54 protein-coding genes (1 of these 54 running past the window's edge) are annotated in these 56,570 nt (G+C 69.5%); 23 read left to right on the top strand and 31 right to left on the bottom strand.

Annotated features, from left to right (window positions below; all coding sequences use genetic code 11):
- Positions 1-940, top strand: partial view of an NAD(P)-binding domain-containing protein gene (locus KBX50_RS19420; RefSeq protein ID WP_210938612.1) — the 3' portion only. Its footprint begins 470 nt before the window's first position; only the last 940 of its 1,410 coding nucleotides appear in the window; its start codon lies beyond the left edge, outside the window; it ends in the stop codon at positions 938-940.
- Here KBX50_RS19420 and KBX50_RS19415 read toward each other — a convergent pair.
- Positions 906-1,358: a hypothetical protein gene (locus tag KBX50_RS19415; protein WP_210938610.1), complete on the bottom strand. Its 453-nt coding sequence runs from the start codon at positions 1,356-1,358 to the stop codon at positions 906-908. The genes KBX50_RS19420 and KBX50_RS19415 overlap by 35 nt on opposite strands.
- Positions 1,358-3,178, bottom strand: a complete 1,821-nt coding sequence (locus tag KBX50_RS19410) for a carbon starvation protein A (protein WP_247674026.1) — start codon at positions 3,176-3,178, stop codon at positions 1,358-1,360. Before KBX50_RS19410 ends, KBX50_RS19415 begins: the two co-directional genes overlap by 1 nt.
- 110 nt (positions 3,179-3,288) lie before the next feature.
- Here KBX50_RS19410 and KBX50_RS19405 point away from each other — a divergent pair, with 110 nt between their 5' ends.
- The 3 genes from KBX50_RS19405 to KBX50_RS19395 all read left to right on the top strand — a co-directional run bounded on the left by KBX50_RS19405 (position 3,289) and on the right by KBX50_RS19395 (position 7,401).
- Complete coding sequence (locus KBX50_RS19405; RefSeq protein ID WP_210938608.1) at positions 3,289-4,074, top strand: pyridoxamine 5'-phosphate oxidase family protein; 786 nt, start codon at positions 3,289-3,291, stop codon at positions 4,072-4,074.
- A gap of 197 nt (positions 4,075-4,271) precedes the next feature.
- A complete protein-coding gene (locus KBX50_RS19400; RefSeq protein ID WP_210938607.1) occupies positions 4,272-5,339 on the top strand; it encodes a lytic polysaccharide monooxygenase in 1,068 nt (355 codons plus the stop codon).
- Positions 5,340-5,616: 277 nt separating this feature from the next.
- Complete coding sequence (locus KBX50_RS19395; RefSeq protein ID WP_210938605.1) at positions 5,617-7,401, top strand: N-acetylglutaminylglutamine amidotransferase; 1,785 nt, start codon at positions 5,617-5,619, stop codon at positions 7,399-7,401.
- 17 nt (positions 7,402-7,418) lie between these two features.
- Here KBX50_RS19395 and KBX50_RS19390 read toward each other — a convergent pair whose 3' ends face one another.
- The 3 genes from KBX50_RS19390 to KBX50_RS19380 form a co-directional block, all read right to left on the bottom strand.
- The gene (locus tag KBX50_RS19390) at positions 7,419-8,564 is read right to left on the bottom strand and encodes a glutamate--cysteine ligase (RefSeq protein WP_210938603.1); all 1,146 of its coding nucleotides are present in this window, start codon (positions 8,562-8,564) and stop codon (positions 7,419-7,421) included.
- Positions 8,565-8,795: 231 nt separating this feature from the next.
- Positions 8,796-10,325, bottom strand: coding sequence for a non-reducing end alpha-L-arabinofuranosidase family hydrolase (locus tag KBX50_RS19385; protein ID WP_210938602.1), 1,530 nt, complete (start codon positions 10,323-10,325; stop codon positions 8,796-8,798).
- Between the two features lie 541 nt (positions 10,326-10,866).
- A complete protein-coding gene (locus tag KBX50_RS19380; RefSeq protein ID WP_210938601.1) occupies positions 10,867-11,283 on the bottom strand; it encodes a MarR family winged helix-turn-helix transcriptional regulator in 417 nt (138 codons plus the stop codon).
- An 83-nt stretch (positions 11,284-11,366) separates the two neighbouring features.
- Between KBX50_RS19380 and KBX50_RS19375 the strand changes: the two genes are divergently transcribed.
- Positions 11,367-12,236: an NAD(P)H-binding protein gene (locus KBX50_RS19375; RefSeq protein WP_210938600.1), complete on the top strand. Its 870-nt coding sequence runs from the start codon at positions 11,367-11,369 to the stop codon at positions 12,234-12,236.
- Between the two features lie 63 nt (positions 12,237-12,299).
- On the opposite strand, the gene KBX50_RS19370 is transcribed toward KBX50_RS19375, so the two are convergent.
- Positions 12,300-13,490, bottom strand: coding sequence for a DUF2254 domain-containing protein (locus tag KBX50_RS19370; protein ID WP_210938599.1), 1,191 nt, complete (start codon positions 13,488-13,490; stop codon positions 12,300-12,302).
- The gene (locus KBX50_RS19365) at positions 13,487-14,158 is read right to left on the bottom strand and encodes a hypothetical protein (RefSeq protein WP_210938598.1); all 672 of its coding nucleotides are present in this window, start codon (positions 14,156-14,158) and stop codon (positions 13,487-13,489) included. Before KBX50_RS19365 ends, KBX50_RS19370 begins: the two co-directional genes overlap by 4 nt.
- Positions 14,159-14,527: 369 nt before the next feature.
- On the opposite strand from KBX50_RS19365, the gene KBX50_RS19360 reads away from it, so the two are divergent.
- Complete coding sequence (locus KBX50_RS19360) at positions 14,528-14,803, top strand: BON domain-containing protein (RefSeq protein WP_210938597.1); 276 nt, start codon at positions 14,528-14,530, stop codon at positions 14,801-14,803.
- Positions 14,769-15,338, top strand: a complete 570-nt coding sequence (locus tag KBX50_RS19355) for a DUF421 domain-containing protein (RefSeq protein ID WP_247674025.1) — start codon at positions 14,769-14,771, stop codon at positions 15,336-15,338. Before KBX50_RS19360 ends, KBX50_RS19355 begins: the two co-directional genes overlap by 35 nt.
- A gap of 38 nt (positions 15,339-15,376) precedes the next feature.
- On the opposite strand, the gene KBX50_RS19350 is transcribed toward KBX50_RS19355, so the two are convergent.
- From KBX50_RS19350 to KBX50_RS19310, 9 genes are all read right to left on the bottom strand, one after another.
- Complete coding sequence (locus KBX50_RS19350) at positions 15,377-15,709, bottom strand: hypothetical protein (RefSeq protein WP_210938595.1); 333 nt, start codon at positions 15,707-15,709, stop codon at positions 15,377-15,379.
- A 150-nt stretch (positions 15,710-15,859) separates the two neighbouring features.
- Positions 15,860-16,528 carry a lytic polysaccharide monooxygenase gene (locus KBX50_RS19345; RefSeq protein WP_307871012.1) on the bottom strand — a complete coding sequence of 223 codons (669 nt, stop codon included), beginning with the start codon at positions 16,526-16,528 and terminating at the stop codon, positions 15,860-15,862.
- 491 nt (positions 16,529-17,019) lie between these two features.
- Positions 17,020-17,700 carry a response regulator gene (locus KBX50_RS19340; protein ID WP_210938593.1) on the bottom strand — a complete coding sequence of 227 codons (681 nt, stop codon included), beginning with the start codon at positions 17,698-17,700 and terminating at the stop codon, positions 17,020-17,022.
- Positions 17,697-20,252, bottom strand: coding sequence for a DUF4118 domain-containing protein (locus KBX50_RS19335; RefSeq protein WP_210938591.1), 2,556 nt, complete (start codon positions 20,250-20,252; stop codon positions 17,697-17,699). Before KBX50_RS19335 ends, KBX50_RS19340 begins: the two co-directional genes overlap by 4 nt.
- A gap of 74 nt (positions 20,253-20,326) precedes the next feature.
- Positions 20,327-21,208, bottom strand: coding sequence for a potassium-transporting ATPase subunit C (locus tag KBX50_RS19330; RefSeq protein WP_210938589.1), 882 nt, complete (start codon positions 21,206-21,208; stop codon positions 20,327-20,329).
- The gene (gene kdpB, locus KBX50_RS19325) at positions 21,208-23,403 is read right to left on the bottom strand and encodes a potassium-transporting ATPase subunit KdpB (RefSeq protein ID WP_210938587.1); all 2,196 of its coding nucleotides are present in this window, start codon (positions 23,401-23,403) and stop codon (positions 21,208-21,210) included. The genes KBX50_RS19330 and kdpB overlap by 1 nt, the downstream gene beginning before the upstream one ends.
- Before the next feature lie 20 nt (positions 23,404-23,423).
- On the bottom strand, positions 23,424-25,079 hold the full coding sequence (gene kdpA / locus KBX50_RS19320) for a potassium-transporting ATPase subunit KdpA (RefSeq protein WP_210938585.1): 1,656 nt from the start codon (positions 25,077-25,079) through the stop codon (positions 23,424-23,426).
- Positions 25,079-25,168 carry a K(+)-transporting ATPase subunit F gene (gene kdpF / locus KBX50_RS19315; RefSeq protein WP_074475088.1) on the bottom strand — a complete coding sequence of 30 codons (90 nt, stop codon included), beginning with the start codon at positions 25,166-25,168 and terminating at the stop codon, positions 25,079-25,081. The genes kdpA and kdpF overlap by 1 nt, the downstream gene beginning before the upstream one ends.
- Complete coding sequence (locus KBX50_RS19310; protein ID WP_210938583.1) at positions 25,165-25,311, bottom strand: hypothetical protein; 147 nt, start codon at positions 25,309-25,311, stop codon at positions 25,165-25,167. The genes kdpF and KBX50_RS19310 overlap by 4 nt, the downstream gene beginning before the upstream one ends.
- 634 nt (positions 25,312-25,945) lie before the next feature.
- Between KBX50_RS19310 and KBX50_RS19305 the strand changes: the two genes are divergently transcribed.
- A complete protein-coding gene (locus KBX50_RS19305) occupies positions 25,946-27,517 on the top strand; it encodes an alpha/beta hydrolase-fold protein (RefSeq protein ID WP_210938582.1) in 1,572 nt (523 codons plus the stop codon).
- Between the two features lie 82 nt (positions 27,518-27,599).
- Here KBX50_RS19305 and KBX50_RS19300 read toward each other — a convergent pair whose 3' ends face one another.
- The 5 genes from KBX50_RS19300 to KBX50_RS19280 form a co-directional block, all read right to left on the bottom strand.
- Positions 27,600-28,877, bottom strand: a complete 1,278-nt coding sequence (locus KBX50_RS19300; protein WP_247674023.1) for a CehA/McbA family metallohydrolase — start codon at positions 28,875-28,877, stop codon at positions 27,600-27,602.
- Positions 28,878-28,923: 46 nt separating this feature from the next.
- Positions 28,924-29,256, bottom strand: coding sequence for a hypothetical protein (locus KBX50_RS19295; protein WP_210938581.1), 333 nt, complete (start codon positions 29,254-29,256; stop codon positions 28,924-28,926).
- An 81-nt stretch (positions 29,257-29,337) separates the two neighbouring features.
- Positions 29,338-31,155 (bottom strand): carbohydrate-binding domain-containing protein, encoded by a 1,818-nt coding sequence (locus KBX50_RS19290; protein WP_210938580.1) that lies wholly within the window; start codon positions 31,153-31,155, stop codon positions 29,338-29,340.
- A 313-nt stretch (positions 31,156-31,468) separates the two neighbouring features.
- The gene (locus tag KBX50_RS19285) at positions 31,469-31,840 is read right to left on the bottom strand and encodes a helix-turn-helix transcriptional regulator (RefSeq protein WP_093411352.1); all 372 of its coding nucleotides are present in this window, start codon (positions 31,838-31,840) and stop codon (positions 31,469-31,471) included.
- A 44-nt stretch (positions 31,841-31,884) separates the two neighbouring features.
- Positions 31,885-32,901 carry an NAD(P)-dependent alcohol dehydrogenase gene (locus tag KBX50_RS19280; protein WP_210938579.1) on the bottom strand — a complete coding sequence of 339 codons (1,017 nt, stop codon included), beginning with the start codon at positions 32,899-32,901 and terminating at the stop codon, positions 31,885-31,887.
- Between the two features lie 199 nt (positions 32,902-33,100).
- On the opposite strand from KBX50_RS19280, the gene KBX50_RS19275 reads away from it, so the two are divergent.
- From KBX50_RS19275 to KBX50_RS19265, 3 genes are all read left to right on the top strand, one after another.
- On the top strand, positions 33,101-34,276 hold the full coding sequence (locus KBX50_RS19275) for a sensor histidine kinase (protein ID WP_210938578.1): 1,176 nt from the start codon (positions 33,101-33,103) through the stop codon (positions 34,274-34,276).
- Entirely contained in the window at positions 34,273-34,938 is a 666-nt protein-coding gene (locus KBX50_RS19270) for a response regulator transcription factor (protein WP_210938577.1), read from the top strand. Before KBX50_RS19275 ends, KBX50_RS19270 begins: the two co-directional genes overlap by 4 nt.
- 80 nt (positions 34,939-35,018) lie before the next feature.
- Positions 35,019-36,356 carry a sensor histidine kinase gene (locus KBX50_RS19265; RefSeq protein ID WP_210938575.1) on the top strand — a complete coding sequence of 446 codons (1,338 nt, stop codon included), beginning with the start codon at positions 35,019-35,021 and terminating at the stop codon, positions 36,354-36,356.
- A gap of 4 nt (positions 36,357-36,360) precedes the next feature.
- On the opposite strand, the gene KBX50_RS19260 is transcribed toward KBX50_RS19265, so the two are convergent.
- Positions 36,361-37,032 (bottom strand): response regulator transcription factor, encoded by a 672-nt coding sequence (locus KBX50_RS19260; RefSeq protein WP_247674022.1) that lies wholly within the window; start codon positions 37,030-37,032, stop codon positions 36,361-36,363.
- 118 nt (positions 37,033-37,150) lie between these two features.
- On the opposite strand from KBX50_RS19260, the gene stsA reads away from it, so the two are divergent.
- The 6 genes from stsA to KBX50_RS19235 all read left to right on the top strand — a co-directional run bounded on the left by stsA (position 37,151) and on the right by KBX50_RS19235 (position 41,542).
- Entirely contained in the window at positions 37,151-37,261 is a 111-nt protein-coding gene (gene stsA, locus KBX50_RS33820) for a StsA family sactipeptide RiPP (protein ID WP_336245214.1), read from the top strand.
- A gap of 73 nt (positions 37,262-37,334) precedes the next feature.
- Positions 37,335-38,795: a StsB family radical SAM/SPASM domain sactipeptide maturase gene (stsB, locus tag KBX50_RS19255; protein WP_210938573.1), complete on the top strand. Its 1,461-nt coding sequence runs from the start codon at positions 37,335-37,337 to the stop codon at positions 38,793-38,795.
- The gene (locus KBX50_RS33400) at positions 38,792-39,073 is read left to right on the top strand and encodes a PqqD family protein (protein WP_210938571.1); all 282 of its coding nucleotides are present in this window, start codon (positions 38,792-38,794) and stop codon (positions 39,071-39,073) included. The genes stsB and KBX50_RS33400 overlap by 4 nt, the downstream gene beginning before the upstream one ends.
- On the top strand, positions 39,070-39,807 hold the full coding sequence (locus KBX50_RS19245) for a signal peptidase I (protein ID WP_210938569.1): 738 nt from the start codon (positions 39,070-39,072) through the stop codon (positions 39,805-39,807). Before KBX50_RS33400 ends, KBX50_RS19245 begins: the two co-directional genes overlap by 4 nt.
- Entirely contained in the window at positions 39,804-40,745 is a 942-nt protein-coding gene (locus KBX50_RS19240; RefSeq protein ID WP_210938567.1) for an ABC transporter ATP-binding protein, read from the top strand. The genes KBX50_RS19245 and KBX50_RS19240 overlap by 4 nt, the downstream gene beginning before the upstream one ends.
- On the top strand, positions 40,742-41,542 hold the full coding sequence (locus tag KBX50_RS19235; protein ID WP_210938565.1) for an ABC transporter permease: 801 nt from the start codon (positions 40,742-40,744) through the stop codon (positions 41,540-41,542). Before KBX50_RS19240 ends, KBX50_RS19235 begins: the two co-directional genes overlap by 4 nt.
- A 135-nt stretch (positions 41,543-41,677) precedes the next feature.
- Here KBX50_RS19235 and KBX50_RS19230 read toward each other — a convergent pair whose 3' ends face one another.
- The 9 genes from KBX50_RS19230 to KBX50_RS19190 all read right to left on the bottom strand — a co-directional run bounded on the left by KBX50_RS19230 (position 41,678) and on the right by KBX50_RS19190 (position 50,663).
- Positions 41,678-42,892: a cellulose binding domain-containing protein gene (locus KBX50_RS19230; RefSeq protein WP_210938562.1), complete on the bottom strand. Its 1,215-nt coding sequence runs from the start codon at positions 42,890-42,892 to the stop codon at positions 41,678-41,680.
- Between the two features lie 192 nt (positions 42,893-43,084).
- Complete coding sequence (locus KBX50_RS19225) at positions 43,085-44,122, bottom strand: PaaX family transcriptional regulator C-terminal domain-containing protein (RefSeq protein WP_247674021.1); 1,038 nt, start codon at positions 44,120-44,122, stop codon at positions 43,085-43,087.
- A 36-nt stretch (positions 44,123-44,158) separates the two neighbouring features.
- A complete protein-coding gene (locus tag KBX50_RS19220) occupies positions 44,159-44,938 on the bottom strand; it encodes an SDR family oxidoreductase (RefSeq protein ID WP_093411377.1) in 780 nt (259 codons plus the stop codon).
- A gap of 115 nt (positions 44,939-45,053) precedes the next feature.
- Positions 45,054-46,841 (bottom strand): glycoside hydrolase family 15 protein, encoded by a 1,788-nt coding sequence (locus KBX50_RS19215; protein WP_210938560.1) that lies wholly within the window; start codon positions 46,839-46,841, stop codon positions 45,054-45,056.
- A 45-nt stretch (positions 46,842-46,886) separates the two neighbouring features.
- The gene (locus KBX50_RS19210) at positions 46,887-47,072 is read right to left on the bottom strand and encodes a hypothetical protein (protein ID WP_210938558.1); all 186 of its coding nucleotides are present in this window, start codon (positions 47,070-47,072) and stop codon (positions 46,887-46,889) included.
- Positions 47,073-47,274: 202 nt separating this feature from the next.
- Positions 47,275-47,826 carry a hypothetical protein gene (locus tag KBX50_RS19205; RefSeq protein WP_210938556.1) on the bottom strand — a complete coding sequence of 184 codons (552 nt, stop codon included), beginning with the start codon at positions 47,824-47,826 and terminating at the stop codon, positions 47,275-47,277.
- A 123-nt stretch (positions 47,827-47,949) separates the two neighbouring features.
- Positions 47,950-48,846, bottom strand: a complete 897-nt coding sequence (locus tag KBX50_RS19200; RefSeq protein WP_210938554.1) for a hypothetical protein — start codon at positions 48,844-48,846, stop codon at positions 47,950-47,952.
- A gap of 199 nt (positions 48,847-49,045) precedes the next feature.
- The gene (locus tag KBX50_RS19195; protein WP_210938552.1) at positions 49,046-49,756 is read right to left on the bottom strand and encodes an alpha/beta fold hydrolase; all 711 of its coding nucleotides are present in this window, start codon (positions 49,754-49,756) and stop codon (positions 49,046-49,048) included.
- 127 nt (positions 49,757-49,883) lie between these two features.
- A complete protein-coding gene (locus KBX50_RS19190) occupies positions 49,884-50,663 on the bottom strand; it encodes a spermidine synthase (protein ID WP_210938550.1) in 780 nt (259 codons plus the stop codon).
- Between the two features lie 188 nt (positions 50,664-50,851).
- Between KBX50_RS19190 and KBX50_RS19185 the strand changes: the two genes are divergently transcribed.
- The 6 genes from KBX50_RS19185 to KBX50_RS19160 all read left to right on the top strand — a co-directional run.
- A complete protein-coding gene (locus KBX50_RS19185) occupies positions 50,852-52,057 on the top strand; it encodes a cytochrome P450 (RefSeq protein ID WP_210938548.1) in 1,206 nt (401 codons plus the stop codon).
- A complete protein-coding gene (locus KBX50_RS19180) occupies positions 52,054-52,275 on the top strand; it encodes a ferredoxin (protein ID WP_210938546.1) in 222 nt (73 codons plus the stop codon). Before KBX50_RS19185 ends, KBX50_RS19180 begins: the two co-directional genes overlap by 4 nt.
- A 72-nt stretch (positions 52,276-52,347) precedes the next feature.
- Positions 52,348-52,908 (top strand): TetR/AcrR family transcriptional regulator, encoded by a 561-nt coding sequence (locus KBX50_RS19175; RefSeq protein ID WP_210938544.1) that lies wholly within the window; start codon positions 52,348-52,350, stop codon positions 52,906-52,908.
- A 179-nt stretch (positions 52,909-53,087) separates the two neighbouring features.
- Positions 53,088-54,122: an NAD(P)-dependent oxidoreductase gene (locus KBX50_RS19170; protein ID WP_210938542.1), complete on the top strand. Its 1,035-nt coding sequence runs from the start codon at positions 53,088-53,090 to the stop codon at positions 54,120-54,122.
- 26 nt (positions 54,123-54,148) lie between these two features.
- A complete protein-coding gene (locus KBX50_RS19165; RefSeq protein ID WP_210938541.1) occupies positions 54,149-54,694 on the top strand; it encodes a peroxiredoxin-like family protein in 546 nt (181 codons plus the stop codon).
- Positions 54,695-55,255: 561 nt separating this feature from the next.
- A partial coding sequence (locus KBX50_RS19160; RefSeq protein ID WP_247674020.1) for an endo-1,4-beta-xylanase occupies positions 55,256-56,570 on the top strand: 1,315 nt, incomplete at its 3' end.

The following is a 56,570-nucleotide window of genomic DNA, read 5'->3' as shown; positions in this document are numbered from 1 at the left end:
CCCGAACGTGCTCGGTGCGTCCGGCCTGCCCGCCCAGGGTGAAACCGACGCCGCCGCCCACCTGGAGCACGCGCTGCCCGACGTCCTCGGCACCGACCGGGCCCGCTTCGCAGGTCGGCACACTCTGGTCGTCGGCGCCGGGCACTCCGCCGCCAACACCCTGCTCTCGCTCGCCGAGCTCGCCGCCGCCGTACCCGGCACCGAGGTCACGTGGGCCATCCGCGCGCTGTCACCGACGCGTACCTACGGCGGCGGCGACGCGGACGCGCTACCCGCTCGCGGCGCGCTCGGTACGCGGCTGCGGGCGCACGTCGACGCCGGCCGCATCCGCCTGCTGACCGGATTCTCCGTCCACGCGATCACCCCCACCGACGGTCGGGTCACGGTGATCGTCCGGCGCGCCGACGACACCCAGGAGCAGGTCATGGTGGACCGGATCGTGGCCGCGACCGGCTTCCGGCCCGACCACACGATCGCGGCCGAGTTGCGTCTGGACCTCGACCCGATCATGGGCGCCACTCGCGCTCTGGCTCCGCTCATCGACCCCAACGAACACTCCTGCGGCACCGTCCCACCGCACGGCGTCGACGAACTCGCCCACCCGGAACCCGGCTACTACGCAGTCGGCATGAAGAGCTACGGCCGCGCGCCCACCTTCCTCATGGCCACCGGCTACGAGCAGACCCGATCCGTGGTGGCCGCCCTCGCCGGCGACTGGCAGGCCGCCCGCGACGTACGACTCGAACTGCCCGAAACCGGCGTCTGCAACAGCAGCCCGGCCGACTCGGTCGCCGGTGACGACTGCTGTGGCCCAGCACCCGAGCGGACCGGCAAGGGCCTCGCCACCGGTATCAGCGGAGGTCTGCTCGCCGCACCGCTGAACCTGGTGAGCACCGACGGGCCGGCTACCGACCGGGCCGGCGGCTGTTGCGGCAGCTGAGGTCGGCCGACGAGTCGAGCGCCCGGCGGACGATGTGCAGGGCCTGCTCCGCCGGGGGTAGGCCGGACTCGCTGACCACCCGGCCGTCCACGATGATCGCCGCGTATCCGGTGCCCCGGGCCAGGTCGCGCAACAGGGCCCGCCAGGGCCGCCGGTGCCGGCGACCATCGCGCACGATCGCCGGCAACAGGAACAGCGTGTTACGCGGATCGACGATCTCCACCGCGATCTCGGCTGGCAGACCGGCGCGTACCACCTGGTAGACCTCGCCCAACGGGCGCTGGTCGGCCCGTTGCCGAGCCAGCGCGGGATCCTCGTGCCGGCCCTCGACGCAGATGTCGGCCGCGCCGGTGCAGCAGCCGGAGCCGACCCCGGCAGCGTCCCACGGTCGGATCAACAGAACCCGGTGCCGGGCCATCAGCGGCGATCGTCGGTGGCACCGGCACCGGCTGCTGACTCGGCGCCGACCGCCCGCTGCGACTGGTCGGCCGGCTCGGAGTCGGCGGCGCCCGTACCGTCGCTGTCCGGGCCGGGTCCGGAATCCGATTCCGCCTCGACGGGCTGACCACTGGCGCGACGCAGGGCGAGCACCGCCTCCACGATCAGCCAGAGGGCGAGGACAAAGATGATGGCGTCCAGGGGTGCCAGCACCCACTCGTCGGCCGCCACGAATTCGCGCAGCTGCACGATCAGTGCCCAGGTCGTCATCACCAGCAGGAAGACCAGCGGCACGATGACCGCGACCGGGTTGCGTCGACGGCGCAGCACCCAGACCGCGATGACGGCCAGGGCGAGCCCGGCGGTGAGCTGGTTGGTGGTGCCGAAGAGTCGCCACAGCACCCCGAAGGTGTAGCCGGCGTCCCCGCCGCCCGGCAGCAGGGCGAGGGTCAGAGGCGCGGCGATCGCCAGCAGCCCGGCCAGGGTCAGGTGACGGGACAGCCGCCGCCAGCCGACCAACTCGGCGATCTCCTGCACGATGTAGCGCTGCAACCGGACGCCGGTGTCCATGGTGGTGGCCGCGAACGAGATCACCACCACTGCCGCGAAGACGGTCGCGAGTTGGAACTCGATGCCGAGGTTGGTGGCGAAGCTGGCGATGCCGTTGACGAAGTTGCGGGTGGCGCCGCCCGACGCCTCGGCGTAGCTGGCGTACAGCCCCTCCCACTCGGCGCGTGTGGCGGCGACCCCGGCTGTGACCGCGATGATCGACCCGAGGGCGAGGCTGCCCTCGCCGATCGCCCCGGCGTAGCCGACGTACCGGGCGTCGGTCTCCTTGTCGAGCTGTTTGGAGGTGGTGCCGGAGGCCACCAGCGAGTGGAACCCGGATATCGCACCGCAGGCGACGGTGATGAACAGGAACGGGAAGATGCTCGGTGAGCCGGCCGGCACGTCGTTGAACATCGGCGCCACGATCCGGTCCATGCCGACCAGCACTCCGGCGAAGATCACCGCGATGGCGATGAACAGTTGGTGCGAGTTGATGTAGTCGCGCGGCTGCAACAGCAACCACACGGGCAGCCGGGAGGCGATGAACGCGTAGATGAAGAGGATGATCACCCACAGGTCACGCGTCCGCTCGAAGCCCAGCGCGTCGGCCAACCCGTTGATCTCGATGGGGTAGAGGTTGCCTACCCAGATCAGGAAGTAGAGCGCGGCCACGCCGATGAGCGACGGCACCAGCGCCGCGCTGCGGGTGCGGTAGATGTACTGGCCGATCGCGATGGCCAGGGGAATTTCCACGAAGATCGGTATGACCGCGCCCGGGTACGCCACGAGCAGGTTGCCGATCACCACCGCGAAGACCGCGTTCACCAGCGTGAGCAGGAAGAAGATGATCAGCAGGAAGAGCGTACGGGCCCGCTTGCTGATCACGTCCGCGGCGAGGGTGCCGATGTTGCGCGCGCGGTGCCGCACCGAGACCGCGAGCGCCCCGAAGTCGTGTACTCCCGCCGCGAAGATGGTGCCGAGGACCACCCAGGCCAACGCCGGTCCCCACCCCCAGAACACCGCGATCGCCGGGCCGACGATCGGGGCGGCTCCGGCGATCGAGGTGAAGTGGTGACCGAAGAGCACATGCTTGTTCGTGGGGACGAAGTCGACTCCGTCGGAGAACCGGTGCGCCGGGGTGACATAGGCCGGGTCCAACCCGTACACCCGGTCGGCGAGGTATCGCGAGTAGTACCGGTAGCCGAGGGCGAACATCGCCATGACCGCGATGACGACGACGATGGCGGGCATACGGCTGCCTCCTTGCGGCCCGTGGGGGCGGGCGCTCGTGTGCAGATCCCGAAACCTGCCGGTAATGTAACGGGGATCACATTCCAAGGTCAACCGAACGGCTCGATCACATGGACGTGAGTTCGGATGTTCGCCGCGCGATCCAGGCCGCCACCGTCGGCGAGCTGGCCTGGCTCGACCGGGAGGGCCTGCCGCAGGCCCGGCCGGTCACGCCGCTGCTGCTCGACGACCGGCCCGCCGTCGCCTTCCCGTACGCCGAGGCCGCCTTCGCCCGCCGGCTGGCCGCCGCGCCGGTCGCGGCGCTTGTCGTCTCCGACGACCGGCTCACCGGGCCTGGCTGGCGGCCGGTCGCGGTGGCCGGCCGGCCCCGGCTGACCGAGGACCGCGAGGGCGCGCTCTTCGCGGAACAGTTGCTCAACCAGGAACTGCGCAAGTACCCGCCGGCCCGCGCTCTGATCGACTCGCCACTGCTGCGCCGCGAGCACTGGTGGTACCTGCCCCGACTGATCGTGGTGCTGGACGTCGTCACGACGACCGCGGTCGGTGCCCGCGTCGACGGGGTCGGCGAGATGCTGGCGGTCGCCCGCGACGATCAACAGCTGTACGTGGACTCGGTGACGCGACCCGACCACGAGGGGAGCAAGGCGGTCCGGGTGAGGAGCCTCGCGGGTCGCGTACCCGCCGACGGCCCGGCGGTGCTGCTGGGGCACGACTTCTCCGCCCCCGACCTCGAACGGTGGACCCCGTGGACGACCCGGGGCGAGCTGACCGACGGCGTGCTGACCGTCACGGCGACACCTGCGCGTACCGCCGTGGCGCCGCCGCTCGGGTTGTGGCGGCGGCTGACCCGCCAGCGTCGGCTCGCCCGGGCCTGCCAGGACGCCCTCAGCGGCTAACCCACCGACCCCTTCCGGAAAAGATTCACACCGGTGGATACGATGGGTACTATCGCGGTTGGGAGCCGCCAAGCCGTCGCAGGCAGCGTGGTCACACGCCTGCCCTCTTGAGGTCGTCATATCGATCGACGCATTCCTCCCGGGGTTTGGGCACCCCGGCGGGTGACACCGGCGTCGGCGGATCAACTGGAGCATCAATGAAACTCGCACGAACAGCACGTCGACTAGGACTCGGCGCGGCCTCCGTCCTCGTCGCCGCGTTCACCATGGTCGTGGTCAATCAGCCCGGCCCGGCCTCGGCGCACGGGTCGGTCACGACTCCGCCGTCCCGCAACTACGGATGCTGGGAACGCTGGGGTGGTGACCACCTCAACCCGGCCATGGCCCAGAGCGACCCGATGTGCTGGCAGGCCTTCCAGGCCAACCCGAACACGATGTGGAACTGGAACGGCCTGTTCCGCGAGAACGTCGGCGGCAACCACCAGGCCGTCATTCCGGACGGGCAGCTGTGCAGCGGCGGCCGTACCCAGGGCGGGCTGTACGCCTCGCTCGACACGGTCGGTGCCTGGACCGCCAAGCCGATGCCCAACAACTTCACCCTGACGCTGACCGACGGCGCCCGGCACGGTGCCGACTACATGCTCATCTACATCACCAAGCAGGGCTTCGACCCGACCACGCAGCCCCTCACCTGGAACAGCCTGGAACTGGTGCTCCGCACCGGCTCGTACCCCACCACCGGGCTCTACGAGGCGCAGGTCAACGCGGGCAACCGCACCGGCCGGCACGTCGTCTACACGATCTGGCAGGCGTCCCACCTCGACCAGCCGTACTACATCTGCAGCGACGTGACCTTCGGTGGCGGCAGCAACCCGCCGCCCACCACCCCGCCGCCGACCACGCCGCCGCCCACCACGCCCCCGCCCACGACCCCGCCGCCCACCACGCCCCCGCCGACCGGTAACGGTGCCTGCACCGCCACCTACCGCACGACCAGCGAGTGGCCCGGTGGCTTCGGCGGCGAGGTCACCGTCCGCGCCGGCAACGCCGCCATCTCCGGATGGACGGTGAACTGGACCTGGCCCAACGGCCAGAGCATCACGAACTCCTGGAACGCGTCGATCACCTCGAGCGGCTCCTCGGTCACCGCCTCGAACGTCGGCCACAACGGCTCATTGAGCGCCAACAGCAGCGCCACCTTCGGCTTCAACGGCTCCTGGAACGGCACCAACGGCACACCCACCCTCTCCTGCACCGCCCGGTAACAACCTCTGTGTGGGGGTGGCGCCGACCAGCGTCACCCCCCACACGTTGCTCCGCCACGCCCCGGCGGCGCCGCCGCCCGACCCGTACGGCGACGGTCGATGACATCGGCGGCGACTCACCTCGACACACCCGCTCGCCGGGCCTGACCTGATCCTCTTGACCGGGAATCTCCGGTTCCCCTTCCGCAATCCGGCCCCGCCGAGAACCTCCGCCACGTAGCGTCGTGGCATACCGGCCATCCCGAAACGCCTGATGGCGGGCGAGGGACGGAACGTGATGTGCGGCATCAGCGGTGAGGCTAGGTTCGACGGCACCACGCCCGACGCCGACGCGGTTACCCGGATGACCGAAGCGATGCGGTCCCGGGGCCCGGACGGCGAGGGTCTGTGGAGCGATGGCTGGGTGACCCTCGGGCACCGCCGGCTGACCGTCATCGACCTGTCCGACGCGGGCGGCCAGCCCATGGTGCGCGAGGATCTCGGCCTCGCCCTGGTCTTCAACGGGTGCGTCTACAACTACCCCGAGCTGCGCGAGGAGCTGCGCGCCGCAGGGCACACCTTCCACTCCACCAGTGACACCGAGGTGATCCTGGTGGCGTACGCACAGTGGGGTGAGGAGTTCGTCGACCATCTGGTCGGCATGTTCGCCGTGGGCCTGATCGACCGCACCCGGCGTCGGCTCGTGCTGGCCCGGGACCGACTCGGCATCAAGCCCCTCTACCTCGCCGAGGCGCCGGGCCGGCTGCGGTTCGCCTCGACGTTGCCGGCGCTGCTCAAGGCGGGCGACGTGGACACCAGCGTGGACCCGGTGGCGCTGCACCACTACCTGTCCTGGCACTCGATCGTGCCGGCGCCCCGCACCATCCTGCGCGGCGTACGGAAGCTGCCACCGGCCACCGTGCGGGTCGTCGAGGCCGACGGGCGTAGCCGCGATCACGTCTACTGGCGGCCGGTCTACGCCCGGGATCCCGCCCATGCCGGCTGGGACGACCGGGACTGGCGGGCCGCCATCGGTGAAGCACTGCGCACCGCAGTGCGACGACGGCTCGTCGCCGACGTGCCGGTCGGCGTGCTCCTCTCCGGCGGACTCGACTCGAGTCTCATCGTGGCTCTGCTCGCCGAGGCCGGTCAGCAGCACCTCCGCACCTTCAGTATCGGATTCGACAGCCGGCACGGCGAGGCCGGCGACGAGTTCCACTACTCGGACCTGGTCGCCCGCGCGTACGGCACCGACCATCTCCGCATCCAACTCGCCAACGACGACCTGGTACCGGCCGTCCGGCGGACGGTCGAGGCGATGACCGAGCCAATGGGCAGCCATGACGTGGTCGCCTTCCACCTGCTCTCCGAGCAGGTGGCCGCGCATGTCAAGGTGGCGCAGTCCGGGCAGGGTGCCGACGAGGTGTTCGCCGGATACGGCTACCACCAGCCCCTGACCCAGGTGCCCCGGGCCGAGGCGGCGCGGACCTTCACCGCCGCCTTCTTCGACCGCGACCACGCCGAGCTGGTCCGGGTGGTCGGTCCGGCACACGCCGTCGACGTCGATGCCAGTCGTGAGCTGGTGACAACGGAGCTGAACGTACCGGGCGCGGAGACCGCCCTGGACGCAGTACTGCGCCTGGACACCCACCTGATGCTTCCCGACGATCCCGTCAAGCGGGTGGACAGCATGAGCATGGCGTGGGGTTTGGAGGTACGTACTCCGTTCCTGGACCAGGATCTGGTCGCCCTCGCGGCAGCCTGCCCACCCCAGCACAAGGTTGCCCAAGGTGGCAAGGGCGTGCTCAAGGAGGTCGCCCGCGAGGTGCTGCCCGCCGAGGTGATCGACCGGCCGAAGGGCTACTTTCCGGTGCCCGCGCTACGCAACGTCGACGGCCCGGTCCGCGACCTCGTGGTGGCGGCGCTACGGGCGCCGGCAGCGCGCGAGCGTGGGCTGTTCCGTCCGGCGTACGTGGACGCGTTACTCGCCGACCCCGAACAGGCGCAGGCCGCCGCGGGCAGTAACAAGCTGTGGCAGTTGGGCCTGCTCGAACTCTGGCTCCAGACCCACGGCATCCGCTGAGGGCGCCGGCTGCCGGTTCACCCGGCGGTGGTCTCGGCGGCGAGGTGGTCGAGGACCGCCCGCACGTCCCCACCGGTGCGTGCGATGACCCGCCGCTGCCGGGCCGCGCCGGTGCCGTCGCGGCGCAACCGGACCAACTGCTGCTGGACGTACGACAAGTCGCCGTGCCGGATCAGCGCGGAGGTCACCGTGGTGAACAACTCCTCCACGAGGTCCCACGCCGGACGCGCACCGCCACCACGCAGATCGATCAGCCGGCCGTCCAACCCCTCGTGAGCAGCTCGCCAGTGGGCCGCCGCAAGCAGGCAACTACGCAGGCGGGGTGCCGCAACGCCGGCCCGCACCTGGTCGACCATGGTGGCGACCAGGGCTCGCACCAGAGCCGCGACCAACACCGTGTCGTCCACCCCCGGGCAGACGTCCCCGACCCGGATCTCCACGGTGGGGTAGCTGGCGGACGGTCGGGCGTACCAGTAGACCATCGCCGCGTCGAGCATGATGCCCGCGTCGACGAGTTCCGCCACCGTCGCGTCGTAGTCGGCGAACGAGGCGAAGTACGGGGTGGGTCCGATGCTCGGCCAGCGCTCCAGTTGCATGGAACGCCAGCTCGCGTGGCCGGTGTCCGCGCCGTCGTGCAGCGGCGAGTTGGCGGTGAGCGCCTGCACCACCGGCAGCCACGGACGCAGGTGGTTGCAGACCTGCACCGCCAGTTCCCGGTCCGGTAGGCCAACGTGCACGTGACAGCCGCACACGGCAGGATCGTGCGCGACCGGACCGAAACGGCGGGACATGGCGTGATAGCGAGGTTCATCCGGAACAGTCCGGTACGACTCATGCACCGGAGTGGCTCCCACCGCGACCAACTGCGCTCCCGCCGACCGCGCCGCCTCTGCCGCGGCACGTCGCAAGGTGATCAGGTGCGCCCGGAGATCGGCCAGGTCGGCACAGACCGGGCTGACCATTTCCACCATGCTGTGCCGGAACTCTTGCCGGCTCTGCTTCCGGGCCGCACCGAGCAGGGCCGTCAACACCCGGTCGGCAACCGGCAGGCTCTCCCCCGTCTGCGGGTCCAGCAGCAGGAACTCCTCCTCCACCCCGAGGGTCAGGAGCGCTGGCGCGTCCACGGCGCTCAGGGGCGCTGCGATGGACGGGTGGTTCGTCATCGTCGGCATCCCCTCCTGCCGGCGACGGTCACCGCCGCCGCGCTCGTGGGACTTCCCCACCAGGGCGTCGGCAAACGGCGTCCACCGACTGACCGGGCGGGCTCGGTCTGCACCGAGCCCGCCCGTTCCGGCCACCCGATCGATCGTGGGGCGTGCCGGCGCTCATCCGATTCGGCGAGCGCCCTCATCCACGACGATCAGGCATCTTCGAGCCGGATCTGTGTCGTGTCGTCAGCGTTGCAGGGTGAGCAGGCCGGGACGGTACGGCAGGCGACCGTAGTCACCGCCGGAGTTGGGGTCACGGCCCTGGTAGAGCAGTTGCAGGTTGCAGGGGTCGATGGTCATGGTCTGGTCGGCGTTGGTGCGGATCAACTCGCCGTGGCTGATGTCGTTGGTCCAGGTGGCGCCGCTGTTGGCCTTACCCGCGAACGGGTTGCTCTCGCTGGTGGCCTGCGGGGTCCAGCTGCCGCCCAGGCTGGTGGCGGTGAAGGAGCGGAAGTAACGGCCCTGCGAGCCGATCGCCTCGACGATCATCAGGTACCGCTGCTGTCCCTGGAGCTTGTACACCTGGACGCCTTCGAACAGGTTGTTCGTCGAGTCGGTCATGATCGTGGTGTAGTTCGACCCGAAGCTGCCGGGGAAGTTCCCGATCGGCATGCTGGCCCGGTAGATGCGGCCGTTGTCCCCGGCGAAGAACAGGTACATGTTCTGGTCGTCACCGATCAACGCCTGGTCGATCGGACCCGTACCCGAATTCGAGATCGAACCCGTGAACAACGTCTGGTGCGCCGACCAGCTGTTCACGTTCGTCGGGTTCGTCGACGTCCGGTAGGAGAACGCCGGGCCACCCCACTGGTACGCCAGCACCCAGACGTTACGCGGCGCGAAGTAGAACAGCGACGGCGCGACCGCCGAGAACGGCATCTGGTTCTGGCTGGCCGAACCCATCTGGTTCCAGTTCGAGAACAGCCCGAAGTTCATCGAACCCCACGACGTGCCCGTGTCGTGCGTGGTGCCGTAGACCAGGTGCTGACCGTTGTACGGCGCGTGGGTGAAGTCCTTCAACGACACCCAACCCGACCGCGGCTGCGCCAGCGGTCCGGTCGACGACCACCGGTACGACGACGGCAGGTTGCAGGTGCCCGACGGGGGCGGCGTGGTCGGCGTCGGGTTTCCGCCGCCATCGATCCGGACCAGCTGCCACTGTTGGTTGGCACCGTTCCAGTCGTCGTACTGCACGATGTTTCCGCCGTCGGCAGTCGAGGCGCCCTGCACCTCCATCACCTTGTTGCTGTTCCGGTTGATCAACCGGACGTAGCCGCCGTCGGAGTCGGCCAACCGGAACTGCTGGTTCGCCCCGTTGTGGTCGGCCCACTGCACGATGCTGGCACCGTTGGCGGTCGACCAGTTGTAGACGTCCAGCACCTTGTTGGACAGCCGCGACTTCAACCGGTAGTAGCCACCACCCGAGTCCACGAACTGCCACTGTTGCTGGTTGCCGTTGTTCCGCGACCACTGGGTGATCCGCGCGCCGTCGTTCGTGGCCAGGTTGTACACGTCGAGGGCCTTGCCGCTGTTGCGGTTGACCAACACGTACCAGGCGTTGGTGTCGACAGTCGCCGCAGCGGCGGGTGTCGACACCGCCACTGCGGCGGCGCTACCCGCCACCACCGCCGTCACGCCCGCTGCGGCGACCCGCAGCAACCACCTACGCTGCCGCGAGGGCGGCGGGAGAGCGGGAGATCTACCAAAGGCAGACATGTTCCTCCTTCAATGACCGAGAGCCGACCGGTCCGCCCGAGGATGGGCACACCGCCTAGCATCTGCGCCGTTTGTGTTAGCGCTAACATCAACGTCGACGCGTCCCCGCACACGCCTGGTCCACCGGTCGGACGAAGCAGGCTCGCCCGGTAAGCCGTAGGCATCGCCGTCCTTGACCATCGACTGTGGGCGATAACATGACGTTCGTCAAGACGTAATGTTCCGGAATCACGAGGCCGTGACGTTCCGGAATTATCGGACACCCGACCTGCCACCACCACGGCACGGCCACTCAACGACCGCCTGCGACACCCACACCGCCCCGGCCGGCCGAACTTCCCACCCGGTGCCCGGCATCCGCCAGCATGATGACGCTAACATCGATGTTCGCCCATTTGTTGGGATGGCTTGCAAGTGCGCGTACGCCAGCCGGTCGGGCACCCACAGGCACTCGGTCGGGCCGGGTGGGGTTCGAGGCCAGGGCGGCGGGCCGGGCGGGGTTCGAGGCCAGGACGGTGGTCCAGGCGCGACCGGCACGGCCCTATGAAGTGCTGCCCAACATCTTCCCCAGCAGGCCGGAAAGCTGGCGCTGCTCCTGGTCGTTGAGCAGCGCCAGCCGCTCGGACGGGAACTCGAACGCGCCCCGGACGACGCGGCGCATGTCCCGCCCGGCCGGGGTGATCGACACGCGCTTGATCCGCCGGTCGTCCGGGTCCGGCGCCCGCGCCACCAGGCCACGGGTCTCCATTCGGGAGACGAGTTGGGTGACGTTCGAGGCGTCGCACTGCAACTCCGAGGCGAGTTCCCCCATCGGGCGACTGTCCCCGGAGAGGTGTTCGAGCAGGCATGCCTGTGCGGCGCTGAGCCCGGCAACCTGCGCCGCGCGGCCGTAGGCTGCGTCGTAGGCGAGGACGAGGTCCCACACCTGCTGGGCAAGGGCGTCCGCCACCTCGGTCATGAGCACAGATTAGTTGACTCCCTCAGATAACGCTGCTTTAGTGGGTCGAGAAGCTTTAGTGAATCAACCAAAGGTGGTTCGACGTGGAGAGTCCGAGCTCGGTGAGGGCCGGCAGGCCCCGCGTACTGGTGACCGGGGTCCGTGGCAAGACCGGGTTGCCGCTGGCCAGGCTGCTTGTCGCGCAGGAGAGCGCTGACGTACTCGGCGGCAGCAGCAACCCGACCACGGTCGACATCGACGGCGTCCGCCCGACCGCCTTCTCCTGGGACGACCCATCCGGATGGAAGGCAGCGACTGAGGGCGTGGACGCCATGTACATCGTCCGACCGGACCGTGCGGACGCGCCGGACCTCATCGGCGCACTGCTCGACGAGACGCCCGCCGGGGCCCGGATCGTCCTGCTGTCCGAGCAGGATGCCGACTACATGGGCGCCGACGGATGGGCGCCGCGTGCCGAGCAGGCGGTACGCGGCAGTGGTCACGCCTGGACGATCCTGCGGCCCAGCTGGTTCATGCAGGTCTTCACCGACCCGCGCTTCTACCGCGACCAGATCACCGACGGGAAGTTGCCGTTCTCCAGCGGTGGTGCCAGCCTGGCCTGGATCGACGCCCGGGACATCGCCGCCGTGGCCGAGCGAGCGCTGCGCAACGACGAGCACGCCGGCCGGGTGTACGAGCTCACCGGCCCGGAGGCACTCTCCCTGCCTCGCACCGCAGAGCTGCTCTCCGCCGCGGTAGGGCGTACCGTGACCGCTCGCGAGATGACCATTGACGAGGTCGTGGACGGGACCACCGGCTTCGAGCGGGAACTCTTCGCGCTGACCTTCGAACGCGTGCGGGCGGGCAGCTTCGCGCAGGTCACCGACTCCGTCGAGCGGGTGACCGGACGGCCCGCGCGATCTCTGCGGGATTTCCTGGCCGATGCCGGGCCACCGTTCCGGCAGGGGATCTGACGCCTCGGCAGGTGCTCTGCGGCGAGTGCGGGTGGTCAGCGGCGAAGGGCTGCGGACCCGCCGTCAACTCGTCGGCAACCGCCGACGGATCGCCGGCCGGTGGGTCGGGAGTGCCACGGAGTCCAGGTCGGCCACGACGGCGTCGAGCAGCCGGTTGATCCGTGGTTCCCCGGTAGCGGTGTTCCGCAGCTCGTCAATGATCATCGCCAGGTAGGTGTCGTAGGTGGGACGTTTCGCCAGCACCCGCACCGTGCCGTCGTCGTCCCGCACGATCCCCACCGGATCGGGCCGGGTCGCGAGCCGGCGGAGCAGTTCGTGCGCCTCCTGGACGGCGCGCACCGCGGTGGTGACGTCGTTCGAGGCGGGAGAGAGCGCACGAGTGGCGATGTCCGCCAACTGGCGGAGACCGAATCCCACGTCCTGGCCCGGTGTGCGCTCGACGTCGATGGTGACCGAGTGGGCGACGCGTTCGACTGGCAGCAGGCGGGGCTCACCGTTGGGCAGCCGGTGGCATTGCAGCAGCGGTGCTTCGGTGACCACGAAGTCTCCCGGTGCCGGCACGACGGTGATCGCGCAGTCGTGCTCGCGGGCCAGCCGAGCCAGCAGGGCGAGGTCGACGCTGGTGACCAGGCCCGCCGCTGCGGCCGGCACGACCTGCACCACCTCGCCCGGGACCTCGCCCGGCTCCTCGCGGTCCGGCACGTGCTGTTCGATCGTGCGTCGGGTCTGCGCGCCGATGGCGACGATGATGTGCGACACCCGCATCACCGTGGTGATGTGGTGCAGGTAGTAGATGAACATCGCGGTGCTGGCCAGCACGAGCGACATCGACACGGCGAGCGAGAGTTCGGGCAGCCGCTCGCTGTCGCGGGCCGGCAGCGCGGCCAGCACCACCATCGCGAACAGGAACGTCGCCACGAACGTTCCGAGTGTCGACTGGATGACCCGGTCCTGAAGGAACGTGCGCAGCACCCGCGGGGAGTACTGGCTGCTGGCCAGTTGCAGCGCCACGACGGTGATGGAGAAGACCAGCGCGGTGAACGAGATCATCGCCGTGATGATCGACGACAGCAGGGACCGGGCACCGGCGGGCCCGCTCGGCAGGATGGTCTCGACCGGCAGCCGCAGCCGCAGCTCCAGCACCGACAGCCCGATGGCCACCACGACGGCACTCGCCGCGAAGATCGCCGGGACGAGCCAGAAACTCTGCCGGATCTCGGCGAGTCGGGCGGCGGCCGTACGGGGGCGGCTCACGTCGCCGCAGCCTTACGCTCCCGGTCGGCACTCAGGAAGAAGGCGCCGAACGCCCCCGCCAGAGTGCCGAACACCACCACCGAGTAGATCGCGAGTACCAGCTCGACGACTTGGGCGAGCGGATCGTCGACGCCGAGTGGTTCACCCGTGATGGTGGTCATGGCGACATCGTGCAGCGCCGGTCCGTACGACCGGTAGGTGCCGGTGACGACCAGCAGTTGGCCGACGCTGAGGACGACCGTCGCGGTGATGATCGCCAGCCATGCGATCCGGTCGGTCAGCAACCTACCGGCGGAGCGCGAGCCGCGGACGGCGGCGGTGATGACGCCGCCGGCTCGGGCCGCACGCAGGGCGGAGGCGGCCCGGGCGAACCGGAGGAACGGTACGGCCAGGAAGATGAGCTGCCACCAGTTGCGTCGCCAGAACCGGCGGGCGTCATGGCGGGCCAGCCAGGCGCGCAGGGCGAACTCGCCCACGAACACCGCCCACAGCACCCAGCCCAGCACGGTCAGGGCCGTGGACAGCGTGGGATGTCCGGCGAGTGCCTGCCCGAGGACGACCAGCACGAAGAGCACGCCGAGGGCACCCATCGGCTTGTCGAGCCGCCGGGCGACACCGTTCAGAACCGCGTCCTCCGGCGCCTGCTCGCCGTCGGTGGGCCGGCTCATCGCTGTGCCGGCCTGGCGGCCCGGCCGGGGACGCGTCCGGACAGCCCGATCGGATGTCGGTGGTCGGTGTCGCGACGGCCTGACCGGTGCCGCCCGTTCACAGGTACGTCGCCCACGCGCGCTGGCTCGTGGTGCCGTCCCGGAGCGATCGGCGGGTCACGATGACGTCCTCCCGGCGGTCGTGCGGCCAAGCCGCGATCGGCACCCTGGCTGGCCCGCTACCCGAAATCCACGGCCGCAAACGTCGAGCTGCCGATCTTCGCCGACCGTCACAGTCACGGGTAGAGACCGTCATCGGTTCGTCGTGTTGTCCGCCGTGGCCGCCGGGTAGGGCAGTCGTAGCAGACGAATCCCCTGAAGGAGTCAGCCATGACCCACCCCTGGTTCTTTCCCCACGACCTGCCGCCGCTGTTCTACGCCGAGCCCACCAGCGAAGACACCCGACTGGCCTGTCAGCTGCTCGCGAGCATGCAGCAGGACTCACGCCTGCGTCAGGAGCGAATCTGCATCGAGGTGCAGAACCGGGTGGTGGTGCTCGACGGCACAGTGAGCACGGCCGAGACGAGCGCCGAGGCGCATGCCCTCGCCTGGCGTACACCGGGAGTGCACGATGTCAGCAACCGGCTCCGCCACCTCGGTGAATGACCTGAGTACCGCCGGCACGATGGTGCTGAACAATCCTGCCGACCTGGTACGCCTGCTCGTGGTCGCGGCGATCATCTATCCGGCGCTGGTGGTGATCCTGCGGGTTTCCGGCAAGCGGACCCTGTCCAAGCTGAACGCCTTCGACTTCGTGGTCACGGTCGCGCTGGGCTCGACGCTGGCGACGATCCTGCTGTCGCGGGACGTCTCGCTGGTGGAGGGAATTCTCGCCCTGATCCTGCTGGTGGCGTTGCAGTACGCAGTCGCGCTGCTCGCCGTACGCTGGCCACCGTCGCAGAAGGTGCTCAAGGCCCGGCCCACCATGCTGCTCCGGGACGGGCAGCTACGAAGCGAGACGTTGCGGTCCACCCGGGTGGCGGAGAGTGAGATCCGGCAGGCCGCCCGCAGCCACGGCGCGGGCGACCTCCACGACCTTGCCGCTGTCGTGCTGGAGACGGACGGCAGCCTGAGCATCATCACTCGCGACCAGCTCGGTGACGGCAGCACCCTCGTCGACGTACGCGACGAGGGACGGTAGCGGGCCGGCCAACCCGTGGCTTCGCCGCACAGCCGGCGTCAGCCCTCGATCGGTGGACGGTCGATGTTGAGGTGGAATGCGCGCTCCTCGGCCTCCTGACGGGCGGCGACGAAGTCGCGCTGCCAGTCCTGGGCATCGTCGGGAATGCGGGCGACCACGTGCTCGCCGTGCACCCGCCCGTCCGCGTCGGTCAGGGTGACACCGACGACGGTGTGGCCACGCCCCGGTATGGCATAGTGGCGCACCGCCCAGCGGGCGGACATCTGCGCGGTATGGCGTCGGCGTCGCGCACCGCCCGTCAGGACCACGGAAACCAGCAGGACGGCGATCAGCACGACGACGAAGATGGCCAGGAACGCGATGATCCGCACCCGCCCGAGGCTACCCCGCTGCCTGCCGGTGGTGCAGCGTACGAGGACGTCGCCGGAGAGTCGGGCAGGCCCGACCACCAGCTCCGACAGGCCTCGGCTCCGACCCGTTCGTCCGGGCCGGAGCCGAGCTGCGCTTGGCGGGCGGGCGGATCAGACGATGTTGATGTCGCTGCACCACATGTAGGTCTGGTCCATGTGCGACGCCTTCCAGATCACGAAGAGGACGTGTTGTCCTGAGCGTCCGGACGTCGAGACGTTGAACGAGATGTTCTGCGTCGGCGCGTAACGCCCGGTCTGCGTGATCAGATCGATGTTGCCCCAACCGACGCGCTGCGTGTTCGGATTGAACCCTTGCCGGGTGAGGTAGACCCGGAAGAAGTCAGCGCCGTGGCTGGCCTGGTCGTAGAACTGGAGCGTGAAGTTGCGGCTGACGGTCGTCGCCTTCCAGGCTCCCGGCTGGTTCAGGGCGTCGTTCCTGGAGAGAGCGTTGCTGCAGAGCTGTCCGTCGGGCGTACGGGCCTGGTACTGCCCGCCGAGGCCGTCCCGCAGCTGGCTCATCCAGTTCCACATGGTGTCGGGGTTGGCCTGGAACGCCCGGTAACACATGGGGTCCTGCGTCTGCAGCGCCGGATCCATGTGCCGGTGGCCCCAGTTCTGCCAACACTGGTAGGCGCGGGTCGCCGGGTTGATCACAGTGCCGTGGGCCTGGGCGGCACCCGTCCAGGGCAGCATGGCGGCTACCACTGTGAGTGCCAGCACCAGCGCCCGGACGGCGGGCCGGGATTGCCGGCCGGATTGGTGGGGATGGTGTGAACGCACGATGCATCCTCCATTTCTGACGCGCTCACCGGGACGGGTTTGGGAGCGCTTCCAGCGAGTATCACACCAATCGGACAAGATATCAATGATCGTCTATTGGTATCGGTTGTTCAGATTTCGCCGGAGTCGTCGTCCTGATCAGCACGACACCCACCCCCGGAATGTGCAGGGAGAAGCGGCATACAGTGATCGACAATTAACGCGATCATCGGGACCGGTCGTGCCGCCCGCTGGCGCCCTTTGTCAGTGGGCCAACGCGGGGTCGGTGGTGCGCTGGGTCGCGTCGCGTACCTCGCCGACGAGCTTCTCCACCACGTCCTCCAGGGCAGCCGCCGAGTTGCGCGCCGGCCATCATCAGGGAGACGTTCTCCATCGCCCGCAGCGTCACACGGGCGATGGAGGAGCCAGCCGCCGCAAGGTTCGATCTGCGTACGGCGGGCGGAGATCAGGGCGAACTCCGCCCCGACAAGCCCCGACCGTCACCACCAGATTCATGGCTGGTAGCGGTAGCCCATGCCGGGTTCGGTTATCAGGTGACGCGGCCGGGTGGGGTCCGGTTCGAGTTTGCGGCGCAGCTGTGCCAGGTACTGGCGCAGGTAGCCGGTTTCGGTCTCGTACCCCGGCCCCCACACGTCACGAAGCAGCTGACGCTGGCTGATCAGCTTGCCCGGATTGCGCAGCAGCGCTTCGAGCACTCCCCACTGCGTGGGGGTCAGTTTGATCTCGGCGCCGTCATCGCGGGTGACGGTGTGGGCGGCGAGGTCGACGGTGTGCCGACCGAGCTGCGCCGTGGGGCTGGCCGCATCGGCGGTCGTGTGCCGACGGGTTACGGCGCGGATACGGGCGAGGAGTTCATCGACGCCGAAGGGCTTGGTGACGTAGTCGTCAGCGCCGGCGTCGAGGGCGGTGACCTTGTCGTTGCTGCCGGCGCGGCCGGACAGCACGATGATGGGGACCGTGGTCCAGCCACGAAGCCCTCGGATGACGTCGACGCCGTCGAGGTCGGGTAGGCCGAGGTCGAGCACGACGAGGTCAGGTGGGTGACTGCCGGCGGCCTTCAGCGCGGCGGTGCCGGTGGCGGCGATGTCGACGTCGTAGCCGCGGGCGCGCAGGTTGATACGTAGCGCGCGCAGGATCTGGGGTTCGTCGTCGACGACGAGGATCCGGGTCATTCCTGCGGGCCCTCCGTGGCTGTGGTCGGGGTCGCGGCGGGCAGCCTCAACACCATGGTGAGACCGCCGCCGGGGGTGGTCTCGGGATTGATGCTGCCGCCCATGGCCTCGGCGAGTCCGCGGGACAGCGCCAGCCCGAGGCCGACGCCCGTGGTGGTGTCGCGGTCGCCGAGGCGTTGGAACGGCAGGAACACGTGGTCCCACTGGTCCGGGGGGATGCCGGGGCCGGTGTCGATGACGCGGAGTTCGACCTGGCCGGAGTGGGCGCTGGCGGTGATGGTGGGTGGCTGTCCAGGTGGGCTGTGACGCAGCGCGTTCGCGACGAGGTTGACCAGCACCCGCTCCAGCAGGCCCGGGTCGGCGTTGACGGCGGGCAGGTCGGTGGGGATGTCGGTGCTGACCTCGGCGGCGGGTGAGCCGAGTTCGTCCAGGGCCCGGGGTACGACGTCCTCCAGGCCGATCGACGCGGCGGTGATACCGAGCGCCCCGGCCTGAAGGCGGCTCATGTCGAGCAGGTTGGCCACCAGCTGGTCGAGCCGGTCGAGGGATTCGTCCGCGGTGACCAGCAACTCGTCCCGGTCCTCGGTGTCGAACTCCACGTCCGGGCTGCGCAGGCTGGACACGGCGGCCTTCGCCGAGGCGAGGGGGGTACGCAAATCGTGGCTGACTGCGGCGAGCAGCGCGGTACGCATCCGGTCGGCCTCGGCCAGCGGACCGGCGGCGGCGGCCTCCTCGGCGAGGCGTTCCTGCCGGAGCGCGACCGCGGCCTGCGCGGCGAACGCCTCGACGATGCGCCGATCGGCGGCTTCCAGCCGCCGGCCACAGAGCACGACGGTGAGCCGGTCGTCGACGGGTACGGCCGTCTCGCCGGCGCTCGGAATGCGGGCGGGCGCCTCACCCACGCTGGCAACGACCCGCCAGGCGTTCGCTGCCCGCTCCCGAGCCGGGTGCCCGGCCGCTTCCGCGGTCAGTTCCAGGACGCTGACCGCGCGCAGCGCGAAGGTCTCCCGGAGCCGTTCCAGCAGCGCCGGCAGGGGTCGCTGCCCGCGCAGCACGCTGCCGGCGACGGTGGCGAGGGTCTGCGCGTCGGCGGAGGCACGGGCCGCCTCGCGGGTCCGCCGAGCCGCCACGTCGACCACCCAACTCACCGCGACGGCGACGCCGACGAAGACGCCCAGGGCGAGGAGATTGTCCGCCTCGGCGATGGTCAGCGTGTAGAAGGGCGGGGTGAAGAACCAGTTCAGCAGGAGGGATCCGCCGAGCGCGGCGAGCAGGGCCGGCCAGAGCCCGCCGACGAGCGCGACGCCGACGACGGCGGCGAGGAAGATCAGAATGTCGTTGGTCAGGGTGAGGTCGGGCAGCGACTTGAGCAGTGTGGTCAGGCCGGGCATGCCCACGACGGTGAGCGCGAACCCGTACAGCCGGCGACGCCGGGACAACGCGGCAGGCACCGCCGGACCGCGCCGACCGCGACCTACCTCGGCGTGGGTCACCAGGTGTACGTCGATGGAACCGGACAGCGCCGTGGTGGTGACTCCGACGCCCCGGGAGAACAGTTGCGCGACGCGCCCCCGTCGACTGGCACCGAGCACCAGTTGGGTGGCGTTGACGCCCTGGGCGAAGTCCAGCAGCGCGGCGGGGATGTCGGTGCCGAGAACCTGGTGGTACGTGCCGCCGAGGCTCTCCACCAGCACCCGTTGCCGTGCCAGCTGCGCGGGGTCGGCGCCGGCGAGCCCGTCACTGCGGGCGATGTGCACGGCGAGCAGATCGGCGCCCTTGCTGCGGGCGGCGACGCGGGCCGCGCGGCGGATCAGCGTCTCTCCTTCGGGCCCGCCGGTGAGGGCGACGACAACCCGTTCGCGGGCCTCCCAGGTGGCGGAGATGCCCTGCTGGGCGCGGTACGCGTCGAGTTGCTCGTCGACCTTGTCGGCGAGCCAGAGAAGCGCGAGTTCTCGCAGAGCGGTGAGGTTGCCGATCCGGAAGTAGTTGCCGAGCGCGGCGTCGATCTTGTCGGGACGATAGATGTTGCCGTGGGCCATCCGTCGGCGTAGCGCCTCGGGAGTCATGTCGACGAGTTCGACCTGTTCGGCGGCGCGGACAACGGCGTCGGGGACCGTTTCCCGTTGGGTGGCGCCGGTGATCTGAGCGACGACGTCGTTGAGCGACTCCAGGTGCTGGATGTTGACCGTGGTCAGCACGGTGACCCCGGCGTCCAGCAGTTCCTGCACGTCCTGCCAGCGCTTTTCGTTGCGGAAGCCGGGCACGTTGGTGTGGGCCAGTTCGTCGACCACGGCCACCTCGGGCTGCCGGGCGAGCACCGCGTCGAGGTCCATCTCGGTGAACTCGGCTTCCCGGTAGGTGATCGCGCGCCGGGGTACCTGTTCGAGATCGCCGATCATGGCGGCGGTGTGCGTACGGCCGTGGGTCTCGACGAACCCGATCACCACGTCGGTGCCGCGCTCGGCGCGTCGGTGCGCCTCCTCCAGCATCGCGTACGTCTTCCCGACGCCGGGTGCGGCGCCGAGATAGATGCGCAGTTCACCTCGCGCCACCGCACCCCTCCTCTGCTCGAAGAAAGGGCCCCTTGTTATGGCCATTTGTACCGCAAGGGGCCCTGCCGGACAGCTCAGCGGCCGGGGAACTCCCGGTCGAGCGCCAGATTGATTTCCAGCACGTTGACCCCGGGTTCGCCCATGAAGCCGAGCGACCGTCCGGTGGTGTGCTCCTCGACCAGACGACGGACCGCGACAGGGTCCGCGCCGCGCTCCCGCGCCACCCGGTCGACCTGCAACTCGGCGTACGCCGGGGAGATGTGTGGGTCGAGACCGCTGCCGCTGGCGGTGACGGCGTCGGCGGGAACCGCGGGGTCGGCCGGAGCGTCGCCCCGGATCGGGGTGACCAGCCCGCCGTCGGCGACGTAGTCCGCACCGGGCTGGGCCAGTTCCACCGGCACGCCCTCGTAGCGGGTGAGAAACGGCGTGGCCGGAGCAACCTGGTTGACGCTTACCACCCGGGTCACCGGCCCGCTCAGTCCGTCGGCACGGAACACCGCGAGCACTGCACCGACCCCGTCAAGGGTGCAGTACGGGCGGCGTCCGTCCACACCCTCCAGTTCGCCCACCGCCCTGCTGCGCGCGCAGACCTGGGTGAGCAGGCTCTGCGTCGACTCCTCAGGGTCGACGGCGATGGTGTCGACCACGCTTTCCGGGCCGAGGTTACTGGCAGCGGTCGCGGTCGGGTCGTAGCCGTCGCCGGCGGCGGAAGGGCGGGACTGGAAGTAACGCGGGACAGGGTTGCCGTCCGGGTCGGTGAAGGACTGACCGATCAGTGCGCTGCCGACGGTTCGGCCGTCGGCGGCGACGAGCGAGCCGTCCGCCTTGTCGTCGAGACCGGGAATCCGGCCGATCGCGACAAGAGCGAGCGGATAGGTGAGACCGAGCAGCACGGTGAAGACGAGCAGCGCGCGCAGGGCGGCCAGGTGCTGGGCGAGCCAGTTCGGAAGGCGCATCACGAGATCCCTGGGATGAGCTGAAGAAGCAGGTCGATGAGTTTGATGCCGACGAACGGCACCACGATGCCGCCGAGGCCGTAGACCAGCAGGTTGCGGCTGAGCAGCTTCGACGCGGCGGCCGGTCGGTAGCGCACACCCCGCAACGCGAGTGGGATCAGCGCGACGATGATGATCGCGTTGAAGACGACCGCCGCGAGGATCGCCGACTCCGGGCTGGCCAGCCGCATGATGTTGAGGGCGTCCAGACTGGGGTAGATGCCGGCGAACATGGCCGGGATGATCGCGAAGTACTTCGCGATGTCGTTAGAGATGCTGAACGTCGTCAGCGCCCCACGCGTGATCAGCAACTGTTTCCCGATCTCCACGATCTCGATCAGCTTGGTCGGGTCCGAGTCGAGGTCGACCATGTTGCCGGCCTCCTTGGCGGCCGACGTACCGGTGTTCATGGCGACACCGACATCGGCCTGGGCGAGAGCCGGGGCATCGTTGGTGCCGTCGCCGGTCATCGCGACCAGCCGGCCACCCTCCTGCTCCTTGCGGATCAGGGCGAGCTTGTCCTCCGGGGTGGCCTCGGCGAGGAAGTCGTCGACCCCTGCCTCGTCGGCGATGGCCTTGGCGGTGCGCGGGTTGTCACCGGTGATCATCACGGTCCGGATGCCCATCGCGCGCATCTCGTCGAACCGCTCCCGCATGCCGGCCTTCACCACGTCCTTGAGGTGAATGACGCCCAGCGCGCGGGCCGCCTCGCCCTTGACCTGCTCGGCGACGACCAGCGGGGTGCCGCCGAGGCCGCTGATCTCGTCAACGATCTGGCCGACCTGCTCGGTGGGGTGGCCACCGTTCTCGCGTACCCACTTCATCACCGCAGCGGCAGCGCCCTTGCGGATGCGGCGGATGCCGCCGTCGACGCTTGCCGTTCCGAGGTTGACGCCGCTCATCCGGGTCTGTGCGGTGAACGGCACGAAGGTGGCGTGCGGGATCAGGCCGGGCTCGCGCTCGCGCAACCCGAACTCGTTCTTGGCGAGCACCACGACGGAGCGGCCCTCCGGAGTCTCGTCGGCGAGGCTGGACAGCTGCGCGGCGTCGGCGACGGTCTCCGTCGGCACGCCCTGGACCGGGACGAACTCGGCGGCCTGCCGGTTGCCCAGGGTGATGGTGCCGGTCTTGTCCAGCAGCAGGGTGTTCACGTCGCCGGCAGCCTCGACTGCTCGGCCACTCACGGCGAGCACGTTGCGTTGCACGAGCCGGTCCATGCCGGCGATGCCGATCGCCGACAGCAGCGCGCCGATCGTGGTCGGGATCAGGCAGACCAGCAGCGACACCAGCACGATTCCGCTGACTCCGGCGTCGGTGATCGCGCCGCTGTCCGAAGCAGCGGCCTGGAACTCCTTGGCGAAGATGGCCAGCGGCTGGAGGGTGACGACGGCCAGCAGGAAGATGATCGTGAGTGCGGCGAGCAGGATGTTCAGCGCGATCTCGTTCGGGGTCTTCTGCCGGTTGGCGCCCTCGACCAGGTTGATCATCCGGTCGATGAAGCTCTCGCCCGGTTTCTGCGTGATCAGCACGACGATCCGGTCGGACAGAACCTTCGTGCCGCCGGTCACCGCGCTACGGTCACCCCCAGACTCCCGGATCACCGGGGCCGACTCTCCGGTGATCGCCGACTCGTCGACGCTGGCGATCCCTTCGACGACGTCCCCGTCGCCTGGGATGATTTCCCCTGCCTCGACCACGACGACGTCACCCTGCCGCAGTTGAGGAGCGGGCACCGACTCGGTCTGGTAGGCACCAGGGGCGGCGCCCGCGGTCCAGCCCAGGGCGCGGGTGGCCACGGTGTCCGTCTTCGCCCGACGCAGGGCGGCGGCCTGGGCCTTGCCCCGGCCCTCGGCCACGGCTTCGGCCAGGTTGGCGAAGATGACGGTCAGCCACAGCCACCCGGTGATCGCGACCGCGAACACCGATGGGTCCGCCACCGCGAGGACGGTGGTGAAGAGCGCCCCGATCTCGACGATCAGCATGACCGGGTTGCGCCAGAGGGTGCGCGGGTCGAGCTTGCGCAGCGCGTCCGGCAACGACTTGAGCATCTGCTTCGGGTCGAGCAGGCCGCCGCCAACCCAGTTGCCGTGGGTGGCCGGTGTGCCGGCGGTCGCCGCGTCGGCGGTGCCGTGTGGCGCCGGCGTGGAGGTGGTCATGTCCTTCTCTCTCATGGTCGTCACAGCCCTTCGGCCAGCGGGCCGAGCGCGAGGGCGGGCAGGAAGGTCAGCGCCACGAGGATCACCGTGACGCCGGCGACCATCCCGACGAACAGCGGCCGGTGCGTGGGCAGGGTGCCCTCGGAGGCGGGGGTGGGTTGCTGGCGTGCGAGGGAGCCGGCCAGGGCGAGCACGAGGATGATCGGTAGGAACCGGCCGAGCAGCATGCACAAGCCCAGCGCGGTGTTCCACCAGGGCGTGCTCACGGTGATGCCGGCGAAGGCTGAGCCGTTGTTGTTGCTCGCCGAGGTGAATGCGTAGAGCACCTCGGACAGGGCGTGCGGCCCGACGTTGAGCGCCGTCGAGTTGTTGCCGGTGGCAAACGCCGCGGCCGAGCCGATCAGCACCAGTGCGGGGGTGATCAGGAAGTACAGCGAGGCGAGCTTGATCTCCCGCGAACCGATCTTCTTGCCGACATACTCCGGAGTCCGGCCGACCATCAGTCCGGCGACGAACACGGTGATCACCGCCAGGATCAGCAGGCCGTACAGGCCGGCGCCGACACCACCGGGTGCCACCTCGCCGAGCATCATGTTGACCAGCGGCATCATCCCGCCCAGCGCCGTGTACGAGTCGTGGAACGAGTTGACCGCGCCGGTCGAGGTGAGTGTGGTCGAGGCGGCGAAGGTGGCCGAGTTCGACACGTCGAACCGGACCTCCTTGCCTTCGAGGGCCGCGCCAACCGCCTGCGGCACCGTGCCGTCGCCGGTCAGCTCGAAGATGTTGGTCAGCGCGACGCTGGCGACCGCCAGGACCGCCATCACCGCGACGATCGCGTATCCCTGCCGCACCTGGCCCACCATCCGTCCGAAGACCCGGGGCAGGCTGAACGGGATCACCAGCAGCAGGAAGATCTCCAGCCAGTTCGTCCAGGTCGTCGGGTTCTCGAACGGGTGGGCGCTGTTGACGTTGTAGAAACCGCCACCGTTGGTGCCCAACTCCTTGATCACCTCCTGGCTGGCCACCGGGCCGCCGGTGATGGTTTGGCTCCCGCCGGTCAGGGTGGTGATCTCGGTGCCGGCGGACAGGTTCTGCACCACCCCGCCGGCCATCAGCACGAGAGCGCCGAGTACCGAGATCGGCAGCAGGATCCGCAACGTGATCCGGGTCAGGTCGACCCAGAAGTTGCCCAGTTCGCCGGTCCGGCTGCGGGCGAAGCCCCGGACCAGAGCCACCGCCACCGCGATGCCCACGGCGGCGGAGACGAAGTTCTGTACCGCCAGACCGGCCATCTGCACCAGGTGACCCATGGTCGACTCACCCGAGTACCACTGCCAGTTCGTGTTGGTCACGAACGACACCGCCGTGTTCCAGGCACCGTGTGTCATCACCGGGTCGAGTCCGAGCGACAGCCACAGGTGGTTCTGCAACCGCATGAACCCGTACAGGAACAGGATCGAGATGGCGGAGAAGGCGAGCACGGCCCGCGCGTACACACCCCACGTCTGCTCGGCGGCCGGGTTGACCCCGACCAGCCGGTAGACGATCTGCTCGACACGGGTGTGCCGGGTCCCGGATACCACCCGAAACAAGTAGTCGCCGAACGGCCGGTGGACGGCGGTCAGCGCCGCCATCAGCGAGAGGATGAACAGCACACCGGCTGTTGTCGCGGTCATCAGAAACGCTCCGGGAACAGCAGGGCGACCACCAGGAACACGGCCAGGCCGATCGCCAGCACCAGGCCGACGGCGTTGACGGCGCTCACAGCTTCTCCACGCCCCTCACCACCAGCGCGAGCGCCGCGAACAGCGCGACCGTCACCAGCACGAACACCACGTCAGACACGTCTGACTCCTCATTCCGGAACAGATCCCGCGCGACCGCCTTCCGGCCGCGCCGAGCAATCACAACGCCACTCGCTCCTCAACGACAGGGGCCATAACGCGACCATCACGGGGAACCGGCGTTTCTTAACGGCCTTTTCACGCCGCCGCTCGATCGGGTGATCCCGGGCACTGCGGACACCGCTACCGCCCGGGTCGGCCGCCAGGCGGGGGCTCTCCGCGTTCGCCGAGGTGCCGCACGGACCCCGTCGGGCCGTGACCAGGAGCAACCAACCACGTAACACCGCCGCAACACTCTTGACACCCGAAGGTGAGCCCGGCCACACTACCGAGGCTAATTCGATTTAGCTGACGGTCGCACCCAGCACTGGCCATCCACATCGGACAGGGAGCCATTCGCCCCCGGGAGGAGGCTCATGTCCAACCACCGCACCGCAAGCCCGTTTCGCGGGCACCTCCCGACCACACCCCGGCGTCGAGCCTCCCGCCCACCGTGTTCCACCGGGGACCGGACGAACGCCCGGCCACGCCCCCCGCACGGACGCGGCGGGAGGTGAGGCGGAAGTTCCTCGGTCGCCAATGTCCGAAAAAGGCTGTAGATCCCAATGAGGCTGCGCGAGACCACAGAGGAGTAGTCCCAGATGAGGAATGCGATCGGAAGACGCCGGCTCAGCCGTGCGATCTCGATACTCGCGATCATGTCGCTTGGCGCTGGTGCCAGCGCCACCCTCTCCGCACCAGCGGCCGTCGCAGGCAAGCGCCCGGTTGTGGAGGGTGCGACCGTCAAGCCGGATCGCGGTTCACCGACGGGGTACACCGTCACGTTCGTCTACCACAACCCGGATGCGACACAGGTTCGCCTGGCGGGTGACCTGACGCTGCTCGACGTCGACACCGGCAACACCCGGTACCAGCCTGAGGAGTGGCAACCAGGGCGGTACCACGCCGGAGGCACCGAGTTCCTCCGGGACATGACCAGGGACTCGAAGGGATACTGGTCGGTCTCGCTGCCGCTGCACGCTGGTGGGATCAGCTACTGGTACCGGGTCTGGGATCCCACCCAGGGCTGGGAGAACAAGCGCATCTGGGATCCTGCGTCGACGAAGCCTCGCCCCCCGGGTGAGTCCTCGTTCCGGGTCAGGAACAACGACGTACTCGATGCCGTGTACGTGCCGTACGCCAAGAAGCAGAACGACCCGGTGCTGAAGGAGCGTGCGGAGTACGAAGTCCCGATCGCGGACCGCAAGAAGCGGGGCACCGTCACCTACATCCCCTACACCACGATTCTCGGCGACAGCGGCCACTACCTCGGTGTCTACCTGCCCGCCAACTACAACCCGAAGCGGGCCGAGCCGTACAAGGTGGCGTACCTCGCCCACGGCATCTTCGGTGACGAGACCGACTTCATGGTCCCCGCGAACGTCCCCAACATCCTGGACAACATGACGGCCAAGGGCGAGATCGAGCCCACCGTGGTGGTCACCATGGGGAACCACTTCACCGGCACCAGCCTCGGCTTCGGTTCCTACAACCAGACGAACGCCGCCAACAACCTGGTCCAGACGATCCTTCCGCTCATCGAGGAGAAGTACAACGTCTCGACCGAGCGGGAAGGCCGCGCCTACGCCGGGTTCTCCTACGGCGGCATGACGGGCGCCCACGTCATCAGGGGCTACCCGACCACGTTCGCCTACTACGGGCACTTCTCCGGCAACCCGTCGCTGTCCGCTCAGGACTACGACAACGTCGCGGCCGCAGTCGGGGACGACGATCTCTTCGTGTTCCTCGGCAACGGTGTCTTCGAAGGCAACCTCAACGCCCAGAACGCCATCGCGGACAACTTCCGGGCTCGGGGGTACGCGGCCAGGACGACCCAGGTCCCCGGCGCGCACGACGGCATGACGGCGAGCCAACTGTTCACGATCTTCGCCCGCGACCACCTCTGGTCGGAAGTCGACACCGTGGGCACGGCGCGGACAGTGGTCAAGGCGAAGGCCACGCCGGCGTCGATCGCCAGTGGTGGCACCTTCAAGCTGCACGTCAACGTGCGGGCACAGACCCAGCACAAGAAGGCGCCGAAGGTGACAGGCGAAATCACTGTCACCTTCGGTGGCGGCACCCACGTGGTGCCACTGGCCGGCGGCAAGGCCCTGGTGAAGCTGCCGACCGCCGGATTGTCGGCAGGTGTGTACCCGGTCCACGTCGCCTACTCCGGTGACCGGCACTACGCGCCCGCCGCTGGGTTCCATCAGCAGCTACGGGTCCGGTAACACGCGACGTGGTGGGCCGGCGACTCAAGTCGTCGGCCCGCCGCGCGTGACCCGGGCCCCCGCCGGGACGGGACGCTCGCCCTCAGGGGCGTAGCCACCACGGGCTGGTGTACGCCACTCCGAAGTCGTTGCACGGGTGACCAGCCGGCCCGGGTGTGCCGTTGGGCAGCGACGGATCGGAGACGCGGAGCACCACCCAGTCGCCGTCGGCGACGTTGAGCGGCACCGTGAAATCGGTGACCCGACCGTTGACCGTGTCAATGACATCGACGACGGTCGGCGCGGAGGTACCGGGCCGCAGGACCTGGATCCGCAGCGGCTTTCCGTCCCAGACCGGCCCACGGTCGAGGTCCAGTAGGAACCGCACGTCGCCGGAGGTCACGTTCAGCACGCCACCCATGCGTACACCGTTGGCCGTGGCATCCACCCGCAGGCCGGAGACGCGGGTGGCGAAGGAACGGCGGGCTGCCATCGCCTCGAACACCGCGGCTCGGGTGTTCTCGGTGACCCACAGGCCGCTGCGCCCCTTGCCCTCGTGGAAACCCCAGGTGGTGCCGTGTTCGTCGGTGACGCCGGTGAGACCGGGCCGCCACCCGGCGTTGAGACAGGCCACCAGCGGCGACGTCATCCCGGACGACCAGCCTTCGAACAGGTAGTCGTCGGTACGGTTGAACATCTCCAACCCCACCAGCTGGTCGCGGGCCGAGGCGTTGAACGAGAAGTTGTCGAACCGGCCCAGCTCACGGCCGGGGTGGTTGAAGCTGGCCAGCCCGCCCGGCCGACCCGTCAGCCAGCGGTACAGGCTGCCGGTGCTGCCGGCCCGCCAGAGGTCGGCGAAGTCAGAGGTGTTCCATACGTTGATGTGGCCTTGCAACGGATGGGACCACTCGAATCCGCGGATCGCGGTGAACTGACCCGGGTCGTTCGCGGCGTTGGCGAGGTCACCGGTGGTCCGCCACTCAGACGAGCTGATCCCCTCGATGGCGAAGAGGGTGGCGTGGTCGGTAAGCGCAGCGACATCCAGACCGGCCTCGCGCATCGAGGCGAACGCGGCCTCGGGGCTGCCGTCGCCGTCCGACGCGACGGTGTGGTTGTGCATGTCCGCGTGGACCAGCATCGTGCCTTGGCTGACCAGGGAGGTCCGAGCGGCACCCGCCGCCGTGGTCGCGGTCGGGGCGCTGGCCATCGTCGTGCTGGCCGCCTGGGCCGAGGTCGGCAGCGCGGCCAGCATCAGCGCCCCGCCGGTGCCGGTCAGCAGCGCCCGCCGGCCGAGCATCGGCGGGACGTTGACCTGACCGTACGGCACCTCGTCGGCGGGTCGGTGGTCGTGGTGACAGTGATGGGGGTGATGTCCACTCATAGGCAAACATGAACATGTCTCTACTGGACGATGCCACCAAGCTGGGTCATCGTTCAGGCGAACACCTGCCGTACAGAGTTTCCCCGACCCGGACCGACGCCGGGGTGCGCCAACTGTCGACCTTCGGCAGTCGTCCAGGCAGCCGGCCGAGCTCGGTGTCGATGTCGCGCAATGCGCTTTCGCTGCCCAGATGTTCCCGTTCCACACCGAGTGGCGCGTGCTCCCCGCAGAACCACACCGCACCTGGCGGATGCCCCACCCGGCCGGGAGGGGGGTTGACGGCGTCGGCGAAGTAGACCAGAACGAATTCGCTGCGCGCGCCGCCGAGCGTCGACTGAGCTGGTTCGAGGTGGCAGACGTGACAGCGCGGGGGCAGCATGCAAGCAGTCTGGCAGCCCACGGCCAGGGGAGCCCGGCACCAGGTGGTGCCGGGCTCCCCCGATGGGGCGGTGGATACCGATCAGTTCGCGGTGCAGGTCAGCGTCGGTACGCTGTTGCTGCCGTTCCAGCTGCCGAGGAATCCGAAGGTGGCGCTGGCTCCGGCGCCAAGTGAACCGTTGAAGGAGACGTTTGTCGCCGTCACCGCCGAACCGCTGGCGTTGATGGTCGCGTTCCACACCTGACTGATCGTCTGACCGTTGGCGAAGGTCCAGGTCACCCGCCAACCGTTGATCGGGGACGAGCCGGCGGTGACCCGCACCTCACCCTGGAAGCCGCCCTGCCACTGACCGGCGACGCTGTAGGTCGCCGTGCAGCCCCCAGCGCTCGGCGGCGGGGTCGTCGGGTTCGGCGGCGGAGTGGTCGGGTTCGGCGGCGGGGTGGTGGGCGGCGGAGTGGTCGGCGGCGGCCAGCCCGGGCCGCCGGGCGGCCAGCCGACCAGGCCGCCGCGGTACTGGCCGGCGGTGACGGTCATCAGTCGGGTGGCCCCCGCGATGCTGCCGCCGCTGGTGGCCATGCCGCCGATCGTCGTGCCGGAGAGGCTACCGCCCAGGTAGACCTCGTAGGTCTGTCCGTGCTGGATCCGGTTGGAGGAGAAGACCACCTCCCGGAAGTTCTTGGGAGCGCGGTAGGAGGCGAGCACCTGGCCCCCGGAGACCAGGTGAAGCAGGGTGCCGGCCGGCTGACTGCTGGACAGTTGGGGAGCGACCCAGCCCTGGCCGGCGGTCGGCGGCAGGCTCAGCACCGCCATCGAGGTCGACCCCGCCCCGAGCATCGTGCCACCGTTGAAGTGGACCGGGCCGTTCGAGTCGATCGCGCCCTCACCGGGGCTGCCGGTGCTCGGTCCGCTGACCACGACCGTGCCGGCGGTGAAGGTCACCGAGCCGTTGGAGTCGATGCCGTCGATGCTGGAGTTGACCAGGGTGGTCCCGCCGGTGAACCGGACGAACGCGTTCGGTGCCACATCGAAGTCGCCGTACCCCTCCTCGACGGCGTTGATCGCGTCGTCGCGGGCGGTGACGTTGACGCTGCCGCCGCTGATGGTGACCTGCCGGCTCTCGATCGCCTCGTAGGAGCTGGTGACGGTCACGGTGCCGCCGGAGATGGCGACGGTGTTCTCGCCCTTGATGGCGTCGTCACCGGCGTTCACCCGCACGGTGCCGTTCGTGATGGCGAGTCGGCCCCGGTCCGCCTCGGTGTCGTCGGACTTGATGCCGTCGCCGCCAGCGGTGACGTCGAGGTTGCCTCCGGTGATGTCGAGGAAGTCCTTGCCCCGGATGCCGTCGTCGACCGCGTTCACCGTGATGGTGCCGGACTCGATGACCAGGCCGTCCTTGCTGGTGATGCCGTCGTACGCGTTGCCCCGCACGGCGAGCGCGCCGGTTCCGGTGATCCGCAGGTCCGCCTTGCTGAACAGGGCGGCGTTCGGCTCGTCGGTGCTCGGGTCCGGATAGACATACCTGGTAGCGTCGGAGAGTCGGTTGGTGGTGCCGGCGGCGAGCGTGATCACGACCTGGTCGGCGTCGGCGACCTGCAACGGCGCGTTGCTGGAGTTGCTGATCGTGGCGCCGTTCAGGATCAGTTCCACGGCACCCGAGGCGGCGGTGTCGACGTTCAGATAGCCGTCGTTGAGGGTGCCGCTGATCTCGTAGGTGCCTGGCGCGGTGATCGTCACGGCCCGTCCGGCGATGGTGACGTCGGCGCTGGGGCTGGTGGCGCTGGCACCGGTCAGCGTGATGGGTACGGTCGCCTGCGCGGTTGCCGGCGCCCCCAGTGGGCCGGCGATCAGTGCGATCGCGAGCCCGACGGGGAGAATGGCTCTCAGCGGGATGCGTTTCATGGCTCTGTCCTGACTCGGATGGATGGGACGGGATCCACGCGTTCGGTAAACTATAGATGAACGTCGATGAATTTTCGCCCAATCGTCCACAATGTGGCCACCGCATCCGCCGTCGGTTGGAAACGCCGACGGGCCGATGGCCATGAGAACGGCCATCGGCTCAGTGACGTCGGCCCGACACTCGAACGGCTCGACCGCGCGGGCGCCAGCGTGATCAGTTACGACGCGGACGCCCGGTCGAGGTTCAGGTCGGTCCGGAGCCGCAGGACAGGCACCGGGTCAGCCGGCTCGGAGGCCGGTCTTCGACGGCCCGTCAGCGACTCTTCTTCGCCGCCCGCTTACGGGGTGGCGTCAACAGGTCGGCGATCGCGGCGATCGCGGACGGCACCAGGCGGTAGTACGCCCAGACGCCACGCTTGTCCCGCTCCAGCAGGCCAGCCTCGGTCAGAATCCGCAGGTGATGACTCACGGTCGGCTGGGAAAGCCCGAGCGGCGCGGTGAGGTCACTCACGGACGCCTCCCCCGTCGGAGACGACTGGATGAGGCTGAGCAGCCGCAGCCGCGCCGGGTCGGCAAATGCCTTCAGCACTCCCGCGAGGCGCTCGGCATCGGCAGGTTTGATCGGCTCGCCGGTGAGGGGCGAGATGGCGGGCGTCGTAGTCTTCGCAGTTCCCACGCCTTGCATCGTTGCAGCAACAAGCACCGATCGGTGGTGAAACGAGGGCTGGATCACCGTGAGTTGTCCGAGAAAATGCTGATTACGACCTTGGCGCGAGCGTGCTCGGTCTCGACATACCGGATCGCGTCGGGTACCTCGTCCAGCCGGTAGGTCCGGTCGATGACCGGGGTCAACCTGCCGGACTCGGCCAACTCCCGCAGCGTCGCGAGGTGTCCCCGACCTGCCGCCGCGAACGGCGCGACGATGCGGTGCCGGACGAAACGCCCCACCAGCGGCCCCCGGATCAGCATGCTCATCGGCCCGAAGACACTGCCGCCGGTGAACACGCCGCCGCCGGACAGCAGCAGTGTCCCGTCGGGGGTCAGCACCCGCCGACAGTCGGTCAACGACCGGTTGCCGACCAGATCGAGCAGCACCTCGTAGCGGCGGCCGGCGCGGACGGCGTCGGTGTGGGTGAAATCCTCCCTGGTGTAGTCGACGACATGATCCGCACCGAGCGAGCGGACCAGCTCGATGTTGCGGGTCCGGCACACCGCGGTCACCTGTGCGCCGTACGCCTTGGCCAACTGCACCGCGAAGGTGCCCACCCCGCCGGACGCCCCGTTGATCAGGACGTGCTGTCCGGCCCGGAGTTCGGCGGCGTCGCGTAGGCAGACCAGGGCGGTGGTGCCGGCCAACGGGATCGCCGCCGACTGCTCGAAGCTCAGGTTCGCCGGTTTCGCCGCCACCAGGTTCTCGGCCAGGCACACGTACTCGGCGAACGCGCCACCGGCGGGGCCGGCCTCGCCGTACACCTCGTCGCCGGGCCGGAAGCGGGTCACCGCCCGGCCGACCGCCTCGACCCGACCGGCGAAGTCCTGGCCCCGGACCGGCGCGGTGGGCCGGCGGAGCCCGAACGTCAGCCGGGACAGGTACGGGTCGCCGCGCATGGCGTGCCAGTCGTACGCGTTCACCGAACTCGCCCGCACCCGGACCAGCACCTCGTCGTCGCCGGGTGTCGGTACGTCGACCTCACGCAGCCGCAGGACGTCGGGTGAACCGTACCGGTGCTGCACGATCGCCTTCATCGAAAACTCCTCGCCGCCGGGTGTCGAATGCTCTGCCACAGAGCCTGTCGGCACGGGTCGGGCAATGCGTCGGTGTGGCGGCGGCACCGCTGCTACTCCCCGCGCGGCAGCGGGAGGACCGTGCTACTCCCCGGGGAGTACGCCGCACTGCCACCGTCGGGGCTGCCGAGGTCGACGCCGATCGGCCTACAGTGCGAACATGAGCCGGTCGAGCCCCGCTGCCGACGTGGCATCCCCCGGCGAGCGGCCGAAGTCGCGGCCCGGGCCGGGCCTGGCGGTGCTGACCGCGCTCGCCCAGCCGGTCGGCACCGCGATCGTCGCCGGTTGGCAGCACGCCAGCGTCGGGGTCGTCGGATACGTGCTGCTGGTGTTCAGTGGGCTGGCGCTGGCCGACCGGCACCGGTTCCCGCGCCGGAATTTCCTGATCGTGGTCGCCGCCACCCTGGCGTACCACCTGCTGGATCGGCCGGTCGGGGTGAGTTTGCTGGCGCCGATGATCGGTGCGGCGGTGGCCATGGTCGCCGGCCACCGGTGGCTGGTGGCGACGGCCTCCGCCGGTTCGTACGCCATCTGGGTGCTGGTCAGTGGCGCCACCCTGAGCCAGGGGTTGACGGCGTTGGCGCTGATCGCCGGTGCCGGCCTGGTCACCGAGATCGGCATCCTGGTCGCCGCCGAGGTCCACAACGGCATCGCGGAGCAGCGCCGGCTGTCCGAGGAGCGGCAACGCCGCCGAGCCAGCGAGCAACGGCTGCTGATCGCCGCCGAACTGCACGACGTACTCGGTCACCACCTCTCGCTGATCAACATGCGGGCCGGCGTCGGCTTGCACCTGATGGATCGCGACCCGGAGCAGGCCCGGGCGGCGCTCGACGCGATAGCGCAGTCCAGCGCGGAGGCGCTGCGCGAGGTTCAGGCGGTGCTCAACACGCTCTACCCGACCGGCGAGGCCGCCCCGCGCGCCCCCGCGCCCGGGCTCGACCGGCTCGCCGAGCTGACCGAAGACGCCGCGCTGCCGACCCGGACCGTGATCGACGGTACGGTCCAGCCGCTGCCCGCGGCCGTGGACCGGGCCGCGTACCGGATCGTGCAGGAGGGGTTGACCAACATCCGCCGGCACGCCGGGACGGGTGCCGCCGCCACCGTCACCATCAGGTATCGGCAGGATGCGTTGGTGGTCGAGGTCGACGACGATGGTGGCGGTGTTCGGCAGCCGGGGCCGGCACCTGCGGGAAACGGCATCACGGGGATGCGGGAGCGAGCTGCCGCGTTGGGCGGTGAGCTGACCGCCGGGCCAGCGCCGGACGGCAGCGGCGGCTGGCGGGTGCGCGCCACCCTGCCGCTGGGGCGCGACCAGACGCGGGAGGCGACATCGTGATCCGGGTTCTGCTCGTCGATGATCAGGTGCTGGTCCGGGCCGGTTTTCGCGCGCTGCTGGACGCCGAGCCGGACATCACCGTCGTCGGCGAGGCCGGCGACGGTGCGCAGGCGGTCCGGCTGACCCGGCAGGCCGTTCCGGACGTGGTCCTGATGGACATCCGGATGCCCGGGGTGGACGGGTTGGCCGCCACCCGGCAGATCACCGCCGACCCGGAGCTGTCCGGGGTACGGATCGTCGTGCTCACCACGTTCGAGCTGGACGAGTACGTCGGTGAGGCGCTACGCGCCGGTGCCGCCGGGTTCCTGGTCAAGAACACCCAGCCGGCCGAGCTGATTCAGGGGGTACGGGTGGTGGCCGCCGGCGACGGGCTGCTGTCGCCGAGTGTGACCCGGCGGGTGATCGAGCAGTTCGCCGCCGGTACCGCCACGCCGGTCGCACCTCGGCGGTTGGCCGAGCTGACCGATCGGGAACGGGAGGTGGTGGCGCTGGTCGGCACCGGGCTGTCCAACGACGAGATCGCCGCACGGCTGGTGGTCAGTCCGGCTACCGCCAAGACGCACGTGTCCCGGGCGATGGTCAAGCTCGGTGCCCGGGACCGCGCCCAGCTGGTGGTGTTCGCGTACGAGGCCGGTCTGGTCCGTCCAGGCTGGCTGCCCTGACTTCAAACCCCGGTCGACAGACCGACACCCGACAATGTCGATCGTTGTAGGCCCCCCTCCGCTCACCGAGGATTTCTCGCATGAGCATCGGTCGCCGCCCCACATCGCTCCGCGAAGCGGGCTCGCGCCTTGACGGCGGGGCAACGGGCCGTGGGGAGGGTGCCGGCGCCGCCGCCGGGCACGTACGCGGGCTCCTCGGCCGTCTGGGGCAGCGCTTCGTCGAGGCCCGGCAGGGCTGGATAGACGCCCGTGCCATGGCCACGCTGCCCGGCCTCGACCGGGCTCTGCGGTTCGTCGCCGTACTGTTGTTCGCCCAGCGCGCCAGCTATCTGCTGCCCGCCGCGTCGAGCCTGGGTGCCACCGGCGTCACCCACTACCGCAGCCCGGCACTCAACCTGACGATGGTGGCGGTGGTGGTGGCCTGGAACACCGTCCTGGCCGTCGCGGTCTGGCGGCGCGGCTGGTTCACCATCCGACACGTCGTCATCGACATCGCCGTGACCTGCGGGCTGCTCTTCGTGGCGAACGCCAACCTACGGGACGGCTTCGAGGTGAGCGCCGCCAACTGGATGGCGAAATTCGCACTCGGCACCGCGGCTCTGGCCGGTGCGGTGTTGAGCGTGTCCCGGATGCTCGTCGCGTTGGCGGTACTGGTGCTGGCCGCCGTCGCCGCGATCGCCCTGCGCACCGGAGGGCTGCCACCGCTGGAGTCCGGCTTCCTCAACCACGTCAACTCCAGCCTGTGGTTCGCCCTGCTGCTGCATTTCATGCGCCGCTATCTCGCCGCCCAGGCCGACGCGGTGGACGCGGCCACCGCCCGACGGATCACCGCCGAGACCGCGGCTGCGGCCAGCCAGGCCCGGTTCGCCGAACGGCTCCGGCAGTTCCGCCACCTGCACGACACGGTGCTGGCCACCCTCACCGCGATCTCCCGTGGCGGTCTCGACCATCGCACCGAGGCGGTCCGGGCCCGGTGTGGTCGGGATGCCGACTATGTGCGGCGTCTGGTCGCCGAGGAACGCCCGGAGCAGACCACGTCGCTCGGCGCCCGGCTGGCCGAGGCGGCCGAGGCAGCGGACGCGCTCGGCCTGCGGGTGCACCTGCTCATCGGTGAACTGCCGGACGACATCCCCGACCCGATTGTCGACGGGATCGGCGACGCGACGCGGGAAGCCCTGAACAACGTGGCGCGGCACGCCGGGACCGGGCGGGCATGGGTGTCCGCGGACTGGACCGACCGGACGCTGACCGTACGGATCGTCGACCGTGGGCTGGGCTTCACGCCCGATCGCGCCACCTCCGGTTCCGGGCTACGCCGCTCGATCAAGCAGCGGATGCGCGAGGTCGGTGGCTCAGCTCAGGTCTTCTCCGACCCCGGCGACGGCACCTGCGTCGAGCTGGTGTGGGACAGCCGCTGACCAACTACCGGATCAGGTCGTCCTCCCGGGCGCGGTTGGCCAGGTCCAGCTTCGTGTAGGTGGGTCGGCCGGCTTCGGCGTACTTTGCCTTCACCCGGTCCAGGTAGCGCCGGGCGGTGGCCGGCTGGACGCCGACCCGACGCGCCGCCGCGGTCAGCGTCATTCCGGACGCGTACGCCACCAGGACGGCCTGTTCCTGCGGTGACAGTTTCGGCCGGTCGGGCCGGGAGTCGTGCGACCAGGCGTACGCCAGTTCCGGTGAATGGGCGACCCGGCCCTGGGCGACGTCGCGGATCGCGGCGGCGAGGGTGGACAGGTCGTTGTCCTTGGTCAGGTAGCCGAGTGCGCCCGCCCGCAGCACGTCGACGCCATGGGTCACGTACGGCACGGCGCTGACGACCAGCACCTGCCGGTCACGGACGGCCAGCCGACGCACGTTGTCGACCGGCTCGGTCCGGTCCGCGAGCAGCAGATCAAGCACGACCACCTCGGCCGGAGCCGGTTCGGACGCGAGGAGCTCGTCGACGGTCCCGGCGGTGCAGACCAGCCGCAGGTCGGGGGCCTCGGCCAGCCATGCCCTGATGCCGTCCAGCAGCATCCGGTCGTCGTCGATCACGGACACCGAGATCTCGGGACGCACGTGCGACACCGTCTCCCGGGGTGACTGTCCTGTCAAGACATCAATTTTGCCCTCTGGAATCGCACCGACACCGTGAGCAACCCTCTGCGCGTGGTCGGGGCGTCTCACGGGAGTGGCCCGTTGCCCGGCCGCGACACGCGAAAGGAGGGCCCACATGCTCAAGTGGGAGAAGCCCAGCATCCGTAAGGCCGACTTCGCGGCGCAGCTCGGCTGCGCCTGCGCCTGTGGGGCGTTGGCCGGCGCGGGCTCCGGGCACGCCAACTAACAACAGCCGACACCAGTGGCGGGGGCCACGGCTGCCGTGGCCCCCGCTCGGAACACGGAAGGGGGATCTTGTCATGCAGCTGTCGGGGATGTGGTCAGCGCTGGTCGTCCCGGACGACCTTGTCTACTTCCAGTGCCGGGACCGCTATCTCGTGGAGAACCCCGGCATCGCCGCATGGGCGGTCGTCGGCGACGGAGAAATGGACGTGCTCCGAGCGCTCGCGTCCGGCTCAGCACCCCCGGCCGACCCGGCCGCGACCGAACGGGCACTGGCGACGCTGGTCCTCAACTGGCTTGTTTATCTCCCCGGGCAGCAACCCCGGGTACGGTCGGCGGAGCCAGCGCTGCGGATGGTCTATTACGCGATCACCGACGGGTGCAACCTGCGGTGCCCGTACTGCTACGCCTCATCCACTCGCAAGCTGCCCGGCGAACTTGAGCCAGCCGAGTCACTCGATCTGGTCGACCAGATCGCCGACATGGGTGCGGAACTGCTCATCCTGACCGGCGGCGAGCCGATGCTGCGCCAGGACTTCTTCACCGTGGCCGACCACGCCCGATCGCGAGGGTTGCGGGTCAACTGCATCACCAACGGCACCCGCATCCCGGACGCGGCGACCGCCCGACGGATGGCCGACACCTTCCGCAAGATCACCGTGAGCCTGGACGGCGGTGTGGCGGAGGTCCACGAGCGGACCCGGGGCAAGGGCACCTTCGCCCGCACCGCCAACGCGCTCGCGCTGCTCAACGCAGCCGGCGTCAGACCCGACATCAACCACGTCGTGTCGCCGGACAACATCGACGCCCTGGACCAGCTCATGACGTTCCTGGACGGCATCGAGTTCGGCAATGTGCGGCTGATGAACCACACCGGCATCGGCCGCGGCGCCGAGGACGGGGTGCATTTCGCCTGGGAGCACCACCGCGAGGTGCAGCGATTCACCTGGACCAACCCGGTGGCGCAGAAGATCCTCACCGAGGGCCCCAAGGCGGTGAAGCCGTGTTCGATCCGGGGCAACTGTGGGCTCGGCGGCACCGAGATCTACATCAACTCGCTCGGCGATGTCTACCCGTGCAAGCTGGTCACCGGCCCGCTGCACAAGGCCGGCAACGTGCGCGCGCAGCGCCTGGCCGACGTGTTCGCCAACCCGGCGCTGGCCCAGCTGCGCACCAACACCGTGTTCGAGGGCGAGAACCTGGCCGACTGCCGGCGCTGCTACATCCGGGCCGCGTGCGGCGGCGGTTGCCGCGCGTACCACGCGGCTGAATCCGGATCGATCACCCGCAACAGCCGGCACCACTGCCGGATCCTCCGCCACTCGATGATCACCAACATCTGGCGTTCCAACGGTTTCTCCGGCAACGACCTGCTGGAGAACGAGTCCACCATGACGGTGCCCCGGCTGATCCGGGACGGCACGGTGCACCCGGTGTACGACGACTGGCGCACCGACACCGACCCCACCGACGTGGTCCACCGCCGGGCCCTCCCGGTGCTCACCAAGCAGACGGGAGCGTCGTCGTGCTCAGCGTGAATCCAGAAGTGGTGTGGGTGGACAACGACGACGAGGTGCGCATCTACCACCCCGGCACCGGAGAGTTCCAGACCTTGAACGCGACCGCCGCGCGGATCTGGCGCAAGCTCGCCAACGGTGCTCAGATCGACGACGTGGTGCGTGACCTGGCCACCGAGTTCGACGCGCAGGACGAGCACGACCGGCGGCTGATCGACCGGGACGTCCGGGAGTTCGTCACCGAGTTGGGCCAGCTGGGCATGCTCGATCCCAGCCGGCCTGCGGAGGCGGGCCGATGACCACGGCCGTCGCCGGGTTCGCCGACCTGATCGCACATGCTCTTTCCGCCGGCCGGACGGCTCGCATCCCGGTGACCGGTTCGAGCATGTGGCCAGCCATCGACCCGGGCTCGGTCGTGACTGTCGAACCGGCCGCCTGGCCGCGGATCCGGCCCGGCGACGTGGTCGCGTACCGGCATCAGGACAGCGTCATCGTGCACCGGGTGATCGAGCTACGCGACGACCACCTGATCACGGCCGGTGACAACAAACCACTGTTCGACCCACCGGTCGCCGCGGCAGCGTTGCTCGGCCGGGTCACCGGGGTCCCCGACCCGGTGGCACCGCCCGCACCGGCGTCGGCAGCCGCCGCCGAAGCGACCGTGTGGGTGGTCGGCGACCGGGCGGCGGTCGCGCCGCCGGGCGTACGCCTGCGCCAGATCGCGCCGGCCGAACTCGCCGCCGCGTTGCGCTCGGTCACCGGCACGATCGCCGGGGTGTCGGCTGCCGCCGTGCGACCGCTCACCGCTCTCCGCAGCGCCCCTCCCGGTCCGCTGACCGTGGTGATCGGGGTCCGGTTCGGGCGCACCGGTGCCAGCCGGACCGGGTACGACCCCGGTGGCCTGCCGGTGCTGCCGCCGGACGCGGTCCACCTGCATGTGCGTGCCGGTCACCCGCTGTCCGACGTGGGCGCGGACGACGCGGTCCGGGCCGTCGCCGAGACGCTCGGCCACAGCGAGGGGACGGTGCGGTGACCGAGGACGCAGTGACCGCGATTGCCCTGACCAAGACCTACCCGGGTGCGTCGACGCCGGCCGTGGACCGGATGACCTTCAGCGTGCCGTCCGGGCAGTCGATCGGGCTGCTCGGGCCGAACGGCGCCGGGAAGACCACCCTGCTGAAGCTCGTCTGCGGTGTCTCGCCGCCCACCTCCGGTCAGATACTGGTGCACGGTGCCGCCCCCGCCGGCGCGGCGCAGCGGGACCTCGCCGTGGTCCACCAGAGCGGCCCGTTCGACATGATGCTCACCGTGCGGGACAACCTGCGGATCGCCGCCGGGTTCCGCGGGCTGAGCTGGCGCCGGGTGCGCTCCCGCGCCGCCGCGTTGCTCGACGAGTTCGATCTCGCCGGCAAGAGCGACGACCTGGTCTTCACGCTCTCCGGTGGTCAGCGTCGCCGGCTCCAGGTGGTGCGCGCACTGCTGCGGGTACCCCGGCTGCTGCTGCTGGACGAACCGTCCGCCGGGCTCGATGTGCAGGGCCGGCGTCGGGTCTGGGACCTGCTCGACGAACTGCGCCGGACGCACGGCCTGACCTTGGTGTGGACCAGCCACCACATGGACGAGTTGGAGCGCAACTGCGAGCGGATCCTGGTCGTGCAGCACGGCAGGATCCTGCGCGACGGCAGTTCCGAGCAGCTCAAGGACGAGGCGGGCCAGGTCACGGCCGAGCTGCGTACCGGCTCCCCGGACGACTGGGCGGCGGTGGCCGAGTGCGCCCGGCTCGCCGGGCTTGCCCCCGAGTACCGCAATGAAGTGTTCGTGCTCACCGGCGATGACCTACGCCGCCGGCTGCCCGCGCTGATCGCCGCGCTCACCGAACGTCAGGTGGCGATCGAGAGCGTTTCGCTGACCAGTTCCTCGCTTGAGGACGCGTTCCTGGCTCTGACCCGCGCGGAGGTGTCGACCCGATGACCACGACCACTGGGCCGGCCGCACCCGCCTGGCACGGCACCGGCCTGACCGCGACCCTGCGCCGCGAGTTCCTGCTGCTCACCCGCAACCGCACCAACCTGCTGCTGGCGATCGTGCCGACAGCGGTCTACATCACGTTGTTCGCCACCTCCCTGACCGACCTGATCGGCACGGTCACCTATCGGGGACAGCAGATCGGGTACGCCGACTTCGCCGTACCGGCGCTGATGTTTTCGTCCCTGCTCGCTGCCGCGACCACGTCCGGGACCGCGCTGTTTCAGGAACGGATGAGCGGCATGTCACTGGAGCTGTGGTCCTATCCGCTGACCCGAGGCCAGTACGTGCTCGGCAAGCTGCTGGCGGGATCGGCGCTGGTGCTCGCCCAGACGCTCTCCGCGCTCGCGGTGACCGCGCTGCTGTTTCAGGGACGCTGGGCGGCCGACCGGTGGTTCGCGCTGCTGTGTGGCGCGCTGGTCGCGGCGTGCGCCTTCAACGGGCTGTACCTGCTGCTGGCCACCCTGGTACAGGACTTTCAGCGGTTCACCGTTCTGATCAACGTCCTTGCGCCGGTGCTGCTCTTCGCCAGCCCGTCGTTCTACCCGATCGATGCGATGGGTACGCCGCAACGCTGGCTGGCCGCGATCAACCCGGTGACGTACGGAGTGACCGCGCTACGTGAGGCGCTGCTGTACGGCTTCGCGTCCGCGCTCCCGTACCTGCTGCTGCTCGCCGGAGCCGCCCTGGTCTCGATCGCCCTCGTCGGCAGGTCACTGGCCCGGCAGGCCCGCGGTCTCTGACAGGCTGCGCCGGACCGGGGCGGTGCCCGGCATGGCTCGGACGGATCAGGCCGCGAGCGCGTCGAGATGGGCCGCAACGCAACTGGGCGGGTCGGTGCCGGAGCACCGCCCGCCCAGTGGCTGGTCTGTAAGGGCTCAGCTTCCCGTGCAGGTGGCGGTGGCTCCGCTGCCGCTACCGGTGCCCTGGAATCCGAAACTGGTGGTCTGACCGGCGGCCAGTCGTCCGTTGTAGCTCTGGTTCGTGACGGTGATGGTGCCGCTGGTACCGCTGTTCACACCGTTCCACATCGAGCTGACCGACGCTCCGTTCGACAGGTTGAGGGTGACCCGCCAGCCGGTGAGTGCGCTGCTTCCAGCCGTGACGTTGACGTTGGCGACGAATCCACCGTTCCACTGGTCCTGCACCGCGTAGACGGCGGTACAGGCGGGGGTACCGCCGGGCGGGGTGGTCGGTGGGGTGGTGGTCGGTGGGGTGGTGGGCGGCGGAGTGGTGGGGGGCGGGTCACCGTCGAGGGTCAGGTTCTTCTGCTGGACGCTCCACTGGCTGCGGCACAGGCCGCAGTCGGTGCCGACGAAGTTGGTGCCGGCGGTGGTGTCGCCCTTCAGCCGCCATTTGAGGTAGAGCACCGCCACCCGGCCGAACTCGCCGCCGTTGGGCTGGTCGTAGGTGCCGCCGTGCCCGACGTTCAGGTTGCCCATGAAGGCGGGCAGCCCGGCCGGCAGCTTGCCCCAGTCGTCGATGGCGTTCGGGTAGGCGATGTCGCTGGGCCCGCCGATGAAGTACGCGATCGGCTTGGTCAGTCTGCGGAGCTGGTAGTCGTCGGCATCATTCAACAAGCCGCTGCTGAAGATGCCGGTCGTGGTGACCCGGGGGTCGTTGGAGACGGCGTACGCCTCCAGACCTCCACAGGAGAAGCCCGCCACGGCGACCTTGGACGTGTCGAGTTTGCCGTAGTACTTGCTGCCCTGCCGGGAGTTCTCCGCGACGGCCCAGTCGATGGACTGGGTGAGCATCTGGGAGGTGGTGGAGCCGGATCCGTTCGGCGCGCCGTTGGCGATGGCGAGGAAGCCGTGGGAGGCGATCTCGCGGAGGAAGTTGCCCTGCGACAGGCCGTTGGCGGAGCAACCGCCGTTGCCCCAGACCAGGATGGGAAGGCGCTCGGCCGGCAGTGTCTGGGGCCGGAAGATGGTGTGGTTGGCCAGGCTGGCCGAGGTCTCGTAATCGGCGGGATAGGGACCGGAACCGCCGACCGCGGCACCGGCCGGTGACGCGCCCAGCGCCACGATCACGGCGGTGGCCGGGACGATCGCGGCTACCAGGCCGGCGTAGATCTTCGATCTCCTGCTCATGCACCCTCCAGCGGATGTCGGGACGGGCGCTCCCTGCGGTGGTGGTGGCGGTGGTTCATTCGCATCCCGACCCCGGTGACCAGCGCTGGCCACGGGTCAGGTCGATGCGCGCGCGGACCGCCCGGCCGCGGTCCCCACAGGCAATCCGATGGGAGCTGTGTGCAGTTACTATCACTCCCGCAACGAAAAGTGTCAATGTACGGCCCCGCCACCCGGGCCCGGGTCGCAACCGGCCCGCGGGGGATGGGTTGCCGTACTTCCGCGCGTCGGCTCCGGCCGGGTGGGGTCACGCGAGGCCTGGAAGTGGGTGATCCACGAGGCGGCGTCCGGCCAGTACGGCGTCGCCACCTGGACCAGACGCGCCTGGGCGAGCGCCCCGAGCGCGCAGTGGATGTCGAGAAACGTGTCTCTGGCCTGCTGGCGAGGCCAGGACCGGGGCAGCAGATGGTGCGGCAGATCCGGATCGATGTCCGGGAACTTCCGCCACGAGTCCATGGCGGAAGTTCGGGCGACCAGCGCCCGGGCGGCGTCCACCTCACCGTCACGGACGGCTGTTCGCAGCTCCGCGTACTGCTCGATGAAAGCCGTGTAGGCAGCGGCGAGTGCGGTCAGGTCGTACGCGGAGGCCGGGCCGTGGGGCCCTGACTCCTCGTCGAAGCGTACGTGCATGATCGACCACCGGGCGCCCTCGACGGAGTGCAGCACTTCACCGAGCGCCTCCCGCGCCGGCGCGGCCTCGCGTCCCGGCCGGATCCACACGCTGTCGTACAGGCCCACGAACCGTAGTGTGCTCAGCGACCTGCGCACCGCGTGCCGAGCCGCCTGGCCGGAGCTTGGAATCGAGAAGGAGACCAGAACCCATTCGCCGGTCCACTGCGGCGGCTGGGCACCGAAGTTCAGGAAGTGCTGCATCCGTGAGCGATGCTTGGCGATCGCCTGCGAGGTGAGGTGATAGACCGGTGGTCTCCCGTTGCCCCGCGTCGCGATGAGACCACGCTTGACCAACCGGGACAGCGCCGCCCGGGCACTGGACTCGCTCACCCCGAACTCACGCAGAATCGCGATGACCGCCGTCGACGGCAGATCGGCATCCGAGGAGTCGAGATACTCGCCGAGCAGGGTGGTCAGCAGATGTTGCGGACTGGAACCGATCTGGGCCCGGGGAATTCGGACCTCGTCGGCGGGCTCCTGAGCGTTCACCTCAACAGCCTGCATCAGCCCCTGGCTCATCAGCTCCTCGGCCGCCGGGTGAACCGGCCGTGACGGCTACGCGCCCTGCCCCTGGTTCTGCATCAGGCCGCCGTCCATGAAGTACGTCGACCCGGTCACGTAGTCGGCGTCGTCGCTGGCCAGAAAGACGGCGAGCTTGGCGATCTCCTCCGGCTGCGCGGCCCGCTTCCACGGGATCGACTGCACCTGTTCCTCCAGGAACTTCGGATCGTCGATGGCTTGCTGGTTGAACGGGGTGAGCACCATGCCCGGCCCGATGTTGTTGACGTTCATGTGCATCGGAGCGACCTCCAGGGCGATGCTCTTGGCCAGCTCGAGCATGCCGCCCTTGGAAGCGTCATAGTCGGAGCCGCCGGCCCGGGCCACCTCCTGGTGTACCGAGGTGATGTTGATTATCTTGCCGTGTCCGCCCTGGTCGCGACGGTGCCGAATGAACCGTCGACAGCAGAAGAACATCCCGTACAGGTTGGTCCGGATCGCCCGGTCCCAGGTCTCGGTGTCCAGGTCGGCAACCGGGATACCGGAGGCGTCCACGCCCGCGTCGTTCATCAGGATGTCCAGCCGGTCGAACTCCGCGAGGGCCTCGTCGAACATCGCCTCGACCTGATGCTCGACGCTGATGTCGCCCTGGACCACGACGGCCCGCCGACCGGCCTTCTCGATCTCGGCCTTCGTGTGGTTCGCGCCCGCATGATCGTGCAGGTAGTGCACCACGACGTCGGCACCCTCGCGGCCGAACTCGATTGCGGTGGCTTGTCCGATTCCCGAGTCCGAGCCGGTGATCAAAGCGGTCCTGCCCGCCAGCCGTCCGGTCATCAGAACTCCCTTCCTCGCTGCCGGTCGCGGCTTACCCGCCTGCCCCGGCCCTAACCGATCCGCGTTGGCAGCCGGCGAACGGTGATCCGTGCCGGCGTCCGGCCGCGGTGCGTTCCTACCGTGCGATCCCGGTCTCCACCTGGTCGATGACCCAGGCGGCGTTGATCAGACCGATGTGGGACAACGCCTGGGGGAAGTTCCCGATCTGGCTACCGTCGCTGCCGTCGATCTCCTCCGACAGCAGGCCGAGATCGTTCGCCCGGGCGGTCACGCTGTCGAAGATCTGCCGGGCCGCGTCGATCCGTCCGGCCAGCGCCAACGCCTCGACCAACCAGTACGAGCAGACGATGAAGGCACCCTCATCTCCCGCTCCCGTCCAGCGCTGCACAAGACCGTCCCGGGTCAGGTCGCGTTCGATGGCCCGCACCGTGGCGAGGACCCGCTCGTCGTCGCCGGGCAGGAACCCTAGGATCGGCATGCCGAGCACGCTGGCATCGAGGTGGTCGGACCCGAACGCGCCGGTGAACGCCCCGCTCGCCGCGTGCCAACCCTCGTCGAGGATTGCCGCGCGTACCTCCTCCCTCGCCTTCGACCACCGGGGGACCGCCGCCTCGGCGTTGAGATCCCGCGCCAGCTTGACGGCCCGGTCCAGGGCCACCCAGCACGCCAGCTTCGAAGTCAGGTAGTGCCGCTCGCCCTCGCGCCCTTCCCAGATGCCGGCATCCGGCTGGCGCCAGGTGTCGGCGGCCCGGTCGGCGAGTGATCGAAGCAGGTCCGCGGCAGCGGGCGACAGGTCCGCGATCTGGTCCCGCAGGACCCACGCACATTCCAGCACCTCGCCGAGGACGTCGAGCTGCTTCTGCTGCCAGGCGTCGTTGCCGATCCGCACCGGCCGGCTGCCGCGGTGGCCCGCCAGGTGTTCCAGAGTGTGCTCGGTCAGATCACGCTCGCCGGCCGCGCCGAACATGATCGGTACGTGGTCGTCCCCGCTGACCGACCCCATCGACGCGGCCATCCAGTCGAAGAACCTGCGCGCCTCGTCGGGACAGGCGGCGACCCACAGCGCCTTGAGCGTGAAGCTGCCGTCGCGTAGCCAGGCGAACCGGTAGTCCCAGTTCGACGCGCCGCCGACCTCCTCCGGCAGCGAGGTGGTGGCCGCGGCGACCACGGCACCGGTCGGCTGGTAGGTCAACGCCTGCAACACCAGGGCGCTACGCCGGACCTGCTCGCGGTAGGGACCCTGATAGCCCTGGTGGATGCGATCCCACGACTGCCAGGCCTCGATGGTGTCGCGTAGGGCGACACGGCCGTCCAGCGGCACGATCTGCTGGTCGGCGGCGCGGCGGTGGTGCAGCGCGAGCAGCGCGCTGTCCCCCTCGGCCAGCGTGAATCGTCCGGTCACCACTGGCCCGTCGATGACCAGATCACGATCGCAGGTCAGCACCAGCCGGTCGGCTCCCCCGGATATCTCGATCCCCGCCGGCACCTCGGCGATCGAGGGACTTGTCAGCCCGTACTCCGGCCGGGCCGCGACCTCGATCACCGCCTCCACCGTGCCGGAGACTGTCTCGAGTTGCCGCAGCAGGACGTGCGGCGACGCGAAGCCGATCCCGTGACCCCGTTCACCGAAGCCGAGACCGAGGGCATCCGTCAGACGCAGGACACCGTCCTGGGTGTGGAACTCCGTACGGAGCACCATCGTCCCGTCCAGGTACTGCCGGACGGTCGTGTACGGTCCGACCGGCCGGATCGACCAGTGGCCACCGGTAGCGCCGAGCAGACGCGCGAAAACACTCGGCGCGTCGAATCTGGACGGACACCACCAGTCCACGGACCCGTCCGAGGAGACCAATGCGCTGCCCTGACAGTCGCCGAGCAGCGCGTAGTCGCTGATCACAGCCACACCCCGCGCGTACCCGCGGTGATGCCCGCTATGCCATCGGCGGCGCTACTCCGGGCGCTCGCCCGAGGTTTCCGTACGCCCCGGTACCGCGGGCGAGCCTACGGCGAACGGGTGGCGGAGCCGCCGCATCGCTTCTTCACTGCCGTCGACACGGGTGCCCGAATCGTCGGATCCGTCGAGGGTGGGTGCGGCGAGAAACAGCGCCGAACCGGGCTTGTCCTTCGATGCCATGCAAATCCTTCTTGGGGAGCGGAGCGCGTTTACCGCGCGAGATGAACCGGAGGGGCGACGTCGTGAAGTCCGACGTTCGTTACGAGCCTGACTGCGGCGTCCCGGTCACGGACGAATGCCCGCCGACATCGACAGTACCGCCTCCGGCGTCCGCGACGTCCCGGTACGGATCCGAACCGCTCCGCCCGCCCGCTGGCACCGGTCAGCGCCGGTCGAGGGCCGACTGTAGGCGTTGGATGAGCGTCTTGCGGCCCTTGCCTGCGCGTTCTTCGCGTAGCGCCGCCCTGAGCTGACCGGTGTCGAGGTCGCGAACGTGTCGGGTCGCCTCGGCGACCGGCAGATCGGTGAGCGACACGGACGACGCGGCGCTTCGGCGCGCGCGCTTGGCCGGGCCGGTGTTCGCGACGTACTGCTTGCCGGACTTCGACGCCTTCCGCTTCTTCACGTCAGTCGCGCGTCGCTGCTCCGCGGAGAGTTGGTTCCAAGCCTGGTCAGGCAGGTAACGGTCGGTTTCGCCGTCGTGTCGCGCTCGCGTGCCGCCCTGCCTGGTCCGCCACTTCTGGTCGCCCCACTGCTGCAGGGACTTCTGCCGCTCGTCCTTCGGGCCCTGATAGCCGCCGCCGCGCTTCTGGTACTCCTTGGTGAGCAGCTGTGACTTGCGCGCCGACCACTGCCCCGGTCTGCCGCCCCGGTCGGACGCCTTGATCTCTTCCTTGAGCTGTTCGCGCAGCTCGGGCTTCGTGTACCGCGCCATGGGCGCTGGGTACCCGCGGCCATGCCCGGTAGTCACCCGAGCCAGGATCATCGGCACCAGGCTCCGGACGAGTCCGCCCGAGCGCAGCCGCGCCTCGGACGGACTCCGGGAAGTGCTACCCCGTCACTGGCCGTAAGCCTTCTCGGTCCAGCCCAGCGAACCGATCGGACCGCCCTTGATGTCCGTGCCGTCGCTGTCGGTCTTGTTGGCGTCGAAGTGCACAGAGACCGACCCGTTGGCCTTGATCCCGAGCAGCGGCCGACCGTTGGGGTGCTCCGCACAGTAGCCCGTGCTGAGGCTGGTGAAGGGCGCCCAACCAACCGACCGGAGCACCTTCGAGGTGATCGTCGTCGGGGTGGCCCGGTTGACACGCCACTCCTTCAGCTGTCCGTTGTTCTTGGTGCCGATCAGGACGTCCACCGCAGCGTTGCCCGTGCCCCCGCTGCGCTCGTAGACCAGGGTGTTTACGGTGTTCCAGCCGGTGCTGGCGAGCTTCACCGGTGCCGAGAGGGTGAACTCATCGTCCACGTAGCTCTCGGTGTAGCGGTAGAGCGACGTGCCCGCCACCCGGTAGAGATACGGTGACGCGGACGCGAGGATGCGGGTGTCGGCGAACCCGCTCTTGAAGCGGGTGGCGCTCTTCGCCGTGATCCGCCACTCGCCGTCGATCAGCTCGCCCTGGCGTCGCACCAGGTAGAGCCAGCCGTCGGTCGGGTGGACGGCGTACTCGCTGCTGCGGAAGATGGTGTCGTCACCGGCGGCGCCGAGCTGCTGATGCGCCGACGGCACCCAGCCGAGAACGTCGTCGGTGTAGGCCTTGGTGCTGGTCTCGCCCCCGACATAGCCGTAGCTGAGGCGCTGCCCGTCGGAGCGGTACGCCGCAGTGAAGGCACTGCAGTCCGCCGGGACGTCACTGAGCGCCGCGTTCGCCGGCCGGGCTGACCCGACGACTCCGGCCACGGCGAGGCCGGTCGCGAGAACGGTCAACGCCGTCGCGGCAGCCGCGATGGATTTGGGCATGAGGGACAGATCCTCCAGATGGTGCGCCGCAGGCGGGCACTCGGATAGGAAATCCGGACCGCCGAACCATACGGCGGCGCCCGCACAATCCCCGCACATCTGGCGCATAAGGCATCGGGCAACGGCCCGTCGCTACGGTGACCTCCGTGCAGGACGTAACCGGAGCGAAGCTGCCCGAGACCACCGGTTCATGGCTCACTCACGACCCGCGGACCGCCTCGATTATCGTCTCGGCGATCTCGCTCGGCTGGGACACCGCCATCGCGTGCGAGCCGCCGACGATCTCCCGCTGGCCCCGCGGTTCGGCCCGCTCGGCCATGAATCGGTGCGCGGCGACCGGGATGTTCCGGTCGGCGTCCCCGAAGATGAACCAGCTGGGCAGCGATCGCCAGGCGGGGGCTCCGGAGAGCCCGTCGCCCAGGGCCTGCTCGGTGATCGGCCGCTGGGTCCGGGCCATGAGCGCGGCAAGGTCGGGCGGCACATCCGCGGCGAACTGTGCGTGGTAGGCATCCTGGCCGATCGCCACCTCGTTACCGCCGGTCGACACCGGGTACTGCACCAGCGTGCCGGCGAGCGTGCTGCCCGGGAACTTGCCGGACAGCGACAGGGCCGACTCACCGGTTTCCGGAGCGAAGGCGTTGACGTACACGAGGGCGCGCACCGATCCCTCGTCAGCGGCAGCCTGCGTGATCACCATCCCGCCGTACGAGTGGCCGACGAGGATGACGGGCCCGCCGATCCCCCGTATCACGTCTCGCACGTACGCGGCGTCGCCCGCGACACCCCGCAGCGGGTTGGCGGCGGCCACCACGTCGTAGCCAGCGCCGAGCCGCTCGATCACGCCGTTCCAACTCGCCGACTCGGCGAACGCGCCGTGCACGAGGACGACAGTGGGCTGAGAATCGGGCATGACGCTGCGCTCCCTCACTCCGTGACGACGTCCACCGCCGGCCTCGACGGTGCGCCTGAATACCCGCCAGGCGAGGGTGAAACCGGCCGGCAGTGGCCGGTGCCGACGGCGGGACCAAGATCGCGGATCAAGGCTCGGTGTCGGAATACGGCCGGGCGCCGGCGACGAACGTGTCGAGGGCCGGCCCGTGCAGCACGCCGCCGGGTAGCGGGTCGCGCAGCGCCCGTACCACCAGGCGCGCAACGGGCAGTCGGCGCGGGCGCGCCGCCGCGGCGAGCACCACGTTGCCGTACCGCCGGCCGCGCAACATCCGCCGGTCGGCGACCACGCAGACGTCGGCGAAGACCGACCGCAGGGTGGCCGCCTGTACCCGGGTGAAGACCAGAGGCGGCAGGTCGGTGACATTGAGCAGGTAGATGCCGTCCGGCCGCAGCACCCGGGCCACCTGGGCGGCGAAGGCCACGGTGGCCACGTGCGGCGGCATCCGGGCCGCCCGGTAGATGTCGGCGAGCACCAGGTCGTACGCCCCGGCGGGCGCAGCGGCAACCGCCTCCTGGGCGTCTGCGACGTGGAGCTCGACACCGACCGGTCGCGGCGGCAGGGCGCGTGCCACCAGCTCGACCACCGCAGGGTCCCGCTCCACCACCAGTTGCGCCGAGCCGGGCCGAGTTGCGGCGACATAGCGCGGCAGCGTCAGCGCACCGCCGCCGAGATGCAGCACGTCCAGTGGATCACCGGCCGGCGCGGCGAGATCGATCACGGCGGCCATCCGGCGGACGTACTCGAAGTGCAGGTACGTGGGATCGACGACATCCACGTACGACTGCTCGACGCCGCCGGCCAGCAGCGTGCGCCCGGTCGGCCGGGCCGGATCGACGGCCAGTTCAAGGCGCTCGTCGGCCTCCATGCACAGGCAGGCTAGTGGGCACCCGGCAGGCCGGCGAGGCTGGGTGGACGGCGCCGGTCGACTGACCTTCCGAGGCCGCGCACTGGTACGGATCCACACACTCCACTACTATCAGCCATCGACACGTCACAATTAGTCGATCATCCGCCTGGTTTGCGGGTGGTTCGGGCTGCTTCGGGGGTTGACCAATGCCAGACGTAACCGGGGTCACCGCCCGGCCGTACCCGTTCAGCGCTCCCGACCGACTCAACCTCGACCCCCTCTACGCCGAGTTGCGGCGGGTCGAGCCGCTCACCCGGGTGCGCCTGCCGTTCGGCGAGGCGGCCTGGCTCGCCACCCGGTACGCCGACGTGCGGATGGTCCTCGGTGACGCAAGGTTCAGTCGGGCGGCCAGCGTCGGCCGGGACGAGCCGCGGCTCACCCCGAGACAGATCGAGGGCGGCATCCTGTCCATGGATCCGCCGGAGCACACCCGGCTACGGCGACTGGTCGCCAAGGCTTTCACCGCGCGTCGGGTCGAGCAGCTCCGGCCCCGGACCCGACAGATCGCCGACGAACTGATCGATGCCATGGTGACGGCCGGGCCACCGGCCGATCTGGTCGAGCACTTCGCCACTCCGCTGCCGATCCAGGTGATCTGCGAGCTGCTCGGGGTGCCGTTCGCCGACCGGCACCTGTTCCACGTCTGGTCGGAGGCGATCGTCTCGACCACCTCGCTGTCGCCCGAACAGATTCACGACTACCTCGACAACCTGTACGGCTACATCGGCGAACTCGTCCAGCAACGTCGCCGGGAGCCCACCGACGACCTGATCTGCGCGATGGTGCGGGCGCGCGACGAGCACCAGGACCGGTTCACCGAGCAGGAGGTCGTGCAGCTTGCCGCCGGGCTGCTCGCCGCCGGCCACGAGACCACCGTCACGCAACTGCCCAACTTTGCGTACGTCCTGCTCACCCACCCGGAGCAGCTGGCTTGGCTGCGGGCCGAGCCGGCCCGGGTACCGACCGCGATCGAGGAGCTGATGCGGTACGTCCCGCTCGGGGTGGCGTCCGCGTTCGCCCGGTACGCCACCGAGGACGTCGAGGTCGGCGGGGTGCTGGTGCGGGCCGGGGATCCGGTGATCGGCTCCCTCTCCTCGGCGAACCGGGACGAGACCGTGTTCGCCGAGCCCGATCGACTCGATCTCGGCCGCGCGACCAACCCGCACATCGGCTTCGGGCACGGTGTCCACCACTGCCTGGGCGCTCAGCTCGCCCGGATGGAGCTACAGGTCGGGATCGGCACCCTGGTCGCCCGGTTGCCCGAGTTGCGGTTCGCCGTGCCCGAGTCGGAGCTGACCTGGAAGAGCGGGATGATCGTCCGAGGTCTGGCCCGGATGCCGGTGGCCTGGTGAGCACCGGCTGGCGGATCCAGGTCGACACCGATCGCTGCATCGGTTCGGGCAGCTGCGTCGGCATGGCACCGGCCCACTTCCGGATGGAGTCGGGACTGGCCACCCCGTGCTCGACCACCGTCGAGCCGACCGAAGCGGTGATCGACGCTGCGGAGTCATGCCCGGTCGAGGCGATCGCCGTACGCGACGACGACGGCACGGTGATCGCGCCGTCCTGACCCGACAGACGCTTGACCGTCTCCCCCTTTGCTCAGTAAGTTAGCTAACTGACTGAGTGAAGGGAGAGGGTGGTGAACCGCCAACCCGACAAACGCAGCCGGCTGATCGACGCCGCTGTCCGGCTCGTGCATGAGCAGGGATTCGCCCGCACCACGCTGGCGGACATCGCCGGCGCGGCCGAGGTGCCGCTGGGCAACGTCTACTACTACTTCAAGACCAAGGACGCCATCGGCGAAGCTCTCGTCGCCCAACACGCTGGGCATTACGCCACGCTGCGTAGGCAGTGGGCCCAGAGCGGTGACGCGCGGTCACGACTGGTGGCGTTCGTGCAGATGACGGTCGACAACCGCGCGGCGCTGGCCCGCAGCGGCTGCCCGGTCGGCACCCTCTGCGCCGAGCTGAACAAGGTCGGCGGCCCCCTGGCCGAGCAGACCGGCGCCATCTTCAGCGAGTTGCTGGGCTGGCTGGAAGAGCAGTTCCGCGAGCTCGGTCGGGACGCCGACGCGGCCGACCTGGCCCTGCACCTGCTGTCCGCACTGCAGGGCGTGTCGCTGATCGCCCACAGCCTCGGCGACCCCGACTACGTCAACCGGGAGACCTCCAGGCTTACCGCCTGGATCGAAACCCTGTAATCCCCTCGGCTACCGCAAGGAGCAACCGTGACTGTCCCAAAGCCCGACCCGACCGGCGTCCTGGCACCGGCCCGGTCCTCGTCAAGGTCAACGGGCCGAAGCGCCCTGGCACCGGTCCGAATGGACATCGCCCTGCCGATCCGACCGATGTCCGCCGGCCGCCCGACCGAGGCGACGGCATGAGCCAACAACCGCGCAGCACGAGAGTCCTGGTCACCGGTGCCACCGGATTCCTCGGCCGCAACATCCTCGACGCGCTGGCCACGCGACCCGATGTCGCCCTCATCGCCGCCTGCCGCGAGCCCGACCGGCTTCCCGCAACCTTCTCCGGCGAAACCCGGGTCGGCGACCTGCGCGACCCCGAATACCGCAAGGCGGTCGTCGACGCCGTGGACGTCGTCTGCCACGCCGGCACCTGGGGCGCCTTCTGGGGTCACGCCGAGTTGGAGCGCCGCCAGTTCTTCGAGCCCAATCGGGACCTCATCGACCAGGCGATCGACCGGGGCGTCCGCCGCTTCGTCCAGACCAGCACGATCGCGATGGCCGCGCGCCCCGCCGACGGCGGCCCGATCGACGATTTCGCCCCGACCCGCCGCACCGGCTTCTGGCCCCACCTCGACCGGCTCATCGACCTCGACGACTACATGCGTCGTCGCAGCGATCGCGGCACCCAAATGGTCACGATGCGCCTCGGGCACTTCGTCGGTGCCGGCAACGCCCTCGGTATGGTGCCGGCTCTCGTACCCCGGCTACGCACCCGCCTCGTGCCCTGGCTCGCCGGGGGACGCGCCCGACTCGCACTCGTGGGCGGCAACGACCTGGGGGAGGCGTTCGCGCTGGCCGCGACCGTCGACGGGCTCGACGACTATGAATCGTTCAACATCTGCGGCCCGACCTCGCCCACCGCCCGCGAAGTCATCGAGTTCATCGCCGACGAGACCGACTCCCCGCGCCCCTGGTTCAGCGTCCCGTACACCGCCGGTTACGCCTTCGCCTGGCTGATGGAGAAGTTGCACCCCGTCCTGCCCGGCTCCGAACCCTTCCTGACCCGTTCTCTCGTGCACGTTTCGGAGGACTGGGACTGCCCCTCCGACCACGCCGCTCGCACACTCGGCTACACCCCGCGCGAGGACTGGCGGGACGCCGTCCGCGCATCCCTCAGCGAAGCCGAGGCCGCCGGTTACCCCTGGCCCCGCCTCGCTCAACCCGCGTAAGCGACGAAGGAGACGACACCGTCGTCATGGGAAAATTCCACAACGGACAGTTCCTCACCCGACTCGACCTCACCACCATAACCGGGCAACCGCTCCAGATTCCCGACCCAGACCGCCTGGTCCACCTGCAGTTCCGCCGCTTCGCCGGCTGCCCCATCTGCAACCTGCACCTGCGTTCCATCACCCGACGACACGACGAAATCGTCGCCGCCGGGATACGCGAGGTCGCCGTCTTCCACTCCACCACCGCCGCCATGCAGCCGTACCAGGGCGACCTGCCGTTCGCCACCGTCGCCGATCCGAATCGTCGCCTCTACGTCCGCTTCGGCGTCGACACCTCCCCCTGGGCCGTGCTGCACCCACGAACCTGGATCGCGGGCCTACGCGGGGTGGCCACCGGCAGAGCCGCAACCCCGGGGCGCGGGGAAAGCGCCCTCGGCCTGCCCGCCGACTTTCTCATCGACACCGATGGCCGCCTTCTCGCTCACAAGTACGGCCACCATGCCGATGATCAATGGAGCGTCGACGACCTGCTCCGCCTCGCCCACCGCCGGTCGCATCGGAAGTCCTAGAACCCGACCGGAAGGCACCTGAGCCAGCGGTGGCCGTCAGCCCTTCGAAGCGTCGTGGCTGGCGGCACCGTCTCGGTGCCGTCTCCTTCATCGCGCCTGCAAGCTGGGCCTCAGCCGGACCAACATGCGGCGCCGCCGGTCGCACCGAGACCCTCGGCACCGATCATCGGCCGAAAAACTACCGGTCGACGACCGAAACTACCGGTTGAAAACCATGGATTTATCTGCCAGCCTGAGAGCCATCGATCGATGTGATCGCTAACATGCCGCCCAGCCCCCTTGGAGGCACCGCCCTAGCACACCAGGCCCCCACCACCTGCCAGGTCACCACAATCACCACCTTAGCCCCGACGCCCGCCACCACCCCGGCGGCCGACCTGGCCAACTCATCGCAACCCACCACTCACTGGTCAGGTGACCAGAGCCGACTCGCCTCCGGGCGGTCGTCGGATGCGAGTCCCGGCCCCGGCCGGCGGCTCAGCATCGTGGTCGCCCGCTATCCGAGCGGCGTCGGCCACCACACAGCGACCGAGTTTCGTATTCCATCACTGGAGGATCAGCATGATCTCCCGGATCCGTCCCTCCGGGCGTCGACTTCGAACGCTCTCTGTCTCCGGAAGTGCCGCGATAGTTGCGGCCCTCGTCGTATCGTTGCTGCCCAGTCTCGCGCACGCCGCCGAGACCACCCTGGCTGCGGCTGCGGGCCAGTCCGGCCGGTACTTCGGCGCCGCGGTAGCGGCGAACAAGCTCAGCGACGGCGCGTACACGACGATCTTGAATCGCGAGTTCAACAGCGTCACGCCCGAGAACGAAATGAAGATCGACGCGACCGAGCCGCAGCAGAACAACTTCACGTTCGGCAATGCGGACCGGATCGTCAACCACGCCCTGTCCCGGGGCTGGAAGGTCCGGGGTCACACCCTGGCCTGGCACTCGCAGCAGCCTGGCTGGATGCAGAACATGTCGGGCACCGCGTTGCGTAACGCGATGCTCAACCACGTCACCCGGGTCGCGTCCTACTATCGCGGCAAGATCGACTCGTGGGACGTGGTGAACGAGGCGTTCGAGGACGGCAACAGCGGCGCGCGGCGGGACTCGAACCTGCAGCGCACCGGCAACGACTGGATCGAGGCCGCGTTCCGGGCCGCCCGGGCCGCCGACCCGGAGGCCAAGCTCTGCTACAACGACTACAACACCGACAACTGGACCTGGGCCAAGACCCAGGCCGTGTACCGGATGGTGCAGGACTTCAAGCAGCGTGGCGTGCCGATCGACTGCGTCGGGTTCCAGTCGCACTTCAACGCCCAGTCGGCGTACAACAGCAACTACCGCACCACGCTGTCCAGCTTCGCCGCCCTCGGCGTGGACGTGCAGATCACCGAGCTGGACATCGAAGGCTCCGGCACCACGCAGGCCAACACCTACCGCAACGTGGTCAACGACTGCCTCGCGGTGCCCCGCTGCAACGGCATCACCGTCTGGGGCATCCGGGACAGCGACTCGTGGCGCTCGTACGGCACCCCGCTGCTGTTCGACAACAACGGCAACAAGAAGCAGGCGTACACGGCCACCCTGGACGCGTTGAACAGCGCCGATCCCGGCCCCACTCCCACTCCCACCACGCCGGGTCCCACTCCCACCCCCACCCCCACGACGCCGCCGCCCTCCGGCTCCGCCAGCGAGATCGTCGGCAGCCAGTCCGGCCGCTGCATCGACGTACCCAATGCGTCCCGTGACAACGGCACCCGGGTCCAGCTCTACGACTGCAACAAGCAGACCAACCAGGCCTGGACCTACAACACCTCAAACAAGCAGCTACGCGTCTACGGCGACATGTGCCTCGACGCCGCAGGCTCCGGCAACGGCGCCGCCATCC

This window comes from Micromonospora sp. C51 (assembly GCF_018070435.1).
GTDB lineage: Bacteria > Actinomycetota > Actinomycetes > Mycobacteriales > Micromonosporaceae > Micromonospora > Micromonospora sediminimaris.
Note: the sequence above shows the minus strand (reverse complement) of the source record. Positions and strands in the feature narration are given on the sequence as shown.

What these genes read in the sequence shown, in the direction of transcription:
- KBX50_RS19415 (WP_210938610.1), bottom strand. Translation starts at nt 1,358, where the DNA reads ATGGCCCGGCACCGGGTTCTGTTGATCCGACCGTGGGACGCTGCCGGG.
- KBX50_RS19410 (WP_247674026.1), bottom strand. Translation starts at nt 3,178, where the DNA reads ATGCCCGCCATCGTCGTCGTCATCGCGGTCATGGCGATGTTCGCCCTC.
- KBX50_RS19405 (WP_210938608.1), top strand. Translation starts at nt 3,289, where the DNA reads ATGGACGTGAGTTCGGATGTTCGCCGCGCGATCCAGGCCGCCACCGTC.
- KBX50_RS19400 (WP_210938607.1), top strand. Translation starts at nt 4,272, where the DNA reads ATGAAACTCGCACGAACAGCACGTCGACTAGGACTCGGCGCGGCCTCC.
- KBX50_RS19395 (WP_210938605.1), top strand. Translation starts at nt 5,617, where the DNA reads ATGTGCGGCATCAGCGGTGAGGCTAGGTTCGACGGCACCACGCCCGAC.
- KBX50_RS19390 (WP_210938603.1), bottom strand. Translation starts at nt 8,564, where the DNA reads ATGACGAACCACCCGTCCATCGCAGCGCCCCTGAGCGCCGTGGACGCG.
- KBX50_RS19385 (WP_210938602.1), bottom strand. Translation starts at nt 10,325, where the DNA reads ATGTCTGCCTTTGGTAGATCTCCCGCTCTCCCGCCGCCCTCGCGGCAG.
- KBX50_RS19380 (WP_210938601.1), bottom strand. Translation starts at nt 11,283, where the DNA reads ATGACCGAGGTGGCGGACGCCCTTGCCCAGCAGGTGTGGGACCTCGTC.
- KBX50_RS19365 (WP_210938598.1), bottom strand. Translation starts at nt 14,158, where the DNA reads ATGAGCCGGCCCACCGACGGCGAGCAGGCGCCGGAGGACGCGGTTCTG.
- KBX50_RS19360 (WP_210938597.1), top strand. Translation starts at nt 14,528, where the DNA reads ATGACCCACCCCTGGTTCTTTCCCCACGACCTGCCGCCGCTGTTCTAC.
- KBX50_RS19355 (WP_247674025.1), top strand. Translation starts at nt 14,769, where the DNA reads ATGTCAGCAACCGGCTCCGCCACCTCGGTGAATGACCTGAGTACCGCC.
- KBX50_RS19340 (WP_210938593.1), bottom strand. Translation starts at nt 17,700, where the DNA reads ATGACCCGGATCCTCGTCGTCGACGACGAACCCCAGATCCTGCGCGCG.
- KBX50_RS19330 (WP_210938589.1), bottom strand. Translation starts at nt 21,208, where the DNA reads ATGCGCCTTCCGAACTGGCTCGCCCAGCACCTGGCCGCCCTGCGCGCG.
- kdpB (WP_210938587.1), bottom strand. Translation starts at nt 23,403, where the DNA reads ATGACCACCTCCACGCCGGCGCCACACGGCACCGCCGACGCGGCGACC.
- kdpA (WP_210938585.1), bottom strand. Translation starts at nt 25,079, where the DNA reads ATGACCGCGACAACAGCCGGTGTGCTGTTCATCCTCTCGCTGATGGCG.
- KBX50_RS19305 (WP_210938582.1), top strand. Translation starts at nt 25,946, where the DNA reads ATGTCGCTTGGCGCTGGTGCCAGCGCCACCCTCTCCGCACCAGCGGCC.
- KBX50_RS19300 (WP_247674023.1), bottom strand. Translation starts at nt 28,877, where the DNA reads ATGAGTGGACATCACCCCCATCACTGTCACCACGACCACCGACCCGCC.
- KBX50_RS19295 (WP_210938581.1), bottom strand. Translation starts at nt 29,256, where the DNA reads ATGCTGCCCCCGCGCTGTCACGTCTGCCACCTCGAACCAGCTCAGTCG.
- KBX50_RS19290 (WP_210938580.1), bottom strand. Translation starts at nt 31,155, where the DNA reads ATGAAACGCATCCCGCTGAGAGCCATTCTCCCCGTCGGGCTCGCGATC.
- KBX50_RS19285 (WP_093411352.1), bottom strand. Translation starts at nt 31,840, where the DNA reads ATGCAAGGCGTGGGAACTGCGAAGACTACGACGCCCGCCATCTCGCCC.
- KBX50_RS19280 (WP_210938579.1), bottom strand. Translation starts at nt 32,901, where the DNA reads ATGAAGGCGATCGTGCAGCACCGGTACGGTTCACCCGACGTCCTGCGG.
- KBX50_RS19275 (WP_210938578.1), top strand. Translation starts at nt 33,101, where the DNA reads ATGAGCCGGTCGAGCCCCGCTGCCGACGTGGCATCCCCCGGCGAGCGG.
- KBX50_RS19265 (WP_210938575.1), top strand. Translation starts at nt 35,019, where the DNA reads ATGAGCATCGGTCGCCGCCCCACATCGCTCCGCGAAGCGGGCTCGCGC.
- stsA (WP_336245214.1), top strand. Translation starts at nt 37,151, where the DNA reads ATGCTCAAGTGGGAGAAGCCCAGCATCCGTAAGGCCGACTTCGCGGCG.
- stsB (WP_210938573.1), top strand. Translation starts at nt 37,335, where the DNA reads ATGCAGCTGTCGGGGATGTGGTCAGCGCTGGTCGTCCCGGACGACCTT.
- KBX50_RS19245 (WP_210938569.1), top strand. Translation starts at nt 39,070, where the DNA reads ATGACCACGGCCGTCGCCGGGTTCGCCGACCTGATCGCACATGCTCTT.
- KBX50_RS19235 (WP_210938565.1), top strand. Translation starts at nt 40,742, where the DNA reads ATGACCACGACCACTGGGCCGGCCGCACCCGCCTGGCACGGCACCGGC.
- KBX50_RS19230 (WP_210938562.1), bottom strand. Translation starts at nt 42,892, where the DNA reads ATGAGCAGGAGATCGAAGATCTACGCCGGCCTGGTAGCCGCGATCGTC.
- KBX50_RS19225 (WP_247674021.1), bottom strand. Translation starts at nt 44,122, where the DNA reads ATGAGCCAGGGGCTGATGCAGGCTGTTGAGGTGAACGCTCAGGAGCCC.
- KBX50_RS19220 (WP_093411377.1), bottom strand. Translation starts at nt 44,938, where the DNA reads ATGACCGGACGGCTGGCGGGCAGGACCGCTTTGATCACCGGCTCGGAC.
- KBX50_RS19210 (WP_210938558.1), bottom strand. Translation starts at nt 47,072, where the DNA reads ATGGCATCGAAGGACAAGCCCGGTTCGGCGCTGTTTCTCGCCGCACCC.
- KBX50_RS19205 (WP_210938556.1), bottom strand. Translation starts at nt 47,826, where the DNA reads ATGGCGCGGTACACGAAGCCCGAGCTGCGCGAACAGCTCAAGGAAGAG.
- KBX50_RS19200 (WP_210938554.1), bottom strand. Translation starts at nt 48,846, where the DNA reads ATGCCCAAATCCATCGCGGCTGCCGCGACGGCGTTGACCGTTCTCGCG.
- KBX50_RS19195 (WP_210938552.1), bottom strand. Translation starts at nt 49,756, where the DNA reads ATGCCCGATTCTCAGCCCACTGTCGTCCTCGTGCACGGCGCGTTCGCC.
- KBX50_RS19190 (WP_210938550.1), bottom strand. Translation starts at nt 50,663, where the DNA reads ATGGAGGCCGACGAGCGCCTTGAACTGGCCGTCGATCCGGCCCGGCCG.
- KBX50_RS19185 (WP_210938548.1), top strand. Translation starts at nt 50,852, where the DNA reads ATGCCAGACGTAACCGGGGTCACCGCCCGGCCGTACCCGTTCAGCGCT.
- KBX50_RS19170 (WP_210938542.1), top strand. Translation starts at nt 53,088, where the DNA reads ATGAGCCAACAACCGCGCAGCACGAGAGTCCTGGTCACCGGTGCCACC.
- KBX50_RS19165 (WP_210938541.1), top strand. Translation starts at nt 54,149, where the DNA reads ATGGGAAAATTCCACAACGGACAGTTCCTCACCCGACTCGACCTCACC.